General features: G+C 57.1%; 55 protein-coding genes and 1 pseudogene. 34 read left to right on the forward strand and 22 right to left on the reverse strand.

The window, feature by feature from the left end; all coding sequences use genetic code 11:
- The first annotated feature begins 415 nt into the window (after nucleotides 1-415).
- Complete coding sequence (locus L6R44_RS17405) at nucleotides 416-1,369, forward strand: nickel/cobalt transporter (protein ID WP_237424927.1); 954 nt, start codon at nucleotides 416-418, stop codon at nucleotides 1,367-1,369.
- A 42-nt stretch (nucleotides 1,370-1,411) separates the two neighbouring features.
- On the opposite strand, the gene proP is transcribed toward L6R44_RS17405, so the two are convergent.
- A complete protein-coding gene (proP, locus tag L6R44_RS17410) occupies nucleotides 1,412-2,914 on the reverse strand; it encodes a glycine betaine/L-proline transporter ProP (protein ID WP_032644759.1) in 1,503 nt (500 codons plus the stop codon).
- 647 nt (nucleotides 2,915-3,561) lie between these two features.
- Here proP and kdgT point away from each other — a divergent pair.
- Nucleotides 3,562-4,554 (forward strand): 2-keto-3-deoxygluconate transporter, encoded by a 993-nt coding sequence (kdgT, locus tag L6R44_RS17415; protein WP_237424928.1) that lies wholly within the window; start codon nucleotides 3,562-3,564, stop codon nucleotides 4,552-4,554.
- A gap of 69 nt (nucleotides 4,555-4,623) precedes the next feature.
- Here kdgT and L6R44_RS17420 read toward each other — a convergent pair whose 3' ends face one another.
- Nucleotides 4,624-5,499 carry a diguanylate cyclase regulator RdcB family protein gene (locus tag L6R44_RS17420; protein WP_032644757.1) on the reverse strand — a complete coding sequence of 292 codons (876 nt, stop codon included), beginning with the start codon at nucleotides 5,497-5,499 and terminating at the stop codon, nucleotides 4,624-4,626.
- Nucleotides 5,496-7,850, reverse strand: coding sequence for a clamp-binding protein CrfC (crfC, locus tag L6R44_RS17425; RefSeq protein WP_237424929.1), 2,355 nt, complete (start codon nucleotides 7,848-7,850; stop codon nucleotides 5,496-5,498). The genes L6R44_RS17420 and crfC overlap by 4 nt, the downstream gene beginning before the upstream one ends.
- Before the next feature lie 595 nt (nucleotides 7,851-8,445).
- Between crfC and L6R44_RS17430 the strand changes: the two genes are divergently transcribed.
- The 16 genes from L6R44_RS17430 (at nucleotide 8,446) to phnP (ending at nucleotide 20,240) form a co-directional block, all read left to right on the forward strand.
- The gene (locus tag L6R44_RS17430) at nucleotides 8,446-8,781 is read left to right on the forward strand and encodes a zinc ribbon domain-containing protein YjdM (protein ID WP_237424930.1); all 336 of its coding nucleotides are present in this window, start codon (nucleotides 8,446-8,448) and stop codon (nucleotides 8,779-8,781) included.
- 80 nt (nucleotides 8,782-8,861) lie between these two features.
- Nucleotides 8,862-9,305, forward strand: coding sequence for a VOC family metalloprotein YjdN (gene yjdN / locus L6R44_RS17435; RefSeq protein ID WP_237424931.1), 444 nt, complete (start codon nucleotides 8,862-8,864; stop codon nucleotides 9,303-9,305).
- A 173-nt stretch (nucleotides 9,306-9,478) separates the two neighbouring features.
- Complete coding sequence (gene phnC / locus L6R44_RS17440; RefSeq protein WP_237424932.1) at nucleotides 9,479-10,267, forward strand: phosphonate ABC transporter ATP-binding protein; 789 nt, start codon at nucleotides 9,479-9,481, stop codon at nucleotides 10,265-10,267.
- 24 nt (nucleotides 10,268-10,291) lie between these two features.
- A complete protein-coding gene (phnD, locus tag L6R44_RS17445; RefSeq protein ID WP_237424933.1) occupies nucleotides 10,292-11,308 on the forward strand; it encodes a phosphonate ABC transporter substrate-binding protein in 1,017 nt (338 codons plus the stop codon).
- Between the two features lie 80 nt (nucleotides 11,309-11,388).
- A complete protein-coding gene (phnE, locus tag L6R44_RS17450) occupies nucleotides 11,389-12,168 on the forward strand; it encodes a phosphonate ABC transporter, permease protein PhnE (RefSeq protein ID WP_045332039.1) in 780 nt (259 codons plus the stop codon).
- A gap of 20 nt (nucleotides 12,169-12,188) precedes the next feature.
- The gene (phnF, locus tag L6R44_RS17455) at nucleotides 12,189-12,914 is read left to right on the forward strand and encodes a phosphonate metabolism transcriptional regulator PhnF (protein ID WP_237424934.1); all 726 of its coding nucleotides are present in this window, start codon (nucleotides 12,189-12,191) and stop codon (nucleotides 12,912-12,914) included.
- Nucleotides 12,915-13,367, forward strand: coding sequence for a phosphonate C-P lyase system protein PhnG (gene phnG / locus L6R44_RS17460; RefSeq protein ID WP_237424935.1), 453 nt, complete (start codon nucleotides 12,915-12,917; stop codon nucleotides 13,365-13,367).
- On the forward strand, nucleotides 13,364-13,948 hold the full coding sequence (phnH, locus tag L6R44_RS17465) for a phosphonate C-P lyase system protein PhnH (protein WP_237424936.1): 585 nt from the start codon (nucleotides 13,364-13,366) through the stop codon (nucleotides 13,946-13,948). The genes phnG and phnH overlap by 4 nt, the downstream gene beginning before the upstream one ends.
- On the forward strand, nucleotides 13,948-15,012 hold the full coding sequence (locus L6R44_RS17470; RefSeq protein WP_237424937.1) for a carbon-phosphorus lyase complex subunit PhnI: 1,065 nt from the start codon (nucleotides 13,948-13,950) through the stop codon (nucleotides 15,010-15,012). Before phnH ends, L6R44_RS17470 begins: the two co-directional genes overlap by 1 nt.
- A complete protein-coding gene (gene phnJ, locus L6R44_RS17475; RefSeq protein ID WP_032644746.1) occupies nucleotides 15,005-15,850 on the forward strand; it encodes an alpha-D-ribose 1-methylphosphonate 5-phosphate C-P-lyase PhnJ in 846 nt (281 codons plus the stop codon). Before L6R44_RS17470 ends, phnJ begins: the two co-directional genes overlap by 8 nt.
- Complete coding sequence (gene phnK, locus L6R44_RS17480; RefSeq protein ID WP_152083145.1) at nucleotides 15,847-16,602, forward strand: phosphonate C-P lyase system protein PhnK; 756 nt, start codon at nucleotides 15,847-15,849, stop codon at nucleotides 16,600-16,602. Before phnJ ends, phnK begins: the two co-directional genes overlap by 4 nt.
- 81 nt (nucleotides 16,603-16,683) lie before the next feature.
- Nucleotides 16,684-17,364 carry a phosphonate C-P lyase system protein PhnL gene (phnL, locus tag L6R44_RS17485; RefSeq protein ID WP_237424938.1) on the forward strand — a complete coding sequence of 227 codons (681 nt, stop codon included), beginning with the start codon at nucleotides 16,684-16,686 and terminating at the stop codon, nucleotides 17,362-17,364.
- On the forward strand, nucleotides 17,361-18,497 hold the full coding sequence (gene phnM / locus L6R44_RS17490) for an alpha-D-ribose 1-methylphosphonate 5-triphosphate diphosphatase (protein ID WP_237424939.1): 1,137 nt from the start codon (nucleotides 17,361-17,363) through the stop codon (nucleotides 18,495-18,497). Before phnL ends, phnM begins: the two co-directional genes overlap by 4 nt.
- A complete protein-coding gene (gene phnN, locus L6R44_RS17495) occupies nucleotides 18,494-19,045 on the forward strand; it encodes a ribose 1,5-bisphosphokinase (RefSeq protein WP_237424990.1) in 552 nt (183 codons plus the stop codon). Before phnM ends, phnN begins: the two co-directional genes overlap by 4 nt.
- A complete protein-coding gene (gene phnO, locus L6R44_RS17500; RefSeq protein ID WP_077064534.1) occupies nucleotides 19,038-19,472 on the forward strand; it encodes an aminoalkylphosphonate N-acetyltransferase in 435 nt (144 codons plus the stop codon). The genes phnN and phnO overlap by 8 nt, the downstream gene beginning before the upstream one ends.
- Before the next feature lie 9 nt (nucleotides 19,473-19,481).
- Nucleotides 19,482-20,240 (forward strand): phosphonate metabolism protein PhnP, encoded by a 759-nt coding sequence (gene phnP, locus L6R44_RS17505; protein ID WP_237424940.1) that lies wholly within the window; start codon nucleotides 19,482-19,484, stop codon nucleotides 20,238-20,240.
- Between the two features lie 53 nt (nucleotides 20,241-20,293).
- Here the strand turns inward: phnP and yjdP are convergent, their stop codons facing one another.
- The 9 genes and pseudogenes from yjdP to L6R44_RS17550 all read right to left on the reverse strand — a co-directional run bounded on the left by yjdP (nucleotide 20,294) and on the right by L6R44_RS17550 (nucleotide 28,077).
- Nucleotides 20,294-20,620, reverse strand: coding sequence for a DDRRRQL repeat protein YjdP (yjdP, locus tag L6R44_RS17510; protein WP_237424941.1), 327 nt, complete (start codon nucleotides 20,618-20,620; stop codon nucleotides 20,294-20,296).
- Nucleotides 20,621-20,715: 95 nt separating this feature from the next.
- A complete protein-coding gene (locus L6R44_RS17515; RefSeq protein WP_237424942.1) occupies nucleotides 20,716-22,500 on the reverse strand; it encodes a DUF2235 domain-containing protein in 1,785 nt (594 codons plus the stop codon).
- A gap of 18 nt (nucleotides 22,501-22,518) precedes the next feature.
- On the reverse strand, nucleotides 22,519-23,022 hold the full coding sequence (locus tag L6R44_RS17520; protein WP_032644737.1) for a DUF3304 domain-containing protein: 504 nt from the start codon (nucleotides 23,020-23,022) through the stop codon (nucleotides 22,519-22,521).
- A gap of 15 nt (nucleotides 23,023-23,037) precedes the next feature.
- Entirely contained in the window at nucleotides 23,038-23,586 is a 549-nt protein-coding gene (locus tag L6R44_RS17525) for a hypothetical protein (protein WP_237424943.1), read from the reverse strand.
- Complete coding sequence (locus L6R44_RS17530; RefSeq protein ID WP_442876512.1) at nucleotides 23,556-24,149, reverse strand: DUF3304 domain-containing protein; 594 nt, start codon at nucleotides 24,147-24,149, stop codon at nucleotides 23,556-23,558. Before L6R44_RS17530 ends, L6R44_RS17525 begins: the two co-directional genes overlap by 31 nt.
- A gap of 36 nt (nucleotides 24,150-24,185) precedes the next feature.
- On the reverse strand, nucleotides 24,186-24,986 hold the full coding sequence (locus L6R44_RS17535) for a DUF4123 domain-containing protein (protein WP_032644735.1): 801 nt from the start codon (nucleotides 24,984-24,986) through the stop codon (nucleotides 24,186-24,188).
- Nucleotides 24,968-25,336: pseudogene (locus L6R44_RS17540) on the reverse strand (DUF2345 domain-containing protein); the annotation flags it as partial. The gene L6R44_RS17535 and the pseudogene L6R44_RS17540, both read right to left, overlap by 19 nt.
- 50 nt (nucleotides 25,337-25,386) lie before the next feature.
- Nucleotides 25,387-25,692 carry a hypothetical protein gene (locus L6R44_RS17545; RefSeq protein WP_032644734.1) on the reverse strand — a complete coding sequence of 102 codons (306 nt, stop codon included), beginning with the start codon at nucleotides 25,690-25,692 and terminating at the stop codon, nucleotides 25,387-25,389.
- Between the two features lie 105 nt (nucleotides 25,693-25,797).
- Nucleotides 25,798-28,077 carry an ATP-binding protein gene (locus tag L6R44_RS17550; RefSeq protein WP_237424945.1) on the reverse strand — a complete coding sequence of 760 codons (2,280 nt, stop codon included), beginning with the start codon at nucleotides 28,075-28,077 and terminating at the stop codon, nucleotides 25,798-25,800.
- 226 nt (nucleotides 28,078-28,303) lie between these two features.
- Between L6R44_RS17550 and L6R44_RS17555 the strand changes: the two genes are divergently transcribed.
- From L6R44_RS17555 to lpxO, 7 genes are all read left to right on the forward strand, one after another.
- A complete protein-coding gene (locus tag L6R44_RS17555; RefSeq protein ID WP_237424946.1) occupies nucleotides 28,304-29,818 on the forward strand; it encodes a sugar ABC transporter ATP-binding protein in 1,515 nt (504 codons plus the stop codon).
- Nucleotides 29,819-29,820: 2 nt separating this feature from the next.
- The gene (locus tag L6R44_RS17560; protein ID WP_032644731.1) at nucleotides 29,821-30,816 is read left to right on the forward strand and encodes an ABC transporter permease subunit; all 996 of its coding nucleotides are present in this window, start codon (nucleotides 29,821-29,823) and stop codon (nucleotides 30,814-30,816) included.
- 32 nt (nucleotides 30,817-30,848) lie between these two features.
- Entirely contained in the window at nucleotides 30,849-31,790 is a 942-nt protein-coding gene (locus tag L6R44_RS17565; RefSeq protein WP_237424947.1) for an ABC transporter substrate-binding protein, read from the forward strand.
- Between the two features lie 79 nt (nucleotides 31,791-31,869).
- Nucleotides 31,870-32,556, forward strand: coding sequence for a D-lyxose/D-mannose isomerase (locus tag L6R44_RS17570; RefSeq protein WP_237424948.1), 687 nt, complete (start codon nucleotides 31,870-31,872; stop codon nucleotides 32,554-32,556).
- Nucleotides 32,557-32,566: 10 nt separating this feature from the next.
- Entirely contained in the window at nucleotides 32,567-33,427 is an 861-nt protein-coding gene (locus L6R44_RS17575; RefSeq protein ID WP_237424991.1) for a ketose 1,6-bisphosphate aldolase, read from the forward strand.
- Nucleotides 33,427-34,431, forward strand: coding sequence for a carbohydrate kinase family protein (locus L6R44_RS17580; RefSeq protein ID WP_237424949.1), 1,005 nt, complete (start codon nucleotides 33,427-33,429; stop codon nucleotides 34,429-34,431). Before L6R44_RS17575 ends, L6R44_RS17580 begins: the two co-directional genes overlap by 1 nt.
- A gap of 143 nt (nucleotides 34,432-34,574) precedes the next feature.
- Nucleotides 34,575-35,483: a lipid A hydroxylase LpxO gene (lpxO, locus tag L6R44_RS17585; RefSeq protein WP_032644726.1), complete on the forward strand. Its 909-nt coding sequence runs from the start codon at nucleotides 34,575-34,577 to the stop codon at nucleotides 35,481-35,483.
- Between the two features lie 3 nt (nucleotides 35,484-35,486).
- Here lpxO and L6R44_RS17590 read toward each other — a convergent pair whose 3' ends face one another.
- A complete protein-coding gene (locus L6R44_RS17590; protein WP_237424992.1) occupies nucleotides 35,487-36,218 on the reverse strand; it encodes a response regulator in 732 nt (243 codons plus the stop codon).
- A 256-nt stretch (nucleotides 36,219-36,474) separates the two neighbouring features.
- Here L6R44_RS17590 and fdhF point away from each other — a divergent pair, with 256 nt between their 5' ends.
- The 3 genes from fdhF to L6R44_RS17605 all read left to right on the forward strand — a co-directional run bounded on the left by fdhF (nucleotide 36,475) and on the right by L6R44_RS17605 (nucleotide 39,893).
- Nucleotides 36,475-38,622, forward strand: a complete 2,148-nt coding sequence (gene fdhF / locus L6R44_RS17595; protein WP_237424950.1) for a formate dehydrogenase subunit alpha — start codon at nucleotides 36,475-36,477, stop codon at nucleotides 38,620-38,622.
- Between the two features lie 322 nt (nucleotides 38,623-38,944).
- Complete coding sequence (locus L6R44_RS17600) at nucleotides 38,945-39,097, forward strand: Hok/Gef family protein (protein ID WP_032644722.1); 153 nt, start codon at nucleotides 38,945-38,947, stop codon at nucleotides 39,095-39,097.
- Nucleotides 39,098-39,218: 121 nt separating this feature from the next.
- Nucleotides 39,219-39,893 (forward strand): tetratricopeptide repeat protein, encoded by a 675-nt coding sequence (locus L6R44_RS17605; protein WP_237424951.1) that lies wholly within the window; start codon nucleotides 39,219-39,221, stop codon nucleotides 39,891-39,893.
- Between the two features lie 80 nt (nucleotides 39,894-39,973).
- On the opposite strand, the gene gltP is transcribed toward L6R44_RS17605, so the two are convergent.
- Nucleotides 39,974-41,287, reverse strand: a complete 1,314-nt coding sequence (gene gltP / locus L6R44_RS17610) for a glutamate/aspartate:proton symporter GltP (RefSeq protein ID WP_024906735.1) — start codon at nucleotides 41,285-41,287, stop codon at nucleotides 39,974-39,976.
- Nucleotides 41,288-41,710: 423 nt separating this feature from the next.
- Between gltP and acs the strand changes: the two genes are divergently transcribed.
- The 3 genes from acs to actP all read left to right on the forward strand — a co-directional run bounded on the left by acs (nucleotide 41,711) and on the right by actP (nucleotide 45,719).
- A complete protein-coding gene (gene acs / locus L6R44_RS17615; RefSeq protein WP_237424952.1) occupies nucleotides 41,711-43,669 on the forward strand; it encodes an acetate--CoA ligase in 1,959 nt (652 codons plus the stop codon).
- Between the two features lie 89 nt (nucleotides 43,670-43,758).
- The gene (locus L6R44_RS17620) at nucleotides 43,759-44,073 is read left to right on the forward strand and encodes a DUF485 domain-containing protein (RefSeq protein ID WP_024906733.1); all 315 of its coding nucleotides are present in this window, start codon (nucleotides 43,759-43,761) and stop codon (nucleotides 44,071-44,073) included.
- Nucleotides 44,070-45,719 (forward strand): cation/acetate symporter ActP, encoded by a 1,650-nt coding sequence (actP, locus tag L6R44_RS17625; RefSeq protein WP_237424953.1) that lies wholly within the window; start codon nucleotides 44,070-44,072, stop codon nucleotides 45,717-45,719. Before L6R44_RS17620 ends, actP begins: the two co-directional genes overlap by 4 nt.
- Before the next feature lie 32 nt (nucleotides 45,720-45,751).
- Here the strand turns inward: actP and L6R44_RS17630 are convergent, their stop codons facing one another.
- A complete protein-coding gene (locus L6R44_RS17630; protein WP_237424954.1) occupies nucleotides 45,752-46,441 on the reverse strand; it encodes an LrgB family protein in 690 nt (229 codons plus the stop codon).
- Entirely contained in the window at nucleotides 46,434-46,844 is a 411-nt protein-coding gene (locus tag L6R44_RS17635) for a CidA/LrgA family protein (protein WP_032644716.1), read from the reverse strand. The genes L6R44_RS17630 and L6R44_RS17635 overlap by 8 nt, the downstream gene beginning before the upstream one ends.
- Nucleotides 46,845-46,946: 102 nt before the next feature.
- On the opposite strand from L6R44_RS17635, the gene L6R44_RS17640 reads away from it, so the two are divergent.
- A complete protein-coding gene (locus L6R44_RS17640) occupies nucleotides 46,947-47,834 on the forward strand; it encodes a LysR family transcriptional regulator (RefSeq protein ID WP_032644715.1) in 888 nt (295 codons plus the stop codon).
- 76 nt (nucleotides 47,835-47,910) lie between these two features.
- On the opposite strand, the gene L6R44_RS17645 is transcribed toward L6R44_RS17640, so the two are convergent.
- From L6R44_RS17645 to soxR, 4 genes are all read right to left on the reverse strand, one after another.
- Nucleotides 47,911-49,557 (reverse strand): Na+/H+ antiporter, encoded by a 1,647-nt coding sequence (locus L6R44_RS17645; RefSeq protein WP_032644714.1) that lies wholly within the window; start codon nucleotides 49,555-49,557, stop codon nucleotides 47,911-47,913.
- Between the two features lie 150 nt (nucleotides 49,558-49,707).
- On the reverse strand, nucleotides 49,708-51,057 hold the full coding sequence (gene ghxP / locus L6R44_RS17650) for a guanine/hypoxanthine transporter GhxP (RefSeq protein ID WP_032644713.1): 1,350 nt from the start codon (nucleotides 51,055-51,057) through the stop codon (nucleotides 49,708-49,710).
- 295 nt (nucleotides 51,058-51,352) lie between these two features.
- The gene (locus tag L6R44_RS17655) at nucleotides 51,353-52,024 is read right to left on the reverse strand and encodes a glutathione S-transferase family protein (RefSeq protein ID WP_237424955.1); all 672 of its coding nucleotides are present in this window, start codon (nucleotides 52,022-52,024) and stop codon (nucleotides 51,353-51,355) included.
- A gap of 368 nt (nucleotides 52,025-52,392) precedes the next feature.
- Nucleotides 52,393-52,851 (reverse strand): redox-sensitive transcriptional activator SoxR, encoded by a 459-nt coding sequence (soxR, locus tag L6R44_RS17660; protein WP_023331806.1) that lies wholly within the window; start codon nucleotides 52,849-52,851, stop codon nucleotides 52,393-52,395.
- A gap of 98 nt (nucleotides 52,852-52,949) precedes the next feature.
- On the opposite strand from soxR, the gene soxS reads away from it, so the two are divergent.
- Entirely contained in the window at nucleotides 52,950-53,276 is a 327-nt protein-coding gene (gene soxS, locus L6R44_RS17665; RefSeq protein WP_013095071.1) for a superoxide response transcriptional regulator SoxS, read from the forward strand.
- A 6-nt stretch (nucleotides 53,277-53,282) separates the two neighbouring features.
- Here the strand turns inward: soxS and L6R44_RS17670 are convergent, their stop codons facing one another.
- Nucleotides 53,283-54,848: an EAL domain-containing protein gene (locus L6R44_RS17670; RefSeq protein ID WP_032644711.1), complete on the reverse strand. Its 1,566-nt coding sequence runs from the start codon at nucleotides 54,846-54,848 to the stop codon at nucleotides 53,283-53,285.
- A gap of 559 nt (nucleotides 54,849-55,407) precedes the next feature.
- On the opposite strand from L6R44_RS17670, the gene L6R44_RS17675 reads away from it, so the two are divergent.
- On the forward strand, nucleotides 55,408-55,689 hold the full coding sequence (locus L6R44_RS17675; RefSeq protein WP_032644710.1) for a YjcB family protein: 282 nt from the start codon (nucleotides 55,408-55,410) through the stop codon (nucleotides 55,687-55,689).
- 62 nt (nucleotides 55,690-55,751) lie between these two features.
- On the opposite strand, the gene ssb1 is transcribed toward L6R44_RS17675, so the two are convergent.
- The gene (ssb1, locus tag L6R44_RS17680; protein WP_023310055.1) at nucleotides 55,752-56,282 is read right to left on the reverse strand and encodes a single-stranded DNA-binding protein SSB1; all 531 of its coding nucleotides are present in this window, start codon (nucleotides 56,280-56,282) and stop codon (nucleotides 55,752-55,754) included.
- Between the last annotated feature and the right edge of the window lie 97 nt (nucleotides 56,283-56,379).

Here is a 56,379-nt window from a genome sequence, read left to right on the forward strand (position 1 = left end):
ATTAAGAATCCATGTCACTTTGAGTGCCCACACAGATTGTCTGATAAATTGTTAAAGAGCAGTGCAACGCGGCTTTCGCTCACCGTTGCGAGGTGGCGTATATTACGCTTTCCTCTTTCAGAGTCAACCCGTTATTTCAGGATTTTTTCTCTTCAACCGAACCGGCTGTTTGTGTGAAGTGATTCACATCCGCCGTGTCGATGGAGGCGCATTATAGGGAGTTCTCAGCGGGCCGCAACCGCTAAATGACAGAAAAATGACTGACTGCTGCATTCCACAGCAAAACCCCGCCTTATACCTATTTATGCACAAAGTTATCCACAATCAGGAACGGATCGCAGTGCGATCCCACGAATTGAGCAGGAAGATCAACTATACTAGCGGCAAATATTCTCCTCTGTGCAGGCCCTTCTTCATGACTACACAACGCCTCACCCGTGACTGGCGTCTCCCAACCGCTGGGTTGATGCTGCTGGCAATTCTCTTTGCCGGTTTTACCCTACATGCGCGCTGGAACGCTTTTATTCAGTGGTGTCTCGCCACGCAAATTACGCTGCACCGTTATCTGGTGATGTATCTGCTGCAGCTTAATAATCACCAGTACAGCGGCGGACTATGGCTGTTAACGGGCGCTTTCCTTTATGGCGTCCTTCACGCTATCGGACCCGGTCATGGAAAATTCATCGTGACGACCTATCTAACCACCAATAAGGAAAGCGAGCTGGCCGCCCGGGTCCTCCCCTTCCTGGGAAGCCTGATGCAGGGCGTGAGCGCCATTCTATTCGTCTTTATTCTGGCCGTGGGGTTCAACCTCGCCTCAGGCGATATCAGTACCAGCCGCTGGTATGTAGAGAAGATAAGCGCAGTGCTTATCGGCGCCTTCGGCGCATTCGTCATTTATCAGGCGCTGAAGAGCCTGCGCCCGCGCAGGTTGACGATTTCCGCCATTAAGCCGCTACATCAGCATGATGAACGCTGTGGATGCGGCCATCATGGCGTAGGGGTAAACCTGACGGAAGGTGACTGGAAGACGCGCCTGGGCGTCATTCTGGCGATTGGCGCACGCCCGTGCAGCGGGGCGATCATGATTCTAATGTTCTCGAACGCACTGGGGATTGTCACCTGGGGGATGGCCGCGGTCATGACCATGTCTTTGGGCACCGCGCTGTCTATTATGGGGCTTTCGCTGGCGGTACGTTACGCCCGCGAGCGCACGGTGGCCTGGTTCGGAGAAAGCGCCTCATTAAGATGGCTCGTACCGGCAGTCAAAATAGCCGGAGGGATAGTCCTGATCCTGTTCGCAACGGTGCTGTTCCTGACGGTGATCCCCATCAGCGCCAACGGCGACTACATCGCTGCCGGATGCTAATAAAAGAAAACCCGCCATTGGCGGGTTTTCTTTATAACGCGTTTACTCGTTAATGCGTGGATGCTGGTCCACCAGTCGGGAGCGTTTTTTCTGCAGCTCTTCAATCTCTGCGTCGATATCCTCAATCTTCTGCTCTACGTTATCGTAGTGCTCACGCAGGATCTCTTTCGCTTCCTGGATATCCGACGCCGCAGGCGTTGCGCCTTTGAGAGGACGATTCGCCGTCTCCTTCATGGTAATACCGGTAATCAAACCAATCACCGCGATCACCATCAGATAATAAGCCGGCATCATCAGGTTCTGGGTACTCTCTACCAGAGAAGCGGCCAGCGTCGGGGTCAGACCGGCAATCAGCACCGAGATGTTGAAGGCCGCGGCCAGCGCGCTGTAGCGAATGTGGGTTGGGAACATCGCGGGTAACGTTGAGGCCATCACCCCGATAAAGCAGTTAAGGATCACCGCCAGCATCAGCAGACCGGCAAAAATCAGCCCCAGCACGTCGCTGTTAATCAGGATGAAAGCCGGAATTGCCAGGGCAAACAGCGCAACGCTCCCCAGGATAATGAACGGTCGACGGCCAAAGCGGTCGCTCAGCAGGCCCATAATCGGCTGTACAAACAGCATACCGACCATGATGGCGATAATAATCAGCACACCGTGATCTTCCGAGTAGTGCAGGTTATGCGACAGATAGCTCGGCATGTAGGTCAACAGCATGTAGTAGGTCACGTTGGTCGAAATCACCAGACCAATACAGGTCAGCAGGCTGCGCCAGTGCTTAGTGGCAATCTCTTTGAACGAAACCTTCGGACCATCCTGCAGCCCTTCACGGTCACCCTGCTCCAGCTTATCGACGTGCTGCTGGAACGCAGGCGTCTCTTCAAGCGCATGACGCAGGTAGAGACCAATGATCCCCAGCGGCAAGGCCAGGAAGAACGGGATACGCCAGCCCCAGTCGAGGAAGTTCTCTTCGCCCACGACGGTTGAAATCAGCACCACCACACCCGCGCCCAGGACAAACCCGGCAATGGAGCCAAAGTCCAGCCAGCTCCCCATAAAACCGCGCTTACGGTCGGGGGAATACTCGGCAACAAAGATCGAGGCGCCGGTATATTCACCGCCCACGGAGAAGCCCTGCGCCATCTTACAGATCAGCAGCAGAATGGGTGCCCAAATGCCGATGGTGGCGTAAGACGGTATAAGACCGATACAGAATGTACTGATCGACATAATGACGATGGTAATAGCCAGAATCTTCTGACGACCATATTTATCGCCAAGCATACCGAAGAACAGACCGCCCAGCGGGCGAATCAGGAAGGGAACGGAGAACGTACCCAGTGCGGCAATCATCTGCAGGCTGGGATCGGCCCCGGGGAAAAATACTTTACCTAACGCATAGGCCACAAAGCCGTAGACACCAAAATCGAACCACTCCATCGCATTACCGAGCGACGCTGCGGTAATGGCTTTACGCAGTTTTGCATCATCAATAATGGTGACGTCGCGAAGCGTGATGGGTTTAACCTTTTTCCTTCTCAGCATAGCTATCCTCGTTGACTCGGCCCTGTCTGTTTCACAGTCCAGCGTGCGTACTGTGAACCATGGCATTCGCTCCATGCGAATCGCCTTATTCAAGCGTAGCAGGTTTACTTACATTGACGATTCCCGTCGATACAACCGAACCTGTTGACGCCTGCCCGGGCAGTTAATGACCTTTTTACCCTACCAGCGTTTATATTTGTGATCAACTTCACACATATTTCGACATCTGGTCAGCACAGTCCATTTTTTGTCAAGAAGCGCAAATAGGCACTTCCTTATCCCACCTAAATAACATCCTCACGTGCGTCATTATTTCTTCCCTAACAAAAAAACAAACCACGTTAATTCACACCAGGTTTACATAAATTTCAATCCATAGAAACCGGCCTCAATCTTTACATTGAATATGTGACAAAGATAACTAAAACGATGTTTTATTTTCATTGAATCAATATTCCAATGATCGCATGATAAATCCGAATACAGCGTTTTATGTGTTTTCGAAAGAGCTTAATCGAAAGCACTCATTTAATTATGCTGCAGGGTTATCAAAAAACACCACAGGCAATAAGAGCAAACAATTGAATTTATTGACTAATTTTTAGCACCTATCACCCATCCTGCGGGATCCGATGTGAGGTTTGTTTATGAAGATTAAAGCGACGATAGAACGCATACCGGGCGGTATGATGCTGGTTCCGCTGGTACTGGGGGCGATCCTGAATACGCTTGCTCCGGAGACCGGAGCTTATTTTGGGGGTTTCACTAAAGGCATGATAACCGGCACGGTTCCCATTCTTGCCGTCTGGTTTTTTTGTATCGGCGCATCCATTAATTTGCGGGCAACGGGTACCGTATTACGAAAATCCGGCACGCTGGTCATAACCAAAATAGCGGTTGCCTGGGTTGTCGCCATGATATGTGCGATGTTCATTCCGGAGAATGGAATTCAGACGGGGTTCTTCGCGGGTTTATCGGTGCTGGCGATTGTCTCGGCGATGGATATGACCAACGGCGGGCTGTACGCCAGCCTGATGAACCAGTACGGAACGAAAGAAGAGTCCGGCGCATTTGTGCTGATGTCTCTGGAATCCGGCCCGCTGATGACGATGCTTATTCTCGGGTCTGCTGGCCTGGCGTCGTTTGAACCCCACCACTTTGTTGGCGCAATCCTGCCCTTCCTGATCGGTTTCGCCCTCGGAAATCTCGATCGCGATCTGCGTGATTTCTTCAGCAAAGCCACGCCGGTGCTCATCCCGTTCTTTGGCTTTGCGCTGGGCAACACCATCAACCTGAACGTGATCCTTGATACGGGCATGTTGGGTATTGTGCTGGGCGTTGCGGTCATCATCATCACCGGTATTCCGCTGATTATTGCCGACCGCGTGATTGGCGGAGGAAACGGCACGGCGGGCGTCGCCGCCTCTTCAGCCGCAGGTGCTGCCGTCGCAAACCCGGTGATTATTGCTCAGATTAACCCGGCCTTCGAACCGGTAGCCGCTTCTGCAACGGCACTGGTTGCCGCCAGCGTGATCGTCACCGCGATCCTGGTGCCCATCATTACGGCGCTATACGCGAAACGCTACGGAAACGTGCAAGAGAAAGATGTAGAAAGGAAGGCAGCAGAGCTTCAACATTAACAAACCGCACCAAACCATCCCCTCTCCCCCCTGGGGAGAGGGCCAGGGTGAGGGGTGAGGGGCAAGGGTTCACCCAAAAATCTCTTCCACCATCCCGTCCACCAGCCGTTTTGCCGAGCAGAGCCTCGGCATCCCCAGCGCGACGGTCTGCCAGTTTTGCGTCACTGACCAGCTCAACGGATGTTTGTCCGCCTGACACCAGTCCCCCAGCCAGCCCAGCATGTCTTTATGATCGATTAATCCCGGAGAAGCTGGCGTTGTTAGCCACTGATGATAGAAATGGCGGGTCGTGGGTGACGCATTGATGCCCTGCGCCAGATAGTTAGCCGCCATGCTGCGCAGGTTATCCTTAAGCATTGCGGACACATCTTCATTCGCCAGGCGGCATGCATCACCGAATGCCCCCCAACGCAGCTCTTCCAGGACGATAAAACAGCGCCCGGCCAGCGACCAGCCATCATAATGCCCCGCCCGCCAGCGGGTAAAAATCTGCTCGCTATGCTCGCCCGCCTGCACCGTCAGCCCGCGCTGGGTCAGCGCCTTTTCTTTCCAGGCAGCGCGCTGGGTAAAATGAGAAGCGAGTTCAGCGTACTGCTGCATCAGCCCGGGGGACTGCTGGGCGCGAGGATGCGTTTGCTGGCGCAAAGCAATCAGTTTCTCTGCCATCAGCCTCAGCGCGAGATGCCCCGGGTCAAGCATGCCGGCCAGTTTTTCCGCCAGTCCCAGGCGCAGCGCTGCATTCTCGTTGAGCATACCCGCCATCGCCCAGGGGCGTAGCCGGGTATGCGTCATGATTTCCTGCGTCAGGCGTTCACGAAACTGAAGCTGCTGTGGTCCCATATGAGGTTGACGCGACGCGTCTACCCCCTGCACCAGATCGACCATAAATTTTGGATTAATACATTCGAGCGTTCGCCCGGGGCCGTCCAGTAGTGGTGTTGTCATGGTTGCTCTGCCGCGAATAGAGTTTGAATATCATCGCGTAACAGTCGGGTATCTTCCTGTATCCACGTCGCAGTAGTAATGCTTTGCTTCAACAGCTGACAGAGCGCTCGGGTTGAATGCTCATTCTGTTGACGCACTGCGAGGCTATCACGCAAGCTTTCCTGTAACCCGGTCAGGCACAACGAAAATTCTGCAAAGAACGTTGCCATTCCTGCCGTAACAGAGACATCGACCTGCGCGGACAAAGCTTTACCTATTTGTTCACAAAACTGCTCAATATGTTGCTTAAATTTGTCATGCAACTGCGCAATGTCGATAACATAGCGCGTGCGCGTTTCCACATACTCATCCCAGCCCCAGCCCGGATTATTGAGCCAGCGAGAGACCGTTTCTCGCATACTGCTCCCGCCTGATGGCCGAACGGCCTGACTGTCATCCTGCGCTATCGCATCGTTAAACAGCGCCCGCGTATTGAAGTTAAGCAGGCTCGCCTGAAACGCCGGGAAACTGATCCGCGCCCGAAAACCCGCGTGGCTCAGATGCGCTTTAATACGCGTTTCGACGGGGCGCATGGCTTCGTTCAGGGAGCGCGCCAGCGTAGACTCCAGCTGATCGAAGCGTAACGCCAGCTCCCGGCAGATCTTCGTCTGGGCGTCCAGCATCACGCGCTCGCAGGAGGAGCGGATTTTATTCAGCGCGATCTGCGCCTGCCCTTCATCGTCCAGAACCAGCTGCTTCAGCTCGTGCGGCCCATCATCGTGAGGGGTTTGCCGATCGATACCTGCCACATCAAGAAGGTGCTGAGCGCTGAACACCTGGTCAATGGCCTGATTAAGCGCGGCTTTCTGGGCCCCCATAAAGTCCGCGGTGGCGTTCAGCGCCTCCTCAACTTCATGTTTCACCTCATCGCTCACCGCGGTCTGGCGCGTCTGCAGAAGCGCCATGTCCTCTTCCAGACGTGCGATATTCATTTCCAGCGCCTCAAAGGCCACCGTCAGCCCCTGATAGCGGAAGTCGAGGTACTCCCGCGCATTTTGTGCGTAGTTAAGTAGCTTGTGCGAGGCCGAACGTAGCGCGTAGAGCGAGGCATTGGCATAGGCGGCGTGGATCAATTTGCGTATCGGTTGTTCGAACAGCGAATCTTCCCAGAGCAAATCGGCAGAGTGACGAAGATGGTCGATATCCTCCAGGTCCGCCGTACGCCAGCGACGCCCAAGGGCAGCTTCGGCAAAATCCTGCACCCAGGGCTGCTCCTGATGATCCGGCAGTCGTCCGCGGGTATTCATCTCGTAGCGAGCGCGGTTCGCCAGATACGCCCACATGGACGACACGGGGTAGATCTGGCCTGGCGAAATATTGCCTTTCATTAACGTGCCGGAGATCATCGCCCGGACCTGCTCTTCATCGTCGCTATTGCGATCTTTCTGATCGAATTTGTTGACCAGCGCATACAGCGGCACTGATTTTCCCGCCGCGGAAATGGCCTGGCGGACTTCTTCATCGGAGATGGATTTAAGCTGGGTATAATCCATCACGGCCAGCACCGCCGACGCGCGGGACAGCTGCTCGCTGAGCATTTTTTGCAGATGCGGCTGTCCGGCCTCATTCGGCCCGGGCGTATCGAGCAGCGTCAGCTGACCGAGATGTGCATCCAGCCCCGCGAGATGCACAAACTCCACTTCAATCACCGGGATATGCTCGATAGCCGCATATTCAGAGAACGGAAACGCCACGCCTAACGCCTGGGATAGCCTCACCAGATCGTTGAGGCTTTTCAGACAATGAAATATCGGCTGCGCGCCCAGGTGATGTTTCTCAAACGCTTCGCCTTTTTCAATGCGCTCCAGCAGCGTATTCATGTCTTTATCAATTTCCAGACGATGGGCCAGCTTCCCGCGATCGTAATCGCACAGCTTTTTCTGCAGAAGTTGAATCAATTCATCAATGGGCGAAGCATGGGAGAAATGCAGCACCGGATCCTTCTGTCCCGGCGTATGGCGAATCAGGGTAGGCAGCGCCGTCATCGGACGATTGCGGTTCGGCAGCACTTCGGTACCCACAATCGCGTTAATGGTGGTCGATTTCCCCGCTTTCATGGTACCCACAATCGCCAGAACCATTTCCAGCCGGGTTATTTTGCGTAATTCATTATTCAGCATCGCCTGCTGCGCTTCGACACCGCGCGCGCTAAAATGCAAAGGTAAAACGTTGCTCTTTTCACCCGTAATGGCAGCCGCTGTGCTCTCCAGCATTGCAGTCGGCATTGATTTCAACGTATCAAGATTTTGCAGGGCGAGCTGTAACAAACGCTCAGCTTCCTGGCTTAATTCAAAAATGGTCTGTGTGTGCATGATAAAAGCCTTTCCTTAACGCAAATTTATTACTTTTATTAAGCCACTGGTTTTAATTATGTTGTTCAGGCTTATATGATCACGTGTGGAAAACATGTTCGCCGAAATATAACTGATTGAAGATAATCAGAAATAATTCACTATCCTTGCATGGCGTGTATAGCTCCCCTCCTGGCCTGACAGCCAAAGGAAAAAAGCGTAGCCCATTTTTAAGAAACTTCAGGATATATCATCATTATTTACCCACCTAAAAAGAGAGGTAATACGCCGCTGCCATAAGATATGTCTGGCAGCAAAGTCAGGGGATAAATAACAATGTGTCGCTTCACCTTATCCGAAATGGAGGTGCGTAGCAATTTGCTGCAATAAAATATTCGATATATTTAGCATCCATTCTTTCCACCGTGTTAATGACGTTAGCATGGCTTAACTGACTGACAGGAAGTGTCACTGTCGATACGCTTATCGCCTTTTTTTTAATTCACAATGTCACCGACAAACGTGTGGATTTACGCTATACTTGCCGCCTTTTTCGGCACGCTGCCGTCATTTAGCTGGCACTTTCCAGCGCGTTAACACTTTTGAGGATACCGATATGTCACTCCCACACTGCCCAAAATGCAATTCTGAATACACCTATGAAGATAACGGCATGTTCATCTGCCCGGAATGCGCTCACGAATGGAATGATGCCGAACCATCACACGACGCTGATACTCTTGTCGTCAAAGATGCCAACGGCAATCTGCTGGCGGACGGCGACAGCGTTACCGTGATTAAAGATCTGAAAGTGAAAGGCAGTTCTTCCATGCTGAAGATTGGCACCAAAGTTAAAAATATCCGTCTGGTCGAAGGCGATCATAATATCGACTGCAAAATTGACGGCTTCGGTCCGATGAAGCTGAAATCAGAATTCGTGAAAAAGAGCTGATTTACCCGCCCGGTGGCGCTTCGCTTACCGGGCTTTCGGGAACTACACTTAACGGGCATTTCTTACGTGAGGTAAAGATTATGCCGTTAAGTCCCTACATCTCTTTTGCCGGCAACTGCGCAGAGGCCACCGCCTTCTACCAGCAGGCCGTCGGCGCAGAGCTTCTCTATAAAATCACATTCGGCGAAATGCCAAAAAGCGAAAACAGCGAAGAAGGCTGTCCGTCCGGTATGCAATTTCCGGATTCGGCAATCGCGCACTCCAACGTCCGCATTGCGGGCAGCGATATCATGATGAGCGATGGGATGCCGCCCGGCAGCCACGCGCAGTACGCGGGTTTCACGCTGGTTCTCGACACCCAGGATGTGTCCGAAGGCAAGCGCTGGTTTGACAGCCTTGCCGCGGGCGGGAATATCGAAATGGCCTGGCAGGAAACCTTCTGGGCACACGGTTTCGGCAAAGTCACCGATAAATACGGCGTGCCGTGGATGATTAACGTCGTTAAGCAACACCAAACATCGTAGGCCGGATAAGCGCAGCGCAGCCGGCAACAGCGCCCGGTGGCGCTGCGCTGACCGGGCCTACGGTGATTGTCATCAAACTTCCCTCAACTCTTCAAACTCCCGCAACCCAGACTTAACCCAAATGTCATATTGATGCGCCAGCATGAGGCCACATTTATCGTGAGGCCCAGCACATGCAAACCGTCATCCGCGTCGATAAACTGAGCAAGACCTTCCATCACAACAAGGCTCTGCATGCCGTTGATCTGACCGTCCAGCAGGGCGAAATGGTGGCGCTGCTGGGGCCATCCGGTTCGGGTAAATCCACCCTCCTGCGCCATTTGAGCGGTCTTATCACCTGCGATAAAACGCCGGAAAGCCACGTCGAACTGCTGGGCAATACCGTGCAGCGCGCGGGGCGTCTCGCCAGCGACATCCGCAAGAGCCGCGCCCAGACGGGCTACATCTTCCAGCAGTTCAACCTGGTGAACCGCCTGACGGTGCTGGAGAACGTGCTGATTGGCGCGCTGGGCAGCACCCCGTTCTGGCGCACCTGTCTGCGCTGGTTCTCCCCCTCCCAGAAGCAGGAAGCCTTACGGGCGCTGACCCGCGTCGGCATGGCGCATTTCGCCCACCAGCGCGTGTCCACCCTGTCCGGCGGACAACAGCAGCGCGTGGCGATTGCGCGCGCGCTGATGCAGAAAGCGAAAATCATTCTCGCTGATGAACCCATTGCCTCGCTCGACCCGGAATCCGCCCGCATCGTGATGGAAACCCTGCGCGACATTAACCAGAACGACGGCATCACCGTGGTTGTCACGCTGCATCAGGTGGATTACGCCCTGCGCTACTGCGAGCGCATTGTCGCCCTGCGTCAGGGGCACGTGTTCTTTGATGGCGCAAGCCATCAGTTTGATAACGAAAGGTTTGACCATCTCTACCGCAGCATTAACCGCGTCGAAGAGAACGCGCAGGCTGCTTAATTAACCCCGATCCGAGGAAAGTACATGAGCTACAAAGCCGTTGCCGCGCTGGCCTTTACCAGCATGTTCAGCATCAGCACCCTGTTAAGCCCAGCGTATGCGGAAGAGCAGGAAAAAGCGCTGAACTTCGGCATTATCTCGACGGAATCACAGCAGAACCTGAAGCCTCAGTGGGAACCGTTCCTGAAAGATATGGAAACCAGGCTGGGGATCAAAGTGAACGCCTTCTTCGCCCCGGACTACGCGGGCATCATCCAGGGGATGCGCTTCAATAAAGTGGACATCGCCTGGTACGGCAACCTCTCGGCCATGGAAGCGGTGGACCGCGCCAACGGCCAGGTCTTTGCCCAGACCGTCGCGGCAGACGGTTCTCCGGGCTACTGGAGCGTGCTGATCGTCAACAAAGACAGCCCGATCAACAATCTCAACGACATGCTTGCCAAACGCAAAGAGCTGACCTTCGGTAACGGCGACCCGAACTCCACCTCCGGTTACCTTGTCCCTGGCTACTACGTCTTCGCGAAAAATAACGCCTCCGCCAGCGACTTCAAGCGCACCGTAAACGCCAGCCACGAAACCAACGCCCTGGCCGTGGCCAACAAGCAGGTGGACGTTGCCACTAACAATACCGAGAACCTCGACAAGCTGAAAACCTCAGCGCCGGACAAGCTGAAGGAGATCAAGGTTATCTGGAAGTCTCCGCTGATCCCCGGCGACCCGATCGTCTGGCGTAAAAACCTCTCCGAGAGCACCAAGGACAAGGTGTACGACTTCTTTATGACCTACGGCAAAACGCCGGAAGAGAAAGCGGTTCTGGAACGCCTGGGCTGGGCGCCGTTCCGCCCGTCAAGCGACCTGCAGCTGGTCCCGATTCGCCAGCTGGCGCTGTTTAAAGAGATGCAGGGCGTGAAGGACAACAAAGGGCTGAAGGACGAGGAGAAGACCAGCAAAGTGGCTGCGATTCAGGCCCAGCTGGAAGACCTCGACCGTCTGACCGCCGCGCTGGGTGCCATGACCAGCGTGAATAAAGCGGTGCAGTAGTGCCTTTCCACCCCTCACCCTAACCCTCTCCCCTTTGGGGAGAGGGTCGGGGTGAGGGGACATAAACCAAAGGAGCCAACATGCAAACCATCACACTCCCGCCGCCGAAGCGCAGCTGGTTCTCGCTCATCAGCTGGGCCATCCTGCTGGCGGTGCTGGTTATCTCCTGGAAGGGCGCGGAAATGGATCCGCTGCTGCTCTTCAAAGATTCCGGCAACATGGCGACCTTCGCCGCCGACTTCTTCCCGCCGGACTTCAGCCAGTGGCAGGACTACCTCAGCGAAATGGCGGTCACCCTGCAAATTGCCGTCTGGGGCACCGCCCTTGCCGTCATTCTCTCCATTCCCTTTGGCCTGATGAGCGCGGAAAACATCGTGCCGTGGTGGGTATATCAGCCGATGCGCCGCCTGATGGACGCCTGCCGCGCCATCAACGAAATGGTCTTTGCGATGCTGTTCGTGGTCGCCGTGGGTCTGGGTCCGTTCGCGGGCGTGATGGCGCTGTTCATCCACACCACCGGCGTGCTCTCCAAGCTGCTCTCCGAAGCGGTCGAAGCCATCGAGCCCGGCCCGGTTGAGGGCATTCGCGCAACGGGCGCCAACAAAATCGAAGAGATCCTTTACGGCGTCCTGCCGCAGGTGATGCCGCTGCTGATCTCCTACTCCCTGTACCGCTTTGAGTCCAACGTTCGCTCCGCCACGGTGGTCGGCATGGTCGGTGCAGGCGGAATCGGCGTCACCCTGTGGGAAGCGATTCGCGGTTTCCAGTTCCAGCAAACCTGCGCCCTGATGGTGCTCATCATCGTCACCGTCAGCCTGCTGGATTTCCTCTCTCAACGTTTGCGTAAGCACTTCATCTGAGAAGCGAGGCTTTGTTTTCTATGCACTTATCCAGACATCCGACCAGTTACCCCACCCGCTGGCAAGAAATTGCCGCCAGGCTCGAAGTGGAGCTGCGCACCCACTACCGCTGCGGGGACTATCTGCCCGCCGAGCAGCAGCTAGCGGATCGCTATGAAGTGAATCGCCACACCCTGCGCCGGGCCATTGACCAGCTGGTCGAGCGCGGCTGGGTCCAGCGTCGTCAGGGCGTGGGCGTGCTGGTGCTGATGCGCCCGTTCGACTATCCGCTCAACGCCCAGGCGCGCTTTAGCCAAAACCTGCTGGATCAGGGCAGCCACCCGACCAGCGAAAAGCTGCTGTCGGTGCTGCGCCCGGCCTCCAGCCACGTGGCGGACGCGCTGGGCATTCAGGAGGGCGACAACGTCGTTCACCTGCGCACCCTGCGTCGCGTTAACGGCGTGGCGGTGTGCCAGATCGACCACTACTTTGCGGACCTCGCCCTCTGGCCAGTGCTGCAAAACTTTTCCAGCGGTTCCCTGCACGACTTTCTGCAGGATGCAACGGGCATTGCGCTCAAGCGCACCCAGACGCGCATCAGCGCCCGTCGCGCGCAGGCGAAAGAGAGCAAGGTGCTCGAAATTCCCAACATGGCCCCGCTCCTCTGCGTGCGCACCCTCAACCACCGTGACGGTGAAGTCAACGCGACGGAATACTCCGTCAGCCTGACCCGCGCCGACATGATCGAATTCACCATGGAGCACTGAATGCATTTCGACACCGCCACCCGACAGCGCTGGATGCGCGTGCTGGCCCACAGCCAGCCTGCCGCGCTGACAGCCCGCATGAACGCACTCAGCCTGGCGCCAGACTATGACACCCTCCGCGCCCCGGAGATCGGCCTCGTTCAAATCCAGGCGCGCATGGGCGGCACCGGCGAGCGCTTTTTCGCCGGCGACGCCACCCTCACCCGCGCGGCGATCCGCCTGAACAGCGGCACGCTGGGCTACGGCTACGTGCTGGGGCGCGATAAAGCACACGCCGAGCGCTGCGCGGTGATCGACGCGCTTTTACAGGAACCACCCTATTTCCAGACGTTAATGGAAACCCTTATTGCCCCGCTGGAAGCCGACCGCGCCGCGCGCCTTGCCGCACGTCAGGCCGAAGTGAATACCAGCCGGGTCGACTTCTTTACGCTCGTTCGCGGAGACAACGCATGACGCTTCAACCTGCTTTTACCCTGGCCGTCCAGGATGCCCAACACAGTTTTCGTCGCCTGCTGAAGGCCATGAGCGAGCCGGGCGTGATCGTCTCGCTGCACCAGCTCTCCCTGGGCTGGCTGCCGCTGAACCTGGCGACCACCAGCGTGCTGCTGACGCTTGCCGACAACGACACCCCGGTGTGGCTTTCGGGCGCGCTTTCGAACGATATCGCCAGCCAGAACCTGCGTTTTCACACCGGCGCCCCGCTGGTTGAGCAGCCCCGGCAGGCAATCTTTGCCGTAGCCGACGAGCAAATCAGCCATGAACAGCTTAACGCCCTGAGCGAAGGCAGCGCCGTCGCCCCGGAGACCAGCGCCACGCTGATTTTGCAGGTCTCCAGCCTGAGCGGCGGCCGCATGCTGCGCCTCACGGGCGCAGGCATCGCCGACGAGCGCATGGTCGCGCCGCAGCTGCCGGAGTGCATCATTCACGAGCTGACCGAGCGCCCGCACCCGTTCCCTCTGGGCATTGACCTGCTCCTCACCTGCGGCGAGCGCCTGCTGGCCATCCCGAGGACTACCCACGTGGAGGTGTGCTGATGTACGTTGCCGTCAAAGGGGGCGAGAAGGCCATCGCCGCCGCCCATGCGCTGCAGGCGCACAGACGACGGGGCGATGAGCAGCTTCCCGAGCTGAGCGTTGCCCAGATTGAACAGCAGCTCAACCTCGCCGTCGGCCGGGTGATGACCGAGGGCGGCGTCGCCGACCGCGAGCTGGCGGCGCTGGCGCTCAAGCAGGCCAGCGGCGATAACGTCGAAGCGATCTTCCTGCTGCGCGCCTACCGCACCACGCTTGCCAAACTGGCGGTGAGCGAGCCGGTAAACACCGCCGACATGCGCCTGGAGCGCCGTATCTCCGCCGTTTACAAAGACGTTCCCGGCGGCCAGCTGCTCGGCCCCACCTACGACTACACCCACCGCCTGCTGGATTTCACCCTGCTGGCGAACGGCGAAGCGCCGCAGCTCAGCACTTCCGACGCTGAACAGGAACCGTCTCCGCACGTCTTCAGCCTGCTGGCAAAACAGGGTCTGGCGAAGGCGGAAGAGGACGCCGGCGCGCAGCCGGACGACATCACCCGCACGCCGCCGGTTTACCCGTGCTCGCGCTCCTCCCGCCTGCAGCAGCTGATGCGCGGCGACGAAGGCTATCTGCTGGCGCTGGCCTACTCCACCCAGCGCGGCTACGGGCGCAACCATCCGTTTGCCGCCGAAATTCGCAGCGGCTATATCGACGTGGAAATCGTGCCGGAAGAGCTGGGTTTTGCGGTGAACGTCGGCGAACTGCTGATGACCGAGTGTGAAATGGTCAACGGTTTTGTCGCCCCCGAAAATGAAGATCCGCACTTTACCCGCGGCTACGGGCTGGTGTTCGGCCTCGGCGAGCGCAAAGCCATGGCCATGGCGCTGGTTGACCGCGCGCTGCAGGCGCCGGACTACGGCGAACACGTTGCGGGCCCGGCGCAGGACGAAGAGTTCGTGCTGGCCCACGCGGACAACGTTGAGGCCGCGGGCTTTGTCTCGCACCTCAAGCTGCCGCACTACGTCGATTTCCAGGCCGAACTGGAACTGCTGAAACGCCTGCAACGGGAGCGCGCCAATGGCTAACTTAAGCGGCTACAACTTTGCCTATCTGGATGAGCAAACCAAACGCATGATCCGCCGCGCCATCCTTAAAGCGGTGGCCATTCCGGGCTATCAGGTGCCGTTCGGCGGCCGCGAAATGCCAATGCCCTACGGCTGGGGCACTGGCGGTATTCAGATTACCGCCAGCGTGATCGGGGAAGCGGACGTGCTGAAGGTCATCGACCAGGGCGCAGACGACACCACCAACGCCGTGTCGATCCGCAGCTTCTTCCAGCGGGTAACGGGCGTCGCGACCACCGAAAAAACCGAAGACGCGACGCTGATCCAGACCCGTCACCGCATCCCCGAAACGCCGCTGACGGAAGATCAGATTTTGATTTTTCAGGTGCCGATCCCGGAGCCGCTGCGCTTTATCGAGCCGCGCGAAACCGAAACCCGCACCATGCACGCCCTGGAAGAGTACGGCGTCATGCAGGTGAAGCTGTACGAGGACATCGCCCGCTTCGGCCATATCGCCACCACCTACGCCTACCCGGTGAAGGTCAACGGGCGCTACGTCATGGACCCGTCGCCGATCCCGAAATTCGATAACCCGAAAATGGACATGATGCCCGCCCTGCAGCTGTTCGGTGCCGGGCGCGAAAAGCGCATCTACGCCGTACCGCCTTACACCCGCGTGGAGAGTCTCGACTTCGACGACCACCCGTTCACGGTGCAGGAGTGGGACGAGCCGTGCGCCATCTGCGGTTCAAAACACAGCTATCTGGACGAAGTGGTGCTGGACGACACGGGCAAACGGATGTTTGTCTGCTCCGACACCGATTACTGCCGCCAACAGAGCGAGGCGAACGGCCAATGAAACCGCTGCTTTCGGTTAACAACCTGACCCACCTTTACGCGCCGGGCAAAGGCTTCAGCGACGTGTCGTTCGAGCTGTGGCCGGGCGAAGTGCTGGGGATCGTCGGCGAGTCCGGCTCTGGCAAAACCACCCTGCTGAAGTCCATCTCCGCGCGCCTCGCGCCGCAGCACGGTGAGATCCTGTATCAGGGACGCTCCCTCTACGGCATAAGCGAGGCCGAGCGCCGCCGCCTGCTGCGCACCGAGTGGGGCGTGGTGCACCAGCATCCGATGGACGGCCTACGTCGTCAGGTCTCTGCGGGCGGCAATATCGGCGAACGGCTGATGGCCACCGGCGCGCGCCACTACGGCAACATCCGCGCCACCGCGCAGCACTGGCTGGAGGAAGTTGAAATCCCCGCCTCGCGCATTGACGACCTGCCGACAACCTTCTCCGGCGGAATGCAGCAGCGTCTGCAGATTGCGCGCAATCTGGTGACGCATCCGAAGCTGGTGTTTATGGATGAACCCACCGGCGGGCTGGACGTCTCCGTGCAGGCGCGCCTGCTCGACCTGCTGCGCGGCCTGGTGGTGGAGCTGAACCTGGCGGTGGTGATTGTCACCCACGATCTGGGCGTTGCGCGCCTGCTGGCGGACCGTCTGCTGGTGATGAAGCAGGGCCAGGTGGTGGAAAGTGGGTTAACCGATCGGGTGCTCGACGATCCCCACCATCCGTACACCCAGCTGCTGGTGTCGTCAGTTTTACAGAATTGATGGCGCAGCCAACGAACACCGTACCCTGTAGGCCGGGTAAGGCGCAGCCGCCACCCGGCAAGAAAACGCCACGAGGCCAACATGATCCACGTACAAAACGTCAGTAAAACCTTCGTGCTCCACCAGCAAAACGGCGTGCGCCTGCCGGTCCTGCAAAATGCCTCGCTGGAGGTCGGCAAGGGCGAATGCGTCGTGCTGCACGGCCATTCCGGCAGCGGAAAATCGACCCTGCTGCGCTCCCTGTACGCCAACTATCTGCCGGACGAAGGCCATATTCATATTCGCCACAACGACGAGTGGGTCGATCTGGTGCAGGCTCCCGCCCGTAAGGTGCTCGAGGTGCGCCGCTCGACGATCGGCTGGGTTAGCCAGTTTCTGCGGGTGATCCCACGGATCTCCGCCCTGGACGTGGTGATGCAGCCCCTGCTCGATCTCGGCGTGCCGCGCGAAGCCTGCGCCGCCAAAGCCGCCAGCCTGCTGACGCGCCTCAACGTACCCGAGCGCCTGTGGCACCTTGCCCCGTCGACCTTTTCCGGCGGCGAGCAGCAGCGCGTCAACATCGCGCGCGGGTTTATCGTTGACTACCCGATTCTGCTGCTGGATGAACCCACCGCCTCGCTCGACGGTAAAAACAGCGCGGCCGTGGTGGAGCTGATCGAGCAGGCCAAAGCGCGCGGTGCGGCGATCGTCGGGATCTTCCACGACGATGCCGTTCGCACCCGCATAGCGGACAGGCTGCACCCAATGGGGACAAACGTATGATTATCAATAACGTCAGGCTGGTGCTGGAAAACGAGGTCGTGGGCGGGTCGATTGAGATCCAGGACGGCGTTATTCGCGCGTTTGCCGAAACCCAGAGCCGCTCACCCGAAGCGATGGACGGCGACGGCGGCTGGCTGCTGCCGGGGCTGATCGAACTGCATACCGATAATCTGGACAAGTTCTTCACGCCACGGCCGAAGGTGGACTGGCCCGCGCATTCAGCGATGAGCAGCCACGACGCGCTGATGGTCGCCAGCGGCATTACCACCGTGCTGGACGCGGTGGCGATTGGCGACGTGCGCGACGGCGGCGATCGCCTGGAGAATCTGGAAAAAATGATCAACGCCGTGGAGGAGACGCAAAAACGCGGCCTCAACCGCGCCGAGCACCGTCTGCACCTGCGCTGCGAGCTGCCGCACCACACCACCCTGCCGCTGTTTGAAAAGCTGGTCGGGCGCGAGCCGGTCTCGCTGGTCTCACTGATGGACCACTCGCCGGGGCAGCGCCAGTTCGCCAATATTGCAAAGTACCGCGAATACTATCAGGGCAAATATTCTCTCAGCGATGCGGAGATGGCGCGCTACGAAGAAGAGCAGCTGGCGCTGGCGGCCCGGTGGTCGCAGCCCAATCGTCTTAAGATTGCCGCGATGTGCCGGGACCGCAATATCGCGCTGGCCAGCCATGACGACGCCACGCACGATCACGTGCGTGAATCCCACCAGCTCGGCATCGCGATCGCCGAATTTCCCACCACGTTCGAAGCGGCCGAGGCCTCCCGCAAACACGGCATGAGCGTGCTGATGGGCGCGCCGAACATCGTGCGCGGCGGATCGCACTCCGGCAACGTCGCGGCAAGCAGGCTTGCTTCCCTCGGCCTGCTGGATATCCTCTCGTCCGACTACTACCCCGCCAGCCTGCTGGATGCGGCGTTCCGGGTAGCCGACGACGTGGACAACCACTTTACGCTGCCGCAGGCGATTCGCCTGGTGACGAAAAACCCGGCCTCGGCGCTTAATCTTCACGATCGCGGGGAAATCGCCGAGGGGAAACGCGCGGATCTGGTGCTGGCCCACCGCAAGGGCGAGCACATCCATATCGACCACGTCTGGCGTCAGGGAAAAAGGGTGTTCTGATGGGAAGACTCGTCTGGTTAATGGGCCCCTCCGGCTCCGGTAAGGACAGCCTGCTGTCCGCCTTACGGCAGCGGGAACACCCCCAGCTGCTGGTGGCGCACCGCTATATTACCCGCGCGGCCAATGCAGGGAGTGAAAATCATATCGCCCTGAGCGAGCAGGAGTTTTTCATCCGCGCCGGGCAAAACCTGCTGGCGCTGAGCTGGCACGCCAACGGCTACTACTACGGGATTGGCATTGAGACAGACCTATGGCTGCATGCGGGGTTCGACGTGCTGGTCAACGGCTCGCGGGCGCATCTTCCGCAGGCGCGCGCCCGCTACGGGTCGGCCCTGCTGCCCGTCTGCTTGCAGGTTTCGCCGGACGTTCTGCGCAGCCGGTTGCAGAGCCGGGGGCGTGAATCCGCCCGCGAGATCGACCAGCGGCTTGCGCGCGCCGCCCGCTATGCTCCGTCCGACTGTCACATCCTTAATAACGACGGAAGTTTGCTACAGTCAGTCGAGACATTTTTATCGCTTATCCGTCAGAAGGAGAACCAGCATGCCTGACTGTACGCTTCGCCCCGCCACCGCGGACGATGCGCAAATCGTTTACGCGTTAATCTGCGAATTAAAGCAGGCCGAGTTCGATCGCCAGGCGTTTCACGCGGGCTATCTTGCCAATTTGCAGGATCGCAACATGCGCTACCAGCTTGCCGAGCTGGACGGGGAAGTCATCGGCACGATCGGCCTGCACTTGCAGTTTCACCTCCATCACGCGCGCTGGATCGGCGAGATCCAGGAGCTGGTGGTGATGCCGCAGGCGCGCGGGTTAAAGGTGGGGAGCCAGCTGCTGGCCTGGGCAGAGGACGTCGCGCGACAGGCCGGTGCGGAGCTGACCGAACTGTCCACCAGCGTAAAGCGCGTGGATGCGCACCGCTTTTACGTTCGCGAAGGCTATACGCAGAGCCATTTTCGATTCACCAAGCCGCTGTAGAGGTGCGTTATGAGTCTGACAATCACGTTGACGGGAACGGGTGGCGCCCAGCTGGTGCCGGTCTTTGGCTGCGACTGCGCGGCGTGCCGCCGGGCGCGCCTGCAGGACAGCTATCGCCGTCGCCCCTGTAGCGCGGTGGTCAAATTCAACAATGCGGTGACGCTGCTGGACGCGGGCATTCCGCACCTGATGGACGACTGGTCCGCAGGCAGCTTCCAGCAGTTTTTGCTCACCCATTACCATATGGATCACGTCCAGGGGCTGTTCCCCCTGCGCTGGGGCGTTGGCGCGACGATCCCGGTTTACGGCCCGCCGGACGAAGCGGGCTGTGACGACCTGTTTAAACATCCGGGAATTCTGGATTTCAGCCACACCGTCGAGCCGTTCGTGATGTTTGAGCTACAGGGACTGCGGGTCACGCCGCTGCCCCTCAACCATTCGGAACTGACGTTTGGGTATCTGCTGGAATCCGCCCACAGCCGCGTGGCGTGGCTTTCCGACACGGCGGGATTACCGGAAAAAACGGTGAAGTTTCTGCTCAACAATCAGCCGCAGGCGATAATCATCGACTGCAGCCATGAACCGCGTGACGAGCCGCCGCGCAACCATAGTGATTTGAACACCGTGGTTGCGCTGAACGAGGTGATTGGCTGCCCGCAGGTGATCCTGACGCACATCAGCCATCAGTTTGACGTGTGGATGATGAACAACCCGCTCCCGGACGGCATTGAAGCGGGATATGACGGGATGGTGTTGGTGTTCGACTAGGTTTTCTCCCTCTCCCTGTGGGAGAGGGCTGGGGTGAGGGCAACAGGCCGCACTTATCCGCGATCGTAATCGTCTTCTAACCGACGCTCATCTTCTTCTAACCGACGCCTGTCGTCGTCCAGCTGACGCTGGCGCTCGTCTAAACGGCGGCGTCTGTCTTCAAGCTGCCGGCGGCGATCGTCGTACTGGCGACTGTCGATCTGACGGCTGCGGTCGTAACGATCGTCGTCATCGTCATTGCTGCGGCTGCTGCTGGGGTTGTAGGCATCGTTGATCGCCTGCTGAATGTTGCCAATAGCATCATCAATCACGTCGGCGTGGGCCAGCTGGCTGGTGAGTGACAGCAGACCCAATATCAGAGCGGAAAAGTAACGTTTCATAAGGCCAGACTCACAGGTGGACTGGCGTTAAGGTAATCAACGGCACTGTGCCGGAGTAGCGGAGGAATCTCAAATTCAGTTATCAGCAGCGCCCATCACGCTTCAGGCATTTCCATTGAGCGGATTACAAAAAAGTCCTGCGAAATGCCCGTTCCTTTCTCAACAGTTTGTAGGTCATGAACGAACCACGCGTACATTTCTGGCGGCGCGGCGTCGATGGGAAACGGCTGTGGTTTACCCTGGTATGCCGCGCTAGCGTAGTTCAGGAACCGCTTCGCACGCCACAGCGCGTGGTCATAGACATGCGGTGCGATTTCCCTGCGCCTGTCAGCGGGGTCGTGCTCCATGCTGTTTCGCAGCTTGATGGCGGCATCCTTCACGTCGTCAAGCCATCCCCAATGCTGTCGCAGCACGCTGAGCTCACTGGCGTACTGTCCGGCGACGTTTTTCGCCTCTTGGGTAGTGCCCGCAAAACCCGCCGATGCGCCCGCAGAGGCCAGAACGTCGCCGCGCAGCTTTTCGTACCTCATGCACTCTGTGCTGTACTGGTAGTACTGACGTCCCAGCCAGTCGATGTAGCTGTCGAGGTGGCGGTTTTGATTCGAGGTGCTTAGAGAGGAAAGGGGCAGTGCGTTCTGGTACGCCTTTGTCCATTGCAGGACGGACTGATTTTTGACGTTGTCCTGGACGATGAAATAAGCAGCTACATCCGTATCTGTTTTATCAAGCATCTGAAAATCAGGGAAAGGCACGCCCGCCATGGTCGCCTCACGGTACATTCTGTGCAGCGCCACCCGGCAGAGCTCCGCACTCGGTTTCTGTTCGTCCGGTTTCAGCCCCCCGCCAATATCCTCCGCGCACCCGGGATAGAGTTCTTCCTTATGCGCTGGATTACTGCCGGTGCGGTACAAGCAGCGCCAGACGCGGGTTTCATGGGCGGCAACCAGATGCAGGCTTTTCTTTACCGCTTCTGGCAGTGAGGTATCCTGGTCGATAGATTTATCCCCCATTAACACGCCGATCCCTTTTACCGGACCGCCGAACGCAGAGATAAAGTAATCCACGCCGTTGTTGTTGCTGGCAGATGTACGCCGCGAGCAGTCAAACAGCCCGGTAAAGACAATATCGACGGGTATGCCCTGGTAAGTGTATTTATCGCCCTCTTTCTTACAGATATCTTTCAGCAAACTATCCAGGAATTTACGTGCCAGGGTAGCGCCGAGATCAAAACCGAAAAGTGAAATGGAGATTAGCTTGATGGGAACCGGGCTTTTTTTAATGGCTTCTTTGTAGCCTTCTTCAAACGTTATCTTTGTGGAGGTGATACGGGTATCGACGCCCGTTACCAGCATATCGGCAACCGTAGGATTATCACGCAGCCAGGGCGTTGATTCGATACTGACTTTTTTAACAGCATTTTTAGCCGTATCAAAGGCCAGATTTTTCCATTCAGTCGGGTTGAGAAGTTTCTTTCCCTGGTTTTTTAAAACCTCGTACCAGTTGCCGCCTTTTATAAAATCCATACCCGCTTCTTTGGCCATTTCACCAGGCTGGCTTGTTATATCATCCGTTATGCTGTCCAGACCGCTGTCCATAATGGTATGAAGTTTTTCAACGACAGTTTCATTAAAAGGAGTACCTAGGCCAGAAATGTAAAAAGCATTGTAAGTAACGTTTGGTATGTTTTCTCTCTCATCAGGAAATGCTCTGAATAATCTGGCAATATTGCTGAGGCGATGTTCTGGTGTATCCTTTTCTATATTGCGATGAATCCCATCAAAAAAGAAGCCCGCATGCCATACCCGCGAGCAGTTATCTAAGCCAGCATCTTCTGCCTGCTGGGCCCGATTTGCTGCGGCGATAAGGCTTTCAATATCCATATATTATTTTCCCTTTTTTCACTCTGAGGTGTGAACTTTAATATCTTGAGAGTCAGGGTGATTAAAGCCTGTACTCCACCATAACCGGACATTTTCTTCAGGCAGGAAATAAACATGAAGATAGTTTTCGCCCCACTCACGCTGCGGCATGGATAACATTTTTTTGTGGACTTCTGTTCTCACCCCCGCTTTGTATTGCGCAAGTGTGTAATCAACTGTCCAGATAATTTCTGCCTGATTCCCGCTGATGTTTCCACAACAGGTTGATTTCCCACCGCCATAAGCAAATGCATTTGCACCTGCCACGCCGTTTACGCTAAAACCTCTTATAGGCCTGTCAATTTCACTGTGAATAATCAGCGTGACCGGTCCTGACGGCGGCCCCCAGACCGCAGCCCACACCGACCAGCCAAGGTATATCACCACCGGCAACAACAACGCTCCCCAGAGCCATTTTCCCCAGCGGGCATAACCCCGGTTCACCGCACCGTCTACTTTATCGAACGTTTTAAAAAATCCCATTTTAATCCCTTAAAATCAGTGCATATTCTGCCGACGTTTTTGCTCCACCTGGGCGGCAATATCATCAGCTGAAGGGCTGTTAAAACCTGTGCTCCACCATAAATAGACTTTGTCACCCGGCAGGAAATAGGTATGGAGATAGTTTTCGCCCCACTCACGTTTTGGCAAAAGAGTTGTTAACTTGCGAGTCTCTTTACGAATCCCTGCATTGTATTGGGCTCTTGTGGTACTGAGCGTCCAGATAACTTCCGCTTTGTATCCGCTAATACTGCCGCAGCAGGTAGCGGCACCGGGTCCTGTGCCATAAGGATTATTTTTATCACGCGCGAACGCATTCCCCCCTGCCATGCCATTCACGCTAAACTCTAAAACGGGCCTGTCGAGTTCGCTGTGAATAATCAGCGTCACTGGCCCTGACGGCGGCCCCCAGACCGCAGCCCACACCGACCAGCCAAGGTATATCACCACCGGCAACAACAACGCTCCCCAGAGCCATTTTCCCCAGCGGGCATAACCCCGGTTCACCGCACCGTCTACTTTATCGAACGTTTTAAAAAATCCCATTTTAATCCCTTAAAATCAGTGCATATTCTGCCGACGTTTTTGCTCCACCTGGGCGGCAATATCATCAGCTGAAGGGCTGTTAAAACCTGTGCTCCACCATAAGTAGACTCTGTCTCCCGGCAGGAATAGGTATGGAGGTAATTTTCGCCCCACTCCCGCTGCGGCATGGGTAATATTTTTTTGTGGACTTCTGTTCGCATCCCCGCTTTGTATTGCGCAAGTGTGTAATCAACTGTCCAGATAATTTCTGCTGTATCCCCGCTGATGCTTCCGCAGCAGGTAGCTGCACCAGGACCAGTCCCGTACGGATTACTTTTATCACGCGCGAACGCATTCCCCCCTGCCATGCCATTCACGCTAAACTCTCGAATAGGCCTGTCAATTTCACTGTGAATAATCAGCGTGACCGGTCCTGACGGTGGCCCCCAGATAGCAGCCCACACCGACCAGCCAAGGTAAATCACCACCGGCAACAACAACACACCCCAGAGCCATTTCCCCCAGCGGGCATAACCACGGTTAATTCCATTATCAATTTTCTTATAAGATTTGAAAAATCCCATAATGTATTTTCATCCCTGATGTTGAACGTCATTTTTTTAAACCTGCTCCAGCGAGACTTTCCCCAGAGCCACATTTTCTAATGCAGATTGCATCGTCCCTGACGCCAGTGTTATTTTACCGCCATCAAGATAAAAAAGGGCATACAGCTTTTGCTCTGTGCCTGCTTTCATTTTCCCTTCGCAGGCTTTTTTCAGCGCTTTTTTGACCATATTCCTTTGTACGCAAGGGGAAAAATGCTGGCTGGACGGCAACTTTTTCCAAGCTGTTAATAAACTGGTGACAACCGGTTCATCCGCGAGATATTGCCATTCTTCTTTATTCAGCCGTATGGCGCTGTCTCTCTCATTTATTACCAGTGAAGGTGGTATATCTACAGGATGCCATCCATTTTCTTCAGGTGCCCACCACTGTGAAACCCCTCTAAATAACACACTGTGCCATTCACGGTCGTTACGACTCGCCAGCAAACTCATCACATCCCGCGTATAAAAACGCACTAAAGCCGCGGCCCCATTGGGCGAAATAATTGTACATGCAGCAGAAAGCTGAACGGCTAAAGCGCCTCCTGAGCGTGAAGAGGCGATAACAGCGGTTAAACCCGGGGTGGAATCAATATAACGATGTTGCGTCTCCTTATTTTTTAATGCGAACAACCAAGGGCCATAGTTTCTGAATTCAGCAAGGTGCGGATAGAGATAAAGCGAATACAAAGCCGACGCATGTTCGTTATAAAAAGCCTGAAAAGCGTCCTGTGTTCGCGCACCGCCTTCCAGCAACATAAAGATATGAGTGTGAGTTGATTCAGGTAGCACCTGCATCATTTTTGTAACATCCATTGTCTACGCTCCCTGAACGATAGCGTCGTTGGCTTTGATGGCATTGAGGAGGCACTCACATTCAGTGGCGAATACTGGCCCGGGAGAAGCGGAATGGATAACTGCATGGTGGCCGCACCCGCCGCCATCGTCCGCTTCACCCGGCGCAGATACGCCGCCATCGTGCCGTACTCAATTTTCCCCGCCTCCAGCCGCAGGTAGCTCCCGCCACCAATCAGCGTGATGCGTTTTTTACCGGCAAAGGATATGTCACTCGCCGAGCTCAGCGTCAGCTTTCTCTCTGCAAACAACCGCATATTTGCATTCTTCGCCTGCACCTCCACAGGACCTTCGCTGGCCTTCAGCCTCAGCCACAGATACCCAAAGCCCTGCTCTGTTCCTTCGCGGTCAAACTCCGGCTTCACCCGGTAGCGCCCCTGCTCATCCAGATGCGCGTGAATGACATTCTTCTCCCGGCTCTCAACGCGGGCAGGCAGGGTGCCGTAGATTTCAGGGCACGAGATTTCAGCCGGACGGAAGCATACTTCATCAGCACGTCTTCCGGGACGATGTTGCCCTGCGGCGTGGTGAACTCAATATCCCACTTAAACGGCTCGCTCAGTGCTTCCCTGCCGCTAAAGCGCAGAACGTCCGGCTTTACCTGGCTGTCGTTGATATCCAGAAAATAGCGGGTCTGTCCGTCGAAAAGCGCCAGCCAGTTATCCATAACAAAGACCTGATTTAAATTAAGGTTAATCAGGATGTTTGCATGGAGAGAGTGTGCTGTAAATGGCTGAAATAGAGGTTAAATTCTGAAAATCACTAAGAAATCTCAAATTACCGTCACCTTGCGCAGCGCCTGCGCCAGCTGCGCGCGGGTAAACGGCTTGCGCAGTAGCTGAACGTCCGGCAGCTGAGGATTATGCGCGGGCCGTAAATCCTGGCCGCTGATGAGCAGCACCGGAAGCTGCGGATAATGGCTGCGCACGTGGTTAATCACCTCGGCCCCGCCCAGGCTTCCCGGCAACATCAGGTCGCTGATAAACATGCCAATATCCGGCGACGCCGCCAGCATGCTCAGCGCCTGCTCGCCGTTGTCCGCTTCCAGCGTCAGGTAGCCAAGCTGGTGCAGCTGTTCGCACAGGGTCTGACGAACGTCCGCCTCATCTTCCAGCACCAGCACCAGGCGCTCGCTATCGACGGAGGCGGTTGCTGACAGCGCTTCATCCTCTGCCGCGGCGGGCAGCACGGAGCGCGGCAGATGAAGCCGGACGGTGGTGCCCTGCCCCGGCGCGCTTTCAATCTCTACGCGACCACCGGACTGGCGCACAAAGCCGTAGACCATCGACAGCCCTAACCCGCTCCCGCTCCCGGTCTGCTTGGTGGTGAAGAACGGTTCAAAGACCCGGGATTTAATCTCCTGCGACATGCCGCTGCCGCGGTCAATGACCTCCAGCGCCACCATATCCTGCCTGCGCCCGTCGCTGCGGGTGACGCGCTGATTCCAGGTGCGAATTTTAATCACCCCGCTTTGCCCTTCCATCGCATCACGCGCGTTCATCACCAGGTTGATGATGGCGTTTTCCAGCTGGCCGACGTCTATCCAGGCGGGCCAGGCAGGGGTTTGCGCTTCAATCTCCAGGGTCAGGGTGGCGGGCAGGGAGTGGCGCAGCAGTTCCCGGAGGTTCTCCAGCAGCGGCAGCATCTCTACCGCATGCGGCGTCAGGGATTGCTTGCGGGAAAACGCCAGCAGGCGCTGGGTCAGTAAGGCACCACGCTCGGCCGCCTTCAGCGCCCTGCCGATGCGCGGCGCGTCTTTTGATTCAGGATCGGTGAGCTCAAGACTGCCGATGATCACCGCCAGCAGGTTGTTAAAATCATGCGCCAGGCCGCCGGTTAGCTGTCCAACCGCCTTCATTTTCTGGCTGTGCAGCAGCGCCTCTTCCAGCCCCTGACGCTCAACACGGTCGATCTCCATCTGCGTGGTTTTCTCTTTCAGCAGCCGCGTGGTGTGCTCAAGCGAGGCGGTATTGCGGGCAAAAACGTTAAACGCGCGCGCCAGCTCTCCCAGCTCATCGCGCCGCTGCAGGGCGGGAACGGAAACATCCTGCTCGCCGTGGGCAAGGCGCGACATGGCCCGGGAAATCGCCGTCAGGTTGGAGGCCAGATTGCGGTAGATATACCAGCAGGCGCACCCGGTGATGATCAGCGCCAGCACGGCGAAGACGCTGATAAACACGCTGATGGACTGCAGCTCGTGGTGGCTCTGCGCTGTACGCAGCCGTGAAGCCTGCGCCACCTGCTCGACGTACTGATTAATGTCGCTGTTGAGGATCGCCACCAGCGCCTTGATGTGGAACATATACCAGCTTATTGCCAGATCGCTCTCTTCCAGCTGCTTCGACAGCGGGGCGAGCTTGCCTAGCTCGGCATTAAAATCAGGCAGTACCCCCTTCACGACCGGCAGTTCGGCATTTTGGGGCAGCATTGCGGCCACCGCGTCCAGCTGCTGAACGGTCGCGCGCGGCGAAGGGGTATCGATAGCGGCGGCGATCAGCCGGTCCATCTCCATTAGCTGCCGCGCATCCGGCACGTTGCTGCCATAGCGGCGGTTGAGATCCTGCAGATGGCGCAGGTAGCTCTGGCTTTGGTACAGCGCGCTCAGCAGCGCGTTCCGCTCCAGATGGCGTCGCTGTCCGCGCTCCAGCATCTCCGTCACGCTCTGCTGGAGCTCATTGCTTCGTTGAATAATCCGCGCTACCAGGGCCGGTTCCTGCTGCGCCAGCGGGGCATCCGCAAGCTGTTCCAGCGAGCGGCGCAGGGCCATTTGCGTCTGCTTCAGGCGCTCGGCTTCACCTTTATACTCCAGCGCCCCGACGACCTGCGAAAGCCGCACCGCCGCCGTCGCCACGTTTGCCGTATCGCGCGCCAGGTTCATGCTGCCGGTCATGTCATCCAGCGTTTGCTGCTGCACCTGCTCCTGGATCTGGCTGGCGTGCCGAAAGCCGAGCACCGCTACGCCGCTCACCATCAGCGTGACCGCAACAACCAGCAGATTGAACATCAGCAGGCGGCCACGGGCGCTGGCGAAAAACGGGGGGCGTGATGGCATAGGTTTCGGCTCCTGTGCGGTTTGGTGTCCCCTCACCCTAACCCTCTCCCCAAAGGGGCGAGGGGATGATTTGCTCCCTCTCCCTTCCAGGGAGAGGGCCGGGGTGAGGGTAAAATGTGATCCACCTTAGCTATTCATCACTATGACAAATATGAACAGCTTCTGACATTTTGCATTTACGCACCTGTGATGAAGTGCAGAAATCGGCATTCACAGGAGATCCGCCATGAGCAGAACCCCCGTATTAGAGATGCGCGGCATTGCCAAAACGTTTGGCAGCTTCCACGCGCTCAAGGGTGTAGATTTGACGGTTTTTCCCGGTGAGATCCACGCGCTGATGGGCGAAAACGGCGCGGGAAAAAGCACGCTGATGAAAATCCTCGCGGGTGCCTATACCGCCACCAGCGGCGAGATCCTGATTGACGGCCAGCCGTTTCACATTAAGGGGCCGAAAGACGCCCTGGCCGCAGGCATCACCCTGATTTATCAGGAGATGCAGCTCGCGCCCAATCTGACCGTAGCCGAGAATATCTTCCTCGGCAGCGAGCTGTCGCGCGGCGGGATGGTAAAGCGCAAAGAGATGGCTACTCAGGCGCAGGCCGTAATTGACCGCCTCGGCGCGCAGTTCAGCGCCACCGACCTGGTGATGAAGCTGACCATCGCCGAGCAGCAGCAGGTGGAAATCGCCCGCGCGCTGCACCGCAACAGCCGCATTCTGGTGATGGATGAACCCACCGCCGCCCTCTCCTCACGGGAAACGCACCGCCTGTTTGAACTGATTTTGCGCCTGCGCGATGAAGGGATGGCGATTATTTACATCAGCCACCGCATGGCGGAAGTGTATGAACTCTCTGACCGCGTCAGCGTTCTGCGCGACGGGCAGTACGTCGGCAGCCTGACGCGCGACAGGCTCAACGCCTCCGAGCTGGTGAAAATGATGGTGGGCCGCCCGTTGAGCGACCTGTTCAACAAGGAGCGTGATATCCCCCTCGGCAGCCCGCGCCTCAACGTGCACCACCTCACCGACGGTAAAAAAGTGCAGCCGTGCAGCCTGCAGGTGCGTTCCGGCGAAATTGTCGGCCTGGCGGGCCTGGTCGGGGCCGGACGCTCCGAGCTGGCGCAGCTCATCTTCGGCGTGCGTAAAGCCACCGGCGGCATGATTGAGGTCGACGGCGAGCCGGTAGTGATCCACTCCCCGCGCGCGGCCATCGAAAACGGCATCGGTTTTCTCACCGAGAACCGCAAGGAGCAGGGGCTGTTTCTGGAGCTGGCGGCGCAGGAGAACATCACCATGGCGACGCTGGAGCGCGACGCTACCTTCGGCATGCTGAACCGCAAAAAAGCGCAGTCGATTTCCGATGACGCGATTGCCCTGCTCAACATCCGCGTACCGCATTCGCAGGTGCGCGCGGGCGGGCTGTCCGGCGGCAATCAGCAAAAGCTGCTGATCTCGCGCTGGGTGGCGATTGGCCCGCGCATTCTGATTCTCGACGAACCGACGCGCGGCGTGGACGTCGGGGCGAAAAGCGAGATTTACCGCATCATGAACCAGATGGCGCGTAAAGGGGTGGCGATTCTAATGATCTCCAGCGAGCTGCCGGAAGTGGTGGGCATGAGCGACCGGGTCTACGTGATGCGCGAAGGCAGCATCGCGGGTGAACTCCGCGGGCGCGACATCTCTCAGGAAAACATCATGACGCTGGCAACCGGCGTAAACGACTCTCATCATCAGGCGGTGTAACCATGACGCATTCAACCAGTCCGCAGCAGGTGGCGAAATCCGCCTCCGCAAAAAAAATGCTGATGAGCGATCTGATGCAAACGGTCGGCATTTTGCCGATTCTTATCCTGATTGTGGCGGTATTTGGCTTTATCGCCCCCAACTTCTTTACCGAGAGCAACCTGCTTAACATCACCCGTCAGGCGTCGATCAACATCGTGCTGGCGGCGGGGATGACCTTCATCATCTTAACCGGCGGGATTGACCTCTCCGTCGGCTCGATTCTGGGCACCACGGCAGTGGCGGCGATGGTGGTGTCGCTTATTCCGGAGTTCGCCATGCTCTCCATCCCGGCCGCGCTGATGCTCGGCATGGTGCTGGGCCTGTTTAACGGCGCGCTGGTGGCCTTTGCCGGGCTGCCGCCCTTTATCGTCACGCTCGGCACCTACACGGCGCTGCGCGGTGCGGCCTACCTGCTGGCCGACGGCACGACGGTCATTAACTCCAACATCAGCTTCGAGTGGATCGGCAATAACTATCTCGGCCCGATTCCCTGGCTGGTGGTTATCGCCCTCGCCGTAATCGCGGTGTGCTGGTTCATCCTGCGTCGCACCACGCTCGGCGTACACATCTATGCGGTGGGCGGCAACATGCAGGCGGCACGCTTAACGGGCATTAAGGTCTGGCTGGTGCTGCTATTTGTCTACGGCATGAGCGGGCTGCTCTCCGGCCTCGGCGGCGTCATGAGCGCCTCGCGCCTCTACAGCGCCAACGGCAACCTCGGCACGGGCTACGAGCTGGACGCGATTGCGGCGGTGATCCTCGGCGGCACCAGCTTCGTCGGCGGGATCGGCACGATCACCGGCACGCTGGTCGGCGCGCTTATCATCGCCACCCTCAACAACGGCATGACGCTAATGGGCGTCTCCTACTTCTGGCAGCTGGTGATCAAAGGGGCGGTGATCATCATAGCGGTGCTGATCGACAAATACCGTACCCGACACCATCAAAGTGCATAACAACAAAACCCTACAGCTTCGAGGAAAACACTATGCGTTTGAAACCGTTAGTAACCGCGCTCTGTGCTGGCGCACTGCTTGCCGCAACGTCGTTTGCGCAGGCAAAAGATCTGAAGGCCATCGGCGTGACGGTGGGCGACCTGGCTAACCCGTTCTTCGTGCAGATCACCAAAGGTGCCGAGCTGGAAGCGCGCAAGCTGGCGGGCGATAACGTCAAGGTGACGCTGGTCTCCAGCGGTTACGATCTGGGCCAGCAGGTGGCGCAGATCGACAACTTCATCGCCGCGAAAGTGGACATGATCATCCTCAACGCCGCGGACTCCAAAGGGATCGGCCCGGCGGTGAAGCGCGCGAAGGACGCCGGGATCGTGGTCGTTGCGGTTGACGTCGCGGCGGAAGGGGCTGACGCCACCATTACCTCCGATAACACCCAGGCGGGCGAAATGGCCTGTAAGTACATTACCGATCGCCTGAAAGGCAAAGGCAACGTGGTGATCATCAACGGACCGCCGGTCTCAGCGGTGCAAAACCGCGTGGAAGGTTGCCAGACGGAATTCAAAAAACACCCGGATATCAAGGTGCTCTCGGATAACCAGAACGCCAAGGGCAGCCGTGAAGGCGGTCTGGAAGTGATGACCTCCCTGCTGGCGGCCAATCCGAAGATCGACGGCGTGTTTGCGATTAACGATCCGACCGCGATCGGCGCCGATCTGGCGGCGAAACAGGCGCAGCGCAACGAGTTCTTTATCGTCGGCGTGGATGGCAGCCCGGACGGTGAGGAAGCGCTGAAGCGCGAAAACTCGCTGTTTGTCGCGACCCCGGCGCAGGATCCGCAGGTGATGGCGGCGAAGGCGGTGGAGATCGGCTATGACATTCTCCAGGGCAAACCGGCGCCGAAAGAACCGGTGCTGATCCCGGTGACGATGATCGATAAAAAGAACGTCGGCACGTATAAGGGGTGGACGGTTAAGTAACCCCCTCACCCTGCCCTCTCCCCAAAGGGGAGAGGGTTAGGGTGAGGGGTACGTTTTGCACCTAATCGAAGGAGTCCCCATGAAACGCTCCGACATTAACGAGATCCTCGGCCACACGCGGCAGTTTTTTTCCATGCACGACGTGCATCTCCCGCCCTTTGCCAGCTTTCCGCCAACGAAATGGCAGCAGCTTGACCAGGCCGCATGGCAGGAAGTGTTCGACCTCAAGCTCGGCTGGGACGTGACCGCGTTCGGCGGCAATCATTTTGCCGCCGAGGGGCTGACGCTGTTTACCCTGCGCAACGGCTCGCCCAACGGCGTGCCGTATGAAAAAGGCTATGCCGAAAAAATCATGCACGTGCGCGACGGCCAGGTCACGCCGATGCATTTTCACTGGCGCAAGCGGGAAGACATCATCAACCGGGGCGGCGGGAACCTTATCATTGAGTTATGGAATGCCGGGGCGCATGAAGAGACGGAAAACACCGACGTGACGGTTACCGTCGACGGCTGCCGTCAGACTCACGCGCCCGGCAGCCAGCTTCGCCTCACGCCAGGGGAAAGCATCTGCCTGACGCCCGGCCTGTACCACAGTTTCTGGGGCGAACGCGGCTTCGGCGACGTGCTGGTTGGGGAGGTGTCATCGGTGAATGACGATGAGCACGACAACCACTTTTTGCAGCCCGTTGCCCGCTATAACAACATCGAAGAGGACGAACCGGCCGTGCTGGTGCTGTGCAACGAGTACAACCTGTTTCGGATTTAAGGGGTGAATGATGCCATTGATTTCTCTTGCCGACGGCCTGGCACACGCCAGACAGCACCGCTATGCGCTGGGCGCGTTTAACGTCCTTGATTCCCACTTCCTGCGCGCGCTGTTCGCCGCCGCAAAGCAGGAGCGCTCGCCGTTTATTATCAACATCGCCGAAGTGCATTTTAAGTACGTGTCCCTGGATTCGCTTGTCGAAGCGGTCAAGTTCGAGGCCGCCCGTCACGCTATTCCCGTGGTGCTCAACCTCGACCACGGCCTGCATTTTGACGCCGTGGTGCGCGCCCTGCGCCTGGGGTTCAGCTCCGTGATGTTCGACGGCTCGACGCTGAGCTACGAGGAGAACATCCGCCAGACGCGGGAGGTGGTGAAGATGTGCCACGCGGTGGGCGTGTCGGTGGAGGCGGAGCTGGGCGCGGTCGGGGGCGATGAAGGCGGCGCGCTTTACGGCCATGCGGATGAAGCCTGCTTTACCGACCCGCAGCGGGCGCGCGAATTTGTCGATTCAACCGGCATTGACGCGCTGGCGGTCGCCATCGGCAACGCACACGGCAAGTATAAAGGCGAGCCGAAGCTCGATTTCCCGCGTCTGGACGCCATTCGCCAGCAGACGGGGCTGCCGCTGGTTTTACACGGCGGCTCCGGGATTAGCGATGCCGACTTCCGCCGCGCCATCGAGCTGGGTATTCATAAAATCAATTTCTATACCGGGATGTCGCAGGCCGCGCTTGCCGCCGTGGAGCAGCGGATGGCAAAACGCCAGCCGCTCTACGATGAGTTTGCCGAGCTGCTGCTGGGGATAGAAGAGGCTATTACCGATACGGTCGCCGAACAGATGCGCATCTTCGGCAGCGCGGGGCAGGCATAATGGAACGTAAAGGCATCATCGCCGCTGGCAATATGCTGGTGGACCACGTCCACCAGATCGTGCAGTGGCCGGAGCGCGGCTGGCTGGCGGAAATCACCCACAGCGAACGGTCAACCGGGGGCGCGCCGCTCAACGTCCTGCTGACGCTGGCGAAAATGCACGTTGGCCTGCCGCTGCAGGCGGTGGGTCTGATTGGCGAAGACGGCGACGGGGACTACATTCTGGCGATGCTCGACCAGTACCACGTCAACCGCCAGCGCGTACAGCGCACCACCTTTGCGCCAACCTCCATGTCGCAGGTCATGACCGATCCCAGCGGACAGCGCACCTTTTTCCACTCCCCGGGCGCGAACCGCCTGCTGGATCTTCCCGCCTTCGATCGCCTGGACGGATCGATGAAGATCTTTCACCTCGGCTATCTGCTGCTGCTCGACAGCCTGGATATGCCCGACGATGAGTTCGGCACCCGCAGCGCGCGGCTGCTGGCGCAGATGCGCGACCAGGGGTATGAAACGTCGCTCGATCTGGTTTCCCGCAAGGGTGACCCGCGCTATCAGCCGCTGGTGCTCCCTGCCCTGCGCCATCTCGACTATCTGGTGATTAACGAGCTGGAGGCCGGTGAGTTTAGCGGCCTGACGATGCGTGACGAAAACGACGTCCCGCACGTTGCCCATATCGCAGAAGCCGCGACGCGGCTGCTGGCGGCCGGCGTACGCCAGCGGGTGGTGATCCACTGTCCGGAAGGCGCATGGGGAGAAGCACGCGGTGAAGAGGGCCGCTGGATCCCGTCATGGATGCTGGAGCAGGAAGAGATCATCGGCAGCGTCGGCGCGGGCGATGCCTTTTGCGCGGGCTTTTTATACGGCTGCCATGAGTCGCTGCCGCTCACGGAAAGCATTTATCTGGCGCACGCCTGCGCGCGGGCAAGCCTGCTGGCCGCCAACGCGATTGACGGCGCAAAAACGCTGGCCGAGCTGCAGGCTTTTATTCACGAGGGCACTTAATTTAACAATAATTGCGATTTTTCATTACAGTTCTATGAATTTTGCATTCCCGAACTACACTCTCTCCATCTGGCATATTCGGCGTGGGCAGCACTCTGTCCGCACGCTTTTCCGAAATGAGATAGAAAGAGGACAAGGGAAAAATGTTCGCAGCCATCATCATCGGTATTTTCATTATTAGCGTTATTTACGCGCATTCACGCGGCAAAGAAAAACAGACGCTGTCTCGTCAGTTGTTCGACCATTCGACGTTCATGGCACCCATCAATATGTTTATGACGGCGTTCTCTTCCCTGCCCGCCAGGCAGCCTTTCTTTGAAACAGAGCGTTTCCCCGAATTAAACACGCTGACGGAAAACTGGCAGGTTATTCGTGAAGAGGCGGTGCGTTTACAGGATCATATAAAGGCAGCGCAAAATAATAATGACGCTGGCTTTAACACCTTTTTTAAACGCGGCTGGAAGCGTTTTTATCTGAAATGGTACGCCGATGCCCATCCTTCTGCGCAAGCCCTTTGCCCGGTGACCACGCGGCTGGTGAGTCAAATTCCTTGCGTGAAGGCGGCCATGTTTGCCGAACTGCCTGCGGGGGCAAAGCTGGGCAAGCATCGCGATCCCTACGCGGGCTCGGTGCGCTATCACCTGGGCTTATCTACCCCGAATGACGATCGCTGCTTTATTGAAGTTGACCAGCAGCGTCATAGCTGGCGCGATGGCGAGGCGGTCATTTTTGATGAGACCTACGTCCACTGGGCGGAAAATAAAACCGATCGGACGCGCATTATTCTTTTCTGTGATATCGAGCGTCCGATGAAGTGGCGCTGGGCGCAGGCGGTTAACCATTGGGTGGGCACCACGCTGATGTCTGCGGCCAGCTCACCGAATGACGATAATGACCGCACCGGCGGCATTAACCGCATTTTTAAATATGTTCATGCGGGCCGCGAACGCGGACAACGTCTTAAAAAACGGAATCGTAAAGCCTATTACGCCCTCAAGTACCTGTGCATCAGCGCCATTTTTGCCGCCCTTCTTGTTCCGGCGATAACGTAAACCTTATGCCGCCTGTTCGGGGCGGCTAACGTCGGTGGCAAATACATACCCCAGTCCGCGGATGGTTTTAATGAGCGCAGGCTGATGCGGATTGGCCTCGATCTTCCGGCGCAGGCGCATGATCAGTACGTCGATAGTGCGGTCGAACACGTCAGCGCTTTCGCTGTGGGTCAGCTCAAGCAGCCGGTCACGGCTCAGCACCCGACGGGCATTTTGCGTGAGCGCCAGCAGCAGGCCGTACTCGCCCTGGGTTAAGGGCACGGGATTACGCTGCGGATCGCTCAGCTCGCAGCGGGTGGTATCGAGCGTCCATCCGTTAAACGCGATGCCCGCCGCGGGCGCTGCGGGCGCTTCGGCAGCCAGCACGCCGGTACGGCGCAATACCGCTTTCACGCGGGCAACCACCACGCGCGGGTTGAACGGCTTGCCAATATAGTCGTCGGCCCCCATCTCCAGCCCCACCACCACGTCGGACTCACTGCCCAGCCCGGTTAGCATGATCACCGGCAGCGCCGGTCGCTGCTTTTGCAGCTGCAGCAAAACCTGCAGGCCGTTGATATCCGGCAGCATCATATCCAGCAGGACAAGCGCGATATTCGGCTCCTCCTGTACGCGGCGCAGCGCATCCTGGCCGTTATGGCAGACAAGCACGCTAAAGACGTGCTCGCTCAGCACATCCTGAAGCAGTTCGCAGACTGCCGTATCGTCATCAACCACCAGAATCGCCGGTTTCATCATATGCTTCCGTCAGGGGATTATGTTAAGTCTGAACCATTCTGCCGTCGGCTCCAGTTAAAGGGTTTTTTCAGTGACGGAAATTCAACCCATGTCACATCCGCAGCCCTGTCGACACGTCAATTTTGACGATGGGCTGCTTTTTGTCAGGGTTTTCACCGCGAAGGGGCCGTAAAGTCAGGGAGTAGCCATACAAAAAACATGGCATAGAAGCTGCATAGTGGGTGCGAATGATTCGATTAACTGGAGCAGACTGATGAAGAAAGTCGTCACGGTTTGCCCTTATTGTGCCTCAGGTTGCAAGATCCACCTGGTGGTCGATAACGGCAAAATCGTCCGGGCAGAGGCCGCACAGGGGAAAACCAACCAGGGCACGCTGTGCCTGAAAGGTTACTACGGCTGGGATTTTATTAACGATACCCAAATCCTCACCCCGCGCCTGAAAAGCCCTATGATCCGTCGCGAACGCGGCGGCAAGCTGGAAGCCGTCAGCTGGCGCGAGGCGCTGGATTACGTCGCCACGCGCCTTAGCGCCATCAAGGCCAAGTATGGCCCCGATGCGATTCAGACCACCGGTTCCTCACGCGGGACGGGGAATGAAACCAACTATGTGATGCAAAAATTCGCGCGCGCCGTTATTGGAACCAATAACGTCGACTGCTGCGCTCGCGTCTGACACGGCCCATCGGTTGCAGGTCTGCACCAGTCGGTCGGTAACGGCGCAATGAGTAATGCCATCAACGAGATAGATAATACCGATCTCGTCTTCATCTTTGGCTATAACCCGGCGGATTCTCACCCTATCGTCGCGAACCACGTTATTCGCGCTAAGCAGAACGGGGCGAAAATCATCGTCTGCGATCCGCGCAAAATTGAAACCGCGCGCATTGCGGATATGCACATTGCATTGAAAAACGGCTCGAATATCGCGCTGTTGAATGCGATGGGGCACGTCATTATTGAGGAGAACCTGTACGACCAGGCGTTTGTCGCCAGCCGTACGGAAGGTTTTGAAGAGTATAAGAAAATTGTCGAAGGCTATACGCCAGAGTCGGTTGAAGCGATAACCGGCGTCAGCGCGCAGGAGATCCGCCAGGCCGCACGAATGTACGCCGGGGCGAAAACCGCCGCCATTCTCTGGGGCATGGGCGTGACCCAGTTCTACCAGGGCGTGGAAACCGTGCGTTCCCTGACCAGCCTCGCCATGCTGACGGGGAACCTGGGCAAGGCGCACGTCGGCGTTAACCCGGTACGTGGTCAGAATAACGTCCAGGGCGCCTGCGATATGGGCGCGCTGCCGGATACCTATCCGGGCTACCAGTACGTTAAGTTCCCGGAGAACCGCGCCAAATTCGCGAAGGCCTGGGGCGTGGAAAGCCTGCCGGAACACACCGGGTATCGCATCAGCGAGCTGCCGCACCGCGCGGCGCATGGCGAAGTGCGTGCGGCCTACATCATGGGTGAAGATCCGCTCCAGACCGACGCCGAGCTCTCTGCGGTGCGTAAAGGGTTTGAGGATCTGGAGCTGGTGATTGTCCAGGATATCTTCATGACCAAAACCGCGGCGGCGGCGGACGTGATTTTACCGTCGACCTCCTGGGGCGAGCATGAAGGCGTCTACACGGCGGCGGACCGCGGCTTCCAGCGCTTCTTTAAGGCGGTCGAGCCGAAGTGGGATCTGAAAACGGACTGGCAAATCATCAGCGAAATCGCCACCCGCATGGGCTACCCGATGCACTACAACAACACCCAGGAGATCTGGGACGAGTTGCGGCATCTGTGCCCGGACTTCTACGGTGCCACCTATGAAAAAATGGGCGAGCTGGGCTACATCCAGTGGCCGTGCCGGGATGAGTCGGAGGCCGATCAAGGCACGTCCTATCTCTTTAAGGAGAAATTCGACACCCCGAACGGGCTGGCACAGTTCTTCACCTGCGACTGGGTCGCCCCCATCGATAAACTCACCGACGAGTATCCGATGGTGCTCTCAACCGTACGTGAAGTGGGCCACTACTCCTGTCGTTCGATGACCGGTAACTGCGCCGCGCTGGCCGCGCTGGCGGACGAGCCGGGTTATGCGCAGATCAACACCGCCGACGCGGAGCGCCTCGGCATCGAGGATGACGCGCTGGTGTGGGTGAACTCGCGCAAAGGGCGGATCATCACCCGCGCGCAGGTCAGCGATCGTCCAAACAAAGGGGCGGTCTATATGACCTACCAGTGGTGGATTGGCGCCTGCAACGAGCTGGTGACGGAGAACTTAAGCCCGATAACCAAAACGCCGGAGTATAAATACTGCGCCGTCAACGTTGAACCGATTGCGGATCAGCACGCGGCGGAACGGTATGTGATCGACGAATATAACAAGCTGAAAGCCCGCCTGCGCGAAAGCGCAATGGGCTGAAGCCGTTAATTCATCGATGAATAAAGGGAGTGAACTATTCACTCCCTTTTTATTTCCGATTAGCTCATCAATAATATCAATTATTATTCTGGAAAGCTGCTCGCAGAAATAATGTAATTTACGCAGAATAGAATTACATCTTTGCATTTTAATTCAGAGAGATAAGATGTGCGGCGGGTGCTTAAGACTTTCTGTCTTGAGCATTGTTGAGGGACAGAAAGTAGGAAGCCCCGGGAAATTTTCATTTACCCGAGGCTACTCCCTCAACTCCCAACAGGTTGAGAGTAGCCTCTTATTCTTTTTTTGACAAGGAGTAAAAGGCATGACGCCATTAAAAACTGCGTTAGGTATCGTCTTTATTATTTGCCTGACGATAGTGATCTTTACCTTTATTACTCGCGGTAAGTTATGCGAGTTTTCAATAAAGGGTGAACATCAGGAGGTGGCGGCTAAATTAGCCTGCAACGCAGGCTAACCTCTTCGGGCGGAACAGCGGTTCCGCCCGGCTTGTAGGATGCTGAGGTCTTAATGCACCCATTTTTTTCTTTTGCGCCCGCGATTATACTGCGCGGCGTGTACCCAGATGATAAGAATCCATGAAACCCATTTTTCTGCTGTTATTCTTTTTAACCTCCCTTGCCCATGCAGATGAGATAGGCAGCCAGTATCAAAAGCAGGCGGAAGCCGGTGATGCCCGCGCCCAGTATTATCTTGCCGATACATACTTCAGCTCTGGCGACAGCAAGCAGGCTGCGCTGTGGGCCGAAAAAGCGGCAAAAGGTGGCGATGTCGACGCCATGGCGCTGTTGTCGCAAATCCACTTTACGCAGGGCGATTACGCCCAGGCCAAAGCCCTCGCGCAACAGGCCAATATTGCAGGCAGCAAACGCGGCGCGATTATGCTGGCCCGCGTGCTGGTCAATACTCAGGCCGGTAAAACCGACTACCCTCAGGCCATCAAACTGCTGCAAACGGCGACCGAAGATATCGACAGCGACTCTGCGGTCGATGCGCAAATGCTGCTCGGGCTGATATATGCCAACGGCGTAGAGGTGGCGCAGGATGATGTGCAGGCCGCATCGTGGTTCAAGCGGAGTTCAGCCCTTTCACGTACGGGCTACGCCGAGTACTGGGCAGGAATGTTGTTCAGGCAGGGCGAGAAAGGCTTTATCACGCCGAATAAACAGAAAGCGCTGTACTGGTTGAACCTGAGCTGCACTGAAGGGTTTGATACGGGCTGCGAAGAGTTTGATGCGTTGAGCGGAGAATAAAGTGCCGGGTGGCGGCTTCGCCTTACCCGGCCTACAAAACCCGTAGGCCCGGTAAGCGCAGCGCCACCGGGCTTAACACATTACTGGTCAGCCGTCTTATCAAAACGACCCAGCACCTCGCGTTCGTACGCCAGCGCCTTTTTACGATCGAATTTATGTTCCCACTTGGCGATAACCAGTACCGCCAGCGCGTTACCCACCACGTTCAGCGCCGTACGCGCCATGTCGAGGATACGGTCGACACCCGCAATAAACGCCAGGCCTTCCAGCGGAATGCCGACGCTGCCCAGCGTTGCCAGCAGCACCACGAACGAAACGCCCGGTACGCCTGCGATGCCTTTAGACGTCACCATCAGCGTCAGCACCAGCACGATCTCCTGCCACAGCGACAGGTCAATGCCGTACAGCTGCGCAATAAAGATAGCGGCGATACTCTGGTACAGCGTGGAGCCGTCCAGGTTAAAGGAGTAGCCGGTTGGTACAACGAAGCTGGTGATCGACGCCGGCGCGCCGTAGGCTTCCATCTTCTCAATAATACGCGGCAGCACGCTCTCAGAGCTTGCCGTGGAGTAGGCCAGAATCAGTTCATCCTTCAGGATACGAATCAGGATCCAGATGCTCAGCCCGCACAGGCGCGCCACGATGCCCAGCACCACCAGCGCAAAGAACAGGATGGCGAAGTGAACCAGGATCACCAGCTTCGCCAGCGGCCAGAGGGAGGCAAAACCGAAGTTCGCCACGGTGACGGCGATAAGCGCAAACACCCCTACCGGCGCGTAGCGCATCACCATGTGGGTCACTTTAAACATGGTTTCGGAGATAGAGCGGAACACGGTCACCAGCGGTTCGCGGTGCGTTGCCGGCAGTGAAGAGAGCCCCAGACCAAACAGCACCGAGAAGAAGATAATCGGCAACATCTCACCCTTCGCCATCGATGCCACGATGTTGGTCGGCACCAGAGAAAGGATGGTGCCCATCAGGCCGTGCGCATGGCTTTGTACATCCGCCGTGGTGCTTTGGTATTTCGAAATATCCACCGTTGCCAGCTGCGACATATCGATCCCGGAACCCGGCTGGAACACGTTCGCCAGGGTAATACCCAGGATAATCGCAACCGTAGTGATCACTTCGAAATAGATAATGGTTTTCGCACCAATACGGCCTAACTGCTTCGCATCGCCGACGCCCGCGATACCCACCACCAGCGTCGAGATCACAATCGGTACCACAATCATCTTGATCAGATGAATAAAGATATCCCCTGCCGGGGAAAGCAGGTTCGCAATCAGCCACTCGCGGCTGTCGCTGTGATAGTGGAGGTAACTGCCCAGCAGAATGCCCAGCACAAGGGCGATTAAGATCTGCCAGGCCAGGCTGACTTTAACGTTTTTCATAGAAACTGACTTCCTCAATGAAGCGCCTTATTCACGAAAACTGCATGAATAGGGGGACATACTGAAAGGGTATGAATTGTGTTGCGTCGATTTATGGGATTTTTTAACGCGGCGTATGAGTATCATCTGCGCGGCCTGTTGCGCAAGCCTTAAAGATCGACGCATTTCACCCGTAAAAGCGTCTGTGACGAGAGTTTCTCCTGATTCTGATAAATAACCTTTTGTTATAAAAACGCTTTTTTAAACATAAATGTGAATAATTGTTGGCGTGAATTATTTTCCTTCAAAGTTTCATTCGCTCATTTTTCAACCTGTTCAAACAATGCGTGATCTGTAGCCCAAATAATAAACAAAGCTTGTAAAGCCCCTACAATTAACGTTTTAGTGACATATTATTAACATCTTACAAGGAGAAAAAAAGCCATGAGCCAAATACACAAACATGACATTCCCGCTAATATTGCGGACCGTTGCCTGATAAACCCGGAGCAGTACCACGAGAAGTATCAGCAATCTATCACCGCCCCGGACGCCTTCTGGGGCGAGCAGGGCCATATCCTTGACTGGATCAAGCCATATCAGAAGGTGAAGAACACCTCCTTTGCGCCCGGCAATGTCTCCATTAAATGGTATGAAGATGGCACCCTGAACCTGGCGGCGAACTGCCTGGATCGTCACCTTGCCGAGCGCGGGAATGAAACCGCCATCATCTGGGAAGGCGACGATGCCTCACAGAGCAAACACATTACCTATAAAGAGCTGCACCGCGACGTGTGCCGCTTCGCCAACGTCCTGCTGGAAAAAGGCATTAAAAAGGGTGATGTGGTCGCGATCTATATGCCGATGGTGCCGGAAGCGGCGGTGGCTATGCTGGCCTGCGCGCGTATCGGCGCCATTCACTCGGTTATCTTTGGTGGGTTCTCGCCAGAAGCGGTTGCGGGTCGTATTGTCGATTCAAGCTCAAAACTGGTGATCACCGCCGATGAAGGCGTGCGTGCAGGACGCGGTATCCCACTCAAGAAAAACGTCGACGAAGCGCTGAAAAACCCGAACGTCAAAACGGTCAGCAACGTCATCGTCCTTAAGCGTACCGGCGGCAAAATCGACTGGAACGAGGGGCGCGACCTGTGGTGGAGCGACCTGATTGAAAACGCGAGCGACCAGCATCAGCCGGAAGAGATGAACGCTGAAGATCCGCTTTTCATTCTTTATACCTCCGGCTCAACCGGTAAGCCGAAAGGCGTGCTGCACACCACCGGCGGCTATCTGGTCTACGCGGCCACCACCTTTAAATACGTCTTCGACTACCACCCGGGCGACATCTACTGGTGTACCGCCGACGTGGGCTGGGTGACCGGGCACAGCTACCTGCTGTACGGCCCGCTGGCCTGCGGCGCGACCACGCTGATGTTTGAGGGCGTACCCAACTGGCCGACTCCGGCGCGGATGTGCCAGGTCGTCGACAAGCACCAGGTCAATATTCTCTATACCGCGCCAACGGCGATCCGCGCATTGATGGCGGAAGGCGATAAGGCCATCGAAGGCACCGACCGCTCTTCGTTGCGCATCCTCGGTTCCGTGGGTGAGCCAATCAACCCGGAAGCCTGGGAATGGTACTGGAAGAAAATCGGCAACGAGAAATGCCCGGTGATGGACACCTGGTGGCAGACCGAAACCGGCGGCTTTATGATCACCCCGATGCCGGGCGCCACGCAGCTGAAAGCCGGCTCGGCAACCCGTCCGTTCTTCGGCGTCCAGCCTGCACTGGTGGATAACGAAGGCAACCCGCTGGACGGTGCCACCGAAGGCAACCTGGTCATCACAGACTCGTGGCCGGGCCAGGCGCGTACCCTGTTCGGCGATCACGATCGCTTCGAGCAGACCTACTTCTCGACCTTTAAAAACATGTACTTCAGCGGCGACGGCGCGCGTCGTGACGAAGATGGCTATTACTGGATCACCGGCCGCGTGGACGACGTGCTGAACGTCTCCGGCCACCGTCTGGGCACCGCCGAGATTGAATCTGCCCTGGTATCGCATCCGAAGATCGCCGAAGCGGCGGTTGTCGGCATTCCGCACAACATCAAAGGCCAGGCGATTTACGCCTACGTCACCCTGAACCACGGCGAGGAGCCGTCACCGGAACTGTACGCCGAGGTGCGCAACTGGGTGCGTAAAGAGATTGGCCCGCTGGCGACGCCGGACGTGCTGCACTGGACCGACTCGCTGCCGAAGACCCGCTCCGGCAAAATTATGCGCCGTATATTGCGCAAAATCGCGGCGGGGGATACCAGCAACCTCGGTGATACCTCAACGCTCGCGGATCCTGGCGTGGTGGAAAAACTGCTCGAAGAGAAGCAGGCCATCGCGATGCCTTCATAAATCTTTTCTCCCTCTCCCCTCACCCTAACCCTCTCCCCATAGGGGAGAGGGGATAAAACAAACCAACCTTACCTTTGGAGAACTCTGTGATGAATAACGATATTTGTCAGCAGATAGAGAATAGTGCGCACTACAGGGAGCTCGTCGATAAGCGGCAACGGTTTGCCTTCATCCTTTCCATCATCATGCTGATTATCTATGTCGGCTTTATTTTGCTGATCGCCTTTGCCCCACACTGGCTGGGCACCCCGTTGCACGAGGGGACCAGCGTGACGCGCGGCATCCCGATTGGCATTGGCGTGATTGTGATTTCATTCTTGCTGACCGGCGTCTACGTCTGGCGCGCGAACGGTGAATTCGATCGTCTTAATAAAGCGGTACTGCAAGAGGTAAAAGCATCATGAAGCGAGTCCTGACGGCGCTCGCCGCCACACTTCCCTTTACCGCTCACGCGGCGGATGCCATTACCGGCGAGGTACAGCGCCAGCCGACCAACTGGCAGGCGATTGTGATGTTCCTGATTTTCGTTGTGCTGACGCTGTACATCACTTACTGGGCGTCGAAACGCGTGCGCTCCCGTAACGATTACTACACCGCAGGCGGCAACATTACCGGCTTCCAGAACGGGCTGGCGATTGCGGGTGATTTTATGTCCGCCGCCTCGTTCCTCGGGATCTCCGCGCTGGTGTATACCTCCGGCTATGACGGCCTGATCTACTCTCTCGGCTTCCTCGTCGGCTGGCCGATCATCCTGTTCCTGATTGCCGAACGCCTGCGCAACCTGGGCCGCTATACCTTTGCGGACGTGGCATCCTATCGCCTGAAGCAGGGGCCGATTCGCACCCTCTCCGCCTGCGGCTCTCTCGTGGTGGTGGCGCTGTACCTGATTGCGCAGATGGTCGGCGCGGGTAAATTGATCGAGCTTCTGTTCGGCCTGAACTACCACATCGCGGTGGTGCTGGTGGGCGTGCTGATGGTGATGTACGTGCTGTTCGGCGGCATGCTGGCGACCACCTGGGTGCAGATCATCAAAGCGGTCCTGCTGCTGTTCGGCGCCAGCTTTATGGCCTTTATGGTGATGAAGCACGTCGGCTTCAGCTTCAACAACCTGTTCACCGAAGCGATGGCGGTTCACCCGAAAGGGGAAGCGATCATGAGCCCTGGCGGGCTGGTGAAGGACCCGATATCCGCGCTCTCTCTCGGCCTGGGCCTGATGTTTGGTACGGCTGGCCTGCCGCACATTCTGATGCGCTTCTTTACCGTAAGCGACGCGCGTGAGGCACGCAAAAGCGTCTTCTACGCCACCGGCTTCATGGGTTACTTCTACATTCTGACCTTTATCATCGGCTTTGGCGCGATCATGCTGGTGGGGGCGAACCCGGCGTTTAAAGACGCGGCGGGCGCGCTGATTGGCGGTAACAACATGGCGGCTGTGCATCTGGCGGACGCGGTAGGCGGCAACCTGTTCCTCGGCTTTATCTCCGCCGTGGCCTTCGCCACCATTCTGGCGGTAGTTGCGGGTCTGACCCTCGCCGGCGCGTCGGCGGTATCGCATGACCTCTACGCCAACGTCTTCCGCAAGGGGGCGAGCGAGCGCGATGAGCTGAAGGTTTCGAAAATCACCGTGCTGGTGCTGGGCGTCGTGGCGATTCTGCTGGGCATTCTGTTTGAGAAGCAGAACATCGCCTTTATGGTGGGGCTGGCCTTCTCGATTGCGGCAAGCTGTAACTTCCCAATCATCCTGCTCTCCATGTACTGGTCGAAACTGACCACGCGTGGGGCAATGATTGGCGGCTGGCTGGGGCTGCTGACGGCGGTGATCCTGATGATTCTGGGCCCGACCATCTGGGTGCAGATCCTCGGTCACGCAAGCGCCATCTTCCCGTATGAGTATCCGGCGCTGTTCTCGATCGCCGTGGCGTTTATCGGCATCTGGTTCTTCTCGGCCACCGACAACTCGCCGGAGGGTAACCTGGAGCGTGAGAAATTCCGCGCCCAGTTTATTCGCTCACAAACCGGCCTGGGCGTTGAGCAGGGCCGCGCGCACTAAGCCTTTCTCCCCGGCCATTACGGCCGGGGAGCTTAAAACATCACCCACGCCACCAGCGGTGCGATAAGCACCATCGTCACGCCAGAGAGCATCATCACCAGACTTGCCACCACGCCTTCCTGCTGACCCAGCTCATACGAACGCGCCGTGCCCGCGCCGTGCGACGCCGCGCCAAACCCCGCGCCTTTCGCCATCCCTTCCCGAATAGACAGCCTCAGAAAGAGCATATCGCCAACCGCCATCCCAAAGACGCCCGTCACAACCACAAACAGCGCCACCAGGTCCGGCTGCCCGCCGAGCGGTTTCGCCGCGGCCAGCGCAAACGGCGTCGTCACCGAACGGACGGCCAGGCTGCGCTGAATTTCATCGGACAGCGTAAACAGCCGGGCCAGCCAGACGGAGCTGCACACCGCCACCACCGTGGCGGTGAGTACGCCCGCGCTGAGCGACATCCAGTGGCGTTTGATGATCGCCAGGTTGTCATAAACGGGAACGGCAAACGCGATGGTCGCCGGGCCGAGCAGCCACAGCAGCCAGTGGGATTCACCGATGTAGTTTTGCCAGGATATGTGGCCGAAGACCAGCATCATCACCAGCAGGATCGGCGTGAAGACCAGCGGCATCAGCGGCAGGGCATGAAAACGACGATACAGCCGCTTGTTGGCAAAATAGATGCCCAGCGTCGCAATCAGGCACAGGATGCTGATCTGAAAATTAGTCATGTTTGTGCCTGCTGATTTCAAAGCGATACACTTTATCCACCACCCAGGCGGTCGCCCCCAGCACCATCAGCGTACTCAGCGCGATAACCGCAAAGATCCGCCAGCCGTCTACCATCAGCAGCTGCGCATAGTTCACCACCGCCACCACGGCAGGGACAAAGAACAGCAGCATCTCCGCCAGCAGCCAGCGCGCCCCGGCGCGCACCCAGCTGAGGGGGATCACGCGGCACAGAATAAGCGTCAGCATCAGCAGCATCCCGACAAGATTGGCGGGCAGCGGCAGATGCAGCCAGCCGACCAGATATTCGGCGAAAACAAACAGTCCCGCGTAGAGCAGTACCTGAACAGGGACCTGGAGTCGTTGTACAACGGCAGGCGTAACACGGCTTAACGCCACGGCCATGGGGGTTTTCCTCAAAAATGAGACGAGGCGCCAGTATAGTGAGCGTACGGTATGGACTGAAATGAATTAAAATCATCACAGGTATAGTTTCGAGGAATAATCATGGACATAAGAACGCTGCGCTATTTTGTCGAGGTGGTTCGCCAGCAAAGTTTTACCCGCGCAGCGGAGAAGTTGTTCGTTACCCAGCCAACCATCAGCAAGATGCTGAAAAACCTCGAGGATGAACTGAACTGCACCCTGCTGATCCGCGACGGGCGCAAGCTGTTGCTGACCGATACCGGACGCGTGGTGTTCGAACGCGGGCTGGCGATTCTGGCGGAGTTCCGCCAGCTGGAAGCGGAGCTGGGCGATATTAATCATCTGACCAAAGGGGTGCTTCGCCTCGGCATTCCTCCCATGGTGGGGATGATGATGGCCGGGCCGATTAGCCTGTTTCGCCAGCGTTATCCCGGCGTTGAGCTGAAGATTTCGGAATTTGGTGGATTAACCGTCCAGCAGGCCGTCACCAACGGCGAGCTCGACGTCGCAATGACCGCCCTTCCCGTGGAGGAAGAGAGCGGTCTGGCGACCCTGCCGCTGTTTAGCCATCCGCTCTGCGTCCTGGTACCACGCTCCGGCGACTGGCTGAAGATTGACTCGGTGAAGCCCGAACTGCTCGGCGAACATCCCCTGCTGATCTACAACGAAGACTTCGCCTTAAGCCGTCAGCTGATGACGCTGTTCAACCAGCATAACGTGAAGCCGCGCATTGCGGTGCGCAGCGGACAGTGGGACTTCCTGGCGGCGATGGTGCAGGCCGGCGTGGGGATTGCCATTCTGCCGCAGCCGATTTGCGAGCGGCTGGATAAAAACACGCTGCGCTGGATCCCGCTGGAGAGCGAACTGCACTGGCAGCTGGGGATGATCTGGCGTGAAGGGGTCTATTTGTCACAGAGCGCGCAGGCGTGGCTCGAGTGCTGTAAGGGGTTTTGGGTGCCCTCACCCTAACCCTCTCCCACAGGGAGAGGGAACCGATCGAGCACGTAGGCCGGGTAAGGCAAAGCCGCCACCCGGCAAAACAGCGCTACTGATTCTCTATCAACAGCGCTTCCAGCAGGTCCAGATCGTGCAGAAGCTTTTGCAGCGTTTCGTTGCTGATCTGGCGCGTGGCGCGCAGGTGGTACAGTTCGGCACGCTCTGAGCGCAGCGCCGCCAGGCGGAACCGGCGCTCCAGGTTCTCCTCCTGCAGCGAGCTTTCCACATCGTTACGCCCGTCCGCGCGGCGGCGCAGGTTACCAATCACCCGGGAACTCACTTCCGTCAGCAGCTGGTTGTCGATGTTCTCTTCCGCATCCGCGGCCAGACGTTCCTCCATTTTCTGGATCGCGACAATCGCCACTTCGGCGGTGGCCGCCCGGGCAATCCGCTCCTCTTTATGCTGTTGGGTCGAATCACCGGCATCAATATGCTGAAGTAAAATTGGCAGCATAATCACCCCAACAAACAGGGAGAACAGAATCACGCCCGCCGCCAGGAAGACCAGCTCGTAGCGCGCCGGGAAGACGTCGCCCGTCGGCAGCAGCAGCGGAATGGAGAGCACACCGGCAAGGGTGATCGCCCCGCGAACGCCCGCAAAAGAGGCGATCAGCAGCTCACGCGTTGTCCACGAGCCGAACTCCATCGGCTTTTTCTTCAGGAAGCGCACGCTGAAGTTTTTCATCGTCCACAGCCAGCCAAAACGCACCAGCATCAGCGCCAGGTAGATCAGCACGACGTCGGTAAACAGCATCCAGACCTCAACGTTCGGGTCGGCTTCGGCCGCCACCAGCGAGGATTCCATAATGCCCGGCAGCTGCAGGCCCAGCAGCAGGAATACCATGCCATTAAAGACGAACTCCAGCATCGCCCAGGTGCTGTTGGCGCGCAGGCGCATGGCCAGCGGCGCGCGGCGCATTACGCCGGAACGGGTGATGGTCATCCCTGCCGCCACTGCCGCCAGAATGCCCGACACGCCGATATGTTCAGCAATCAGATAAGAGGCGAACGGCAGCAGGAACAGCAGTACGATCTGGGTAGCAGGCTCATCGCCGCCCCAGCGGCTGAGGAAGCGCAGCGAGCGGCCGTACAGCCAGCTCACCACGAAGCCCGCCAGAATACCGCCAATCGCCACCTTGAAGAACTCCAGGGTCGCGCCGCCGACGGTAAAGACCATCGTGCCCATCGCAACGGCCACGGCAAACTTCAGGGCGACCAGGCCGGAGGCGTCGTTCATCAGCGCCTCACCCTGTAAAATCCCCATGATTTTCTTCGGAATACGGCCTTCACCCACAATGCCGGACAGCGCCACGGCATCGGTTGGCGACAGCACGGCGGCCAGCGCAAAAGCCGGTATTAAAGGAATACCCGGTACCGTCCAGTAGATCAGAAAACCGATCCCGACGACGGTGACCACCACCAGCGCCAGCGCCAGGCCGAAGATTTCTCGCCCGTGCTCAAGGAATTCGCGCGTGGGCGTTTTCCAGCCATCGGCAAACAGCAGCGGCGGAATGAACAGCACGAGGAACAGTTCGGGGTCAAATTCCACGTGCAGGCCAAACGTCGGCCACGCCAGCAGCGCGCCGATGGCAATTTGCATTAATGGCAGGGGGACCTGAAAGGGCAGTACGCGTGTAACCACCCCGGATAGCGAGACCACAAGGGTCATGATGAGTATTGTGAAGAAGATTTCCATGCGTTCCCTGTTTGCTGTGTTGCTTATGTACTCCGGAAGGCGTCGTGCCTTTTATTCTATCTTCCCCAGAGTAACGCAAAAGGCAACAGGATGAGTCCTGAAAATAAAAACGGGCGGCCTGAGCCACCCGTTTTCGCATCAAAGGACAACTTAGATTGCCCAGCCGCCCGCGTAGAACGCCACCAGCGCAACGGCAATCACAACGGTGCCCACGTTCAGCTTGCGCCATTCACCGGAGACCAGACGACCAATCACCAGCGACGCGAAGCCGATCATAATGCCGGTCACGATGTTACAGGTCAGCACGATGAAGACCGCGGTAATCAGGCCAGACATCGCGTCCACGAAATCCGCAAAGTCGATTTTCGCCACGTTGCTCAGCATCAGCAGGCCAACGTACATCAGCGCTGGCGCGGTCGCATACGCCGGAACCAGATAGGAGAGCGGAGAGAGGAACAGGATCAGCATGAACAGCACGCCCACGGTGATCGCCGTCAGGCCGGTTTTGCCGCCTGCCGCCGTACCCGCTGCGGATTCGATATACACCGCCGCAGGCGCCGCGCCCACCAGGCCAGAGAAGACGCTGCTCAGGGAGTCGGTGGTCAGCGCTTTGCCGCCGTCAATAATCTGACCGTCTTTATCCAGCAGGTTCGCCTGACCGGCCACCGCACGAATGGTACCGGTCGCGTCAAACACGGCGGTCATCACCAGCGCCAGCACGCTCGGCAGGATCACCGGGTTCAGCGCGCCAACGATATCCAGGCTGCCAATCAGGGAGTTGCCTTTGTCATCGCTCAGCGACGGCATGGCGAAAATGCCGGAGAAGTGGACGTTAGGGTCGAAAATCAGGCCGATAATGGAAACGCCGATAATGGTCAGCAGAATACCGCCAGGGACCTTCAGTTTTTCCAGACCGATAATCACCGCCAGACCGATCAGCGACATGATCACCGGGAAGCTGGCGAAATGACCGAGGGCGACCGGCAGACCGTCCAGCGGATTCTTGATAACCAGACCAACGCCGTTGGCGGCGATAAGCAACAGGAACAGGCCGATACCGATACCGGTACCGTGCGCCACGCCCTGCGGCAGATTGCGCAAAATCCAGCTGCGGATGCCCGTCGCTGAAATCACGGTAAACAGCACACCCATCAGGAACACGGCACCCAGCGCAACCGGTACGCTGATGTGCTGGCCCAGCACCAGGCTGAACGCGGTGAACGCGGTCAGAGAGATGGCGCAACCAATTGCCAGCGGCAGGTTCGCCCACAGGCCCATCACGATGGAGCCCACGCCAGCCACGAGGCAGGTCGCCACAAACACAGCCGCTGGCGGGAAGCCCGCTTTGCCCAGCATGCCCGGCACAACGATGACGGAATAAACCATCGCCAGAAACGTTGTCAAACCGGCAACGATTTCCTGGCGCACGGTGCTGCCGCGAGCCGAAATTTTAAACATGGCGTCAAGTGAACCGCCGGTACGCGCAGATGGCGTAGACATAGAAAACATCCCCTGAGAGTTTTTTAGAAAGTTCGTAAGCGAGGTGGAGACGCCACTGCCAGCTGAACGTCAAATCCTTGTGTTGCGTTTGTGACGAAAGGGCGTCACAAAAAAAGCAAACGTTTAGCTCCGCGCTTACAAACGGGTGGTCAAATTAAGGCAAACGATTATCTAGCCTAATCCCCGCCCTTTTCAACTGAACTTTATCGTTTTTCGCTAAAATTCCCTTATGACGCTGAAGAAATAAACAGAGGATGCGCAAACGTTATCGTCTATGCGCAATTTGTTTACATTTTCAGTCCTCACCCGGAATGGATAAAGGCCCACCCTGTTCCAGGGTTCTTTGCCAGCCGGGGCGGGTCTCGACCATTGCCTTCCATGCCTGAGTATGCGGCAGGTTGTGGATACCGCCGCGCGCCAGCAGGGCAAAGATCGGGAAGCTCATCTGAATGTCGGCCATGCTGAGCGAATCCCCGGCAAACCAGCTGTTTTTAGCAAGGTGCGACTCAATAAAGCGCGCATGGGTTTCCAGCTGGCGGTTGAGGTACGCTTTCTGCACCCCCTGCCCCAGCGCTTTCCCCAGGGTTCGGATACCAAACGGCACGGGCGGCTTGCCGAGGCTGTTGAAGACCAGCTTCATTAACAGCAGCGGCATCAGCGAGCCTTCGGCGTAGTGCAGCCAGAAGCGGTACTGCACCTTATGCGCCGGATCCAGAGGCTTAAGGCGCGACTCGGCGTCGTACGTTTCCTGCAGGTACTCCAGGATTGCGCCCGACTCCGCAAGGATCAGTCCGTTATCTTCGATGACCGGTGATTTGCCCAACGGATGCACCTTTTTGAGCGCCTCCGGTGCCAGCATGTTCTTTTCGCGCTGGTAGTGAACGATCTCATAAGGCAGGTTGAGTTCTTCAAGCGCCCAGATTACGCGGTGCGAACGCGACTGGTTTAGGTGGTGTACCGTGAGCATGGCTTTCTCCTGTTATTCATACTTTTTAACTATAGAAAATTGAACAACACCGCGAAAAAAATTCGGCTAAAAACCGGTCAGCGCCGCTGGCGAAAAAACGGGCCTTGCATAGACTTAAAGTGTCAGCACAATCCGGAACCTCCCCAACCAGCTCGACACTGAGGGGTGCTGATGTCGGGGGAAACCCTCCCGTGAACCAGCGGGATAGAGAGAAAGACAAAGACCGGGAAAAACTAAAGCGCCCTTTGTGGCGCTTTAGTTCTTTATGATGCTTTTTGCCGGGTGGCGCTTCGCTTACCCGGCCTACGTTTTCGGTTTTGTAGGTCGGGTAAGGCGCAGCCGCCACCCGACAAACAGACCGCACCGTCTCAATCCTCTTCCAGCAGCCGCGCCCCCGTCCCCTGCTCGCCCAGCCTGTCGCCGGGGTTACGCAGCGGGCAGTCGCTACGCGACAGGCAGCCGCAGCCAATGCAGCCATCCAGCTCGTCACGCAGGGCGACCAGCGTATGAATACGCCTGTCCAGCTCTTCACGCCACTGGGACGACAGCTCTTTCCACTCCTTCGGGCTCAGCGTGTGGCCTTCCGGCAGCACGCCAAATGCCTCGCCGATCGTGGCCAGGGGAATTCCGATTCGTTGCGCAATTTTAATAATCGCCACGTAGCGCAGCACGTCGCGGGTATAGCGACGCTGGTTGCCCCCGTTACGGATACTCTTAATTAACCCTTTGCTTTCATAAAAGTGGAGCGCCGATACCGCAACGCCGCTTCGCTTCGCGACTTCACCGGGGGTTAACAGCGCTTTAATGCGCGGCAATCTCTTTTCCATAAAACCTCTTTACCTCAAGTTAACTTGAGGAATTATACTCCCCCGCAGAGAAAACGACGAATTAACCGAGATAGTTGTATCTACAGAGGGGCAACCTTATGTCGCATCAGCAAATTATTCAGACGCTTATTGAATGGATTGATGAACATATCGACCAACCGTTGAACATTGATGTGGTCGCGAAAAAGTCGGGCTATTCGAAATGGTATTTACAGAGAATGTTCCGCACGGTCATGCATCAAACGCTGGGTGAGTACATTCGCCAGCGCAGGCTGCTGCTGGCGGCGCAGGCGCTACGCTCAACGCAGCGGCCCATTTTTGATATCGCGATGGATCTGGGCTATGTGTCGCAACAAACCTTTTCCCGCGTGTTTCGCCGCGAGTTTGACCGCACGCCGAGCGACTATCGCCACCAGCTGAATTAATCACCCTCAGTGCAAAGGCTGCTGCTGCCAGGTCATAAATTCCTGGGGCGGCATCGCTTTCGCGAAGTGCCATCCCTGACAAAACTGGACGCCGCGCTTCAACAGCCAGCTCACCTGCTCTGCCGTCTCTACCCCTTCCGCAATGGTTTTCAGCCGCAGGCTTTGCGCCATCTCGATAATATGTTCGGCGATCAGGTGGCTGGTGCTGTTGGTCGTTAAGGTATCGATAAACGATTTATCGATTTTCAAAATATCCACGTTCAGCGAATAGAGGTTGTGCAGGTTCGAGTAACCGGTTCCGAAATCATCGATGGCGACTTCATACCCCGCCTGCCGGAAAGCCTGAATCACCGGCGTGGTTTTAGGCACATCGATAAAACCGCGTTCCGTCACCTCGATTTTGATTTGCTGCGCGCGGACGGCGTAGTGGCGGGCCTTGTCGGAAATCATGGCGATCAGCCGCGAGGAGTGGAAATCCGTCGCCGACAGGTTAATCGAAATATAGAGATGCGGATGCTCGGCCAGGAAATGGCCCAGATCGTTGAATACCTCCTCAACGACGTAGTCCGTAATCCGCTCGCTCATCCCCTCATTTTCCGCCAGCGGAATAAACTCCGCCGGGCTCATCACCTGTCCGTTAAAACCCGGCCAGCGTAACAATGCCTCTGCCCCCACGCACTGGTTATTCTTAATATCAATAATCGGCTGATAATGCAGGCAAAGCTGGCGTTTGTTCAGCGCCCGGTGCAGCAGACGCCCCGGCGAATTAAGTTCGCGGTGGGTGCGGGACCAGACCAGCAAAATAATAATGCTGCAAATCATCCCCAGCGGCAGCGTCAACGTCGCCTGATGATAGAGCGTTTCATAAAAACGTTTATTTGACGTCGACACGATAGCGGCAATAGGCCGTTTTGGCGATTTCACGACGGTATAGAAACGGTTATCTTTTTGAAATACCGATTCCTTATCCCGAATCATCGAATTTAATAAAGAAACATTGGCTTTCTGGCTGACGGAAAAGAAAGCGTTGGTTACCGTGTCATACACCCCCCATGAAAGAGAATGATCCGCGGACATGACTTCACTGTATGAAAGCGGATTGACGACCACCACATAATTTCCACGCTGCATATATGTCATTTTATAACCAGTATAAAATGGGGTATCGCGATAATAATAGATAGCGACATCAGGTTTACGCGTGTAATTAGCGGCGGGAATGGCGTAGGGGCGATCCGGTGTAAAAACGGTCGAACAAAGAAAATGCTCACCTTCAGCGTAAATTAAATCGGCGACAAACAGGCGGCCACGAACAACGTTCAGCATATATTGACGGTGTCCCGGCGTACAAAGCTCACCCTGATATTTTTCAGCCTCGTCCCGCGCCAGGTCAACCTGTTGAATAACAAGCTCAGTTTTGTCTAAAGCCAGTTCAGCAAATGTGCGTAGCTGGGCGCTTGTTTCCGACACGGCACGCAGCTGGGCAAACCATAGTGCAAGCATCACCGGCAGCATAACTACCATGATGATCCCTACCACCCTGAGCATTTTGCGCCGCGCGCTACGATTCATTTCCCGCCCTATATCCCTGCATGTTGTACGCCTGTAGTAATGAAGGCCGGATGCTTTGTTAAACAGGTGATTACGTTGCATGAATCATGCGAAGTTAGCAACTGACTTTTAGTATTAAAATTCTTAAATTTCGTTATGACGATAATATTTTCCCGTAAGTTAAACTGTGAGTATTCGTTCCGTTTCAATTAAGGGAAATAATTATCCAGCCCACCAGGGCTGGCGCGAAGATAACACAACAGACCATTGTTGATTTATAAATAATCAGTCTTTACCGCAATATTCTCAGGTTCGGCTGCGAATAATACCCTTCTAATAAAAACCGAATTTGAGTTATCGCCACTTGCCCGATGGGCGTTTACGGCACGTTGTCGATCCGTCACCTCACGCGTTGAAGGCAGGGTCCGCCTGCGCAATCTTCTTTCCTGAGGAATAAAATCCTCTTTTTTGATTGCTCAGATACTGGCGAATAAATCAACAAATGTGATATAGTTCACACATACTCTGTAACGAGAAACACCGTTTCATTCAGGTCGTCTGTTTTGTAGAGGATGGGTTTATGGCAGCCATTACTACCAGCATGGTTCTCCTGCGCTGGCCTTTGTTGAGTGCGGTACTGATGTTTTTGGCCAGCACGCTGAACATTCAGTTTCGTAAATCTGACTATGCCGGTCTTGCGGTGATCAGCACCCTGCTGGGTCTGGGGGCTGCCTGCTGGTTTGCAACGGGTCTGCTTGGGATCACCCTGGTGGATATCGCTGCCGTCTGGGAAAATATTAAAGTGGTGATGGTTGAGGCGATGAGCCACACGCCACCAGACTGGCCGATGGTGATTACCTGATCCCTGACGGAATAAAAAAACCCAGACGATAGTCTGGGTTTTTTGTTTCAAGCACGCGGAAATCAGAACGGAATGTCGTCGTCGAAATCCATTGGCGGTTCGTTAGACGGTGCCGGGGCTGACTGCTGCTGCGGACGAGACTGCGCGCCGCCGCTGAACTGGTTGCCGCCCTGCGGCTGCTGAGGCTGACCCCAACCACCCTGCTGCTGGCTCTGACCGCCACCAGCCGGTGCGCCACCGCCCTGACGGCCACCCAGCATCTGCATGGTGCCGCCCACGTTCACCACCACTTCAGTGGTGTACTTCTCAGCGCCGGACTGATCGGTCCATTTGCGGGTACGCAGCTGGCCTTCAATATAGACCTGAGAACCTTTACGCAGATACTCACCAGCCACTTCGGCCAGTTTGCCAAACAGCACAACGCGGTGCCATTCGGTCTGCTCTTTCATCTCACCGGTCGCTTTATCACGCCAGGATTCGGAAGTAGCCAGCGTAATGTTGGCAACTGCGCCACCACTCGGCATGTAGCGTACTTCCGGGTCCTGGCCCAGATTACCGACGAGAATCACCTTGTTTACGCCTCTGCTGGCCATGTTCGTGTCTCCTGAATACGTTTCTTAATAGTGTAAACGCGCGAGTGTACCATTTCCATGCTGCACTTTGATAGTTGCGTAGCACGTTCCAGAGTTC

It is taken from the genome of Enterobacter cloacae complex sp. ECC445 (assembly GCF_021892025.1).
GTDB lineage: Bacteria > Pseudomonadota > Gammaproteobacteria > Enterobacterales > Enterobacteriaceae > Enterobacter > Enterobacter chengduensis.

Bases quoted from the DNA above. Each gene is read 5' to 3' on its own strand.
- L6R44_RS17405 (WP_237424927.1), top strand. From the start codon at position 416: ATGACTACACAACGCCTCACCCGTGACTGGCGTCTCCCAACCGCTGGG.
- proP (WP_032644759.1), bottom strand. From the start codon at position 2,914: ATGCTGAGAAGGAAAAAGGTTAAACCCATCACGCTTCGCGACGTCACC.
- kdgT (WP_237424928.1), top strand. From the start codon at position 3,562: ATGAAGATTAAAGCGACGATAGAACGCATACCGGGCGGTATGATGCTG.
- L6R44_RS17420 (WP_032644757.1), bottom strand. From the start codon at position 5,499: ATGACAACACCACTACTGGACGGCCCCGGGCGAACGCTCGAATGTATT.
- crfC (WP_237424929.1), bottom strand. From the start codon at position 7,850: ATGCACACACAGACCATTTTTGAATTAAGCCAGGAAGCTGAGCGTTTG.
- L6R44_RS17430 (WP_237424930.1), top strand. From the start codon at position 8,446: ATGTCACTCCCACACTGCCCAAAATGCAATTCTGAATACACCTATGAA.
- yjdN (WP_237424931.1), top strand. From the start codon at position 8,862: ATGCCGTTAAGTCCCTACATCTCTTTTGCCGGCAACTGCGCAGAGGCC.
- phnC (WP_237424932.1), top strand. From the start codon at position 9,479: ATGCAAACCGTCATCCGCGTCGATAAACTGAGCAAGACCTTCCATCAC.
- phnD (WP_237424933.1), top strand. From the start codon at position 10,292: ATGAGCTACAAAGCCGTTGCCGCGCTGGCCTTTACCAGCATGTTCAGC.
- phnE (WP_045332039.1), top strand. From the start codon at position 11,389: ATGCAAACCATCACACTCCCGCCGCCGAAGCGCAGCTGGTTCTCGCTC.
- phnF (WP_237424934.1), top strand. From the start codon at position 12,189: ATGCACTTATCCAGACATCCGACCAGTTACCCCACCCGCTGGCAAGAA.
- phnG (WP_237424935.1), top strand. From the start codon at position 12,915: ATGCATTTCGACACCGCCACCCGACAGCGCTGGATGCGCGTGCTGGCC.
- phnH (WP_237424936.1), top strand. From the start codon at position 13,364: ATGACGCTTCAACCTGCTTTTACCCTGGCCGTCCAGGATGCCCAACAC.
- L6R44_RS17470 (WP_237424937.1), top strand. From the start codon at position 13,948: ATGTACGTTGCCGTCAAAGGGGGCGAGAAGGCCATCGCCGCCGCCCAT.
- phnJ (WP_032644746.1), top strand. From the start codon at position 15,005: ATGGCTAACTTAAGCGGCTACAACTTTGCCTATCTGGATGAGCAAACC.
- phnK (WP_152083145.1), top strand. From the start codon at position 15,847: ATGAAACCGCTGCTTTCGGTTAACAACCTGACCCACCTTTACGCGCCG.
- phnL (WP_237424938.1), top strand. From the start codon at position 16,684: ATGATCCACGTACAAAACGTCAGTAAAACCTTCGTGCTCCACCAGCAA.
- phnM (WP_237424939.1), top strand. From the start codon at position 17,361: ATGATTATCAATAACGTCAGGCTGGTGCTGGAAAACGAGGTCGTGGGC.
- phnO (WP_077064534.1), top strand. From the start codon at position 19,038: ATGCCTGACTGTACGCTTCGCCCCGCCACCGCGGACGATGCGCAAATC.
- phnP (WP_237424940.1), top strand. From the start codon at position 19,482: ATGAGTCTGACAATCACGTTGACGGGAACGGGTGGCGCCCAGCTGGTG.
- yjdP (WP_237424941.1), bottom strand. From the start codon at position 20,620: ATGAAACGTTACTTTTCCGCTCTGATATTGGGTCTGCTGTCACTCACC.
- L6R44_RS17515 (WP_237424942.1), bottom strand. From the start codon at position 22,500: ATGGATATTGAAAGCCTTATCGCCGCAGCAAATCGGGCCCAGCAGGCA.
- L6R44_RS17520 (WP_032644737.1), bottom strand. From the start codon at position 23,022: ATGGGATTTTTTAAAACGTTCGATAAAGTAGACGGTGCGGTGAACCGG.
- L6R44_RS17525 (WP_237424943.1), bottom strand. From the start codon at position 23,586: ATGGGATTTTTTAAAACGTTCGATAAAGTAGACGGTGCGGTGAACCGG.
- L6R44_RS17530 (WP_442876512.1), bottom strand. From the start codon at position 24,149: ATGGGATTTTTCAAATCTTATAAGAAAATTGATAATGGAATTAACCGT.
- L6R44_RS17535 (WP_032644735.1), bottom strand. From the start codon at position 24,986: ATGGATGTTACAAAAATGATGCAGGTGCTACCTGAATCAACTCACACT.
- L6R44_RS17545 (WP_032644734.1), bottom strand. From the start codon at position 25,692: ATGGATAACTGGCTGGCGCTTTTCGACGGACAGACCCGCTATTTTCTG.
- L6R44_RS17550 (WP_237424945.1), bottom strand. From the start codon at position 28,077: ATGCCATCACGCCCCCCGTTTTTCGCCAGCGCCCGTGGCCGCCTGCTG.
- L6R44_RS17555 (WP_237424946.1), top strand. From the start codon at position 28,304: ATGAGCAGAACCCCCGTATTAGAGATGCGCGGCATTGCCAAAACGTTT.
- L6R44_RS17560 (WP_032644731.1), top strand. From the start codon at position 29,821: ATGACGCATTCAACCAGTCCGCAGCAGGTGGCGAAATCCGCCTCCGCA.
- L6R44_RS17565 (WP_237424947.1), top strand. From the start codon at position 30,849: ATGCGTTTGAAACCGTTAGTAACCGCGCTCTGTGCTGGCGCACTGCTT.
- L6R44_RS17570 (WP_237424948.1), top strand. From the start codon at position 31,870: ATGAAACGCTCCGACATTAACGAGATCCTCGGCCACACGCGGCAGTTT.
- L6R44_RS17575 (WP_237424991.1), top strand. From the start codon at position 32,567: ATGCCATTGATTTCTCTTGCCGACGGCCTGGCACACGCCAGACAGCAC.
- L6R44_RS17580 (WP_237424949.1), top strand. From the start codon at position 33,427: ATGGAACGTAAAGGCATCATCGCCGCTGGCAATATGCTGGTGGACCAC.
- lpxO (WP_032644726.1), top strand. From the start codon at position 34,575: ATGTTCGCAGCCATCATCATCGGTATTTTCATTATTAGCGTTATTTAC.
- L6R44_RS17590 (WP_237424992.1), bottom strand. From the start codon at position 36,218: ATGAAACCGGCGATTCTGGTGGTTGATGACGATACGGCAGTCTGCGAA.
- L6R44_RS17600 (WP_032644722.1), top strand. From the start codon at position 38,945: ATGACGCCATTAAAAACTGCGTTAGGTATCGTCTTTATTATTTGCCTG.
- L6R44_RS17605 (WP_237424951.1), top strand. From the start codon at position 39,219: ATGAAACCCATTTTTCTGCTGTTATTCTTTTTAACCTCCCTTGCCCAT.
- gltP (WP_024906735.1), bottom strand. From the start codon at position 41,287: ATGAAAAACGTTAAAGTCAGCCTGGCCTGGCAGATCTTAATCGCCCTT.
- acs (WP_237424952.1), top strand. From the start codon at position 41,711: ATGAGCCAAATACACAAACATGACATTCCCGCTAATATTGCGGACCGT.
- L6R44_RS17620 (WP_024906733.1), top strand. From the start codon at position 43,759: ATGAATAACGATATTTGTCAGCAGATAGAGAATAGTGCGCACTACAGG.
- actP (WP_237424953.1), top strand. From the start codon at position 44,070: ATGAAGCGAGTCCTGACGGCGCTCGCCGCCACACTTCCCTTTACCGCT.
- L6R44_RS17630 (WP_237424954.1), bottom strand. From the start codon at position 46,441: ATGACTAATTTTCAGATCAGCATCCTGTGCCTGATTGCGACGCTGGGC.
- L6R44_RS17635 (WP_032644716.1), bottom strand. From the start codon at position 46,844: ATGGCCGTGGCGTTAAGCCGTGTTACGCCTGCCGTTGTACAACGACTC.
- L6R44_RS17640 (WP_032644715.1), top strand. From the start codon at position 46,947: ATGGACATAAGAACGCTGCGCTATTTTGTCGAGGTGGTTCGCCAGCAA.
- L6R44_RS17645 (WP_032644714.1), bottom strand. From the start codon at position 49,557: ATGGAAATCTTCTTCACAATACTCATCATGACCCTTGTGGTCTCGCTA.
- ghxP (WP_032644713.1), bottom strand. From the start codon at position 51,057: ATGTCTACGCCATCTGCGCGTACCGGCGGTTCACTTGACGCCATGTTT.
- L6R44_RS17655 (WP_237424955.1), bottom strand. From the start codon at position 52,024: ATGCTCACGGTACACCACCTAAACCAGTCGCGTTCGCACCGCGTAATC.
- soxR (WP_023331806.1), bottom strand. From the start codon at position 52,851: ATGGAAAAGAGATTGCCGCGCATTAAAGCGCTGTTAACCCCCGGTGAA.
- soxS (WP_013095071.1), top strand. From the start codon at position 52,950: ATGTCGCATCAGCAAATTATTCAGACGCTTATTGAATGGATTGATGAA.
- L6R44_RS17670 (WP_032644711.1), bottom strand. From the start codon at position 54,848: ATGAATCGTAGCGCGCGGCGCAAAATGCTCAGGGTGGTAGGGATCATC.
- L6R44_RS17675 (WP_032644710.1), top strand. From the start codon at position 55,408: ATGGCAGCCATTACTACCAGCATGGTTCTCCTGCGCTGGCCTTTGTTG.
- ssb1 (WP_023310055.1), bottom strand. From the start codon at position 56,282: ATGGCCAGCAGAGGCGTAAACAAGGTGATTCTCGTCGGTAATCTGGGC.